At 71.0% G+C, this 56,856-nt stretch carries 50 protein-coding genes (2 of these 50 only partly in view); 24 read left to right on the top strand and 26 right to left on the bottom strand.

Going from position 1 to position 56,856, the window contains the following annotated elements; translation table 11 throughout:
* The 3 genes from ACEN9V_RS17375 to ACEN9V_RS17365 all read right to left on the bottom strand — a co-directional run.
* Nucleotides 1-1,223, bottom strand: partial view of an aminotransferase class V-fold PLP-dependent enzyme gene (locus tag ACEN9V_RS17375; RefSeq protein ID WP_413601363.1) — the 5' portion only. Its footprint begins 112 nt before the window's first position; 1,223 of the gene's 1,335 nt are visible here — the first part of the coding sequence; the start codon lies at nt 1,221-1,223; the stop codon falls past the left edge of the window.
* A 96-nt stretch (nt 1,224-1,319) separates the two neighbouring features.
* Nucleotides 1,320-1,532, bottom strand: a complete 213-nt coding sequence (locus ACEN9V_RS17370; RefSeq protein ID WP_413601362.1) for an antitoxin — start codon at nt 1,530-1,532, stop codon at nt 1,320-1,322.
* A gap of 242 nt (nt 1,533-1,774) precedes the next feature.
* Nucleotides 1,775-3,058 carry a chloride channel protein gene (locus tag ACEN9V_RS17365; RefSeq protein WP_413601361.1) on the bottom strand — a complete coding sequence of 428 codons (1,284 nt, stop codon included), beginning with the start codon at nt 3,056-3,058 and terminating at the stop codon, nt 1,775-1,777.
* Between the two features lie 55 nt (nt 3,059-3,113).
* On the opposite strand from ACEN9V_RS17365, the gene ACEN9V_RS17360 reads away from it, so the two are divergent.
* Nucleotides 3,114-3,524: an ASCH domain-containing protein gene (locus ACEN9V_RS17360; protein ID WP_413601360.1), complete on the top strand. Its 411-nt coding sequence runs from the start codon at nt 3,114-3,116 to the stop codon at nt 3,522-3,524.
* Between the two features lie 3 nt (nt 3,525-3,527).
* Here the strand turns inward: ACEN9V_RS17360 and ACEN9V_RS17355 are convergent, their stop codons facing one another.
* Nucleotides 3,528-3,935 (bottom strand): zf-TFIIB domain-containing protein, encoded by a 408-nt coding sequence (locus ACEN9V_RS17355; protein WP_413601359.1) that lies wholly within the window; start codon nt 3,933-3,935, stop codon nt 3,528-3,530.
* Between the two features lie 116 nt (nt 3,936-4,051).
* Between ACEN9V_RS17355 and ACEN9V_RS17350 the strand changes: the two genes are divergently transcribed.
* Entirely contained in the window at nt 4,052-5,218 is a 1,167-nt protein-coding gene (locus ACEN9V_RS17350) for an ROK family protein (protein WP_413601358.1), read from the top strand.
* Between the two features lie 91 nt (nt 5,219-5,309).
* On the opposite strand, the gene ACEN9V_RS17345 is transcribed toward ACEN9V_RS17350, so the two are convergent.
* The 5 genes from ACEN9V_RS17345 to ACEN9V_RS17325 all read right to left on the bottom strand — a co-directional run bounded on the left by ACEN9V_RS17345 (nt 5,310) and on the right by ACEN9V_RS17325 (nt 12,083).
* The gene (locus tag ACEN9V_RS17345; RefSeq protein ID WP_413601357.1) at nt 5,310-6,689 is read right to left on the bottom strand and encodes an ABC transporter substrate-binding protein; all 1,380 of its coding nucleotides are present in this window, start codon (nt 6,687-6,689) and stop codon (nt 5,310-5,312) included.
* 9 nt (nt 6,690-6,698) lie between these two features.
* Nucleotides 6,699-7,652, bottom strand: a complete 954-nt coding sequence (locus ACEN9V_RS17340) for a carbohydrate ABC transporter permease (RefSeq protein ID WP_281265289.1) — start codon at nt 7,650-7,652, stop codon at nt 6,699-6,701.
* A 23-nt stretch (nt 7,653-7,675) separates the two neighbouring features.
* On the bottom strand, nt 7,676-8,647 hold the full coding sequence (locus tag ACEN9V_RS17335) for a carbohydrate ABC transporter permease (protein WP_281265290.1): 972 nt from the start codon (nt 8,645-8,647) through the stop codon (nt 7,676-7,678).
* Nucleotides 8,648-8,808: 161 nt separating this feature from the next.
* On the bottom strand, nt 8,809-11,046 hold the full coding sequence (locus ACEN9V_RS17330) for an alpha-galactosidase (RefSeq protein ID WP_413601356.1): 2,238 nt from the start codon (nt 11,044-11,046) through the stop codon (nt 8,809-8,811).
* A 53-nt stretch (nt 11,047-11,099) separates the two neighbouring features.
* Nucleotides 11,100-12,083: a magnesium and cobalt transport protein CorA gene (locus ACEN9V_RS17325; RefSeq protein WP_413601355.1), complete on the bottom strand. Its 984-nt coding sequence runs from the start codon at nt 12,081-12,083 to the stop codon at nt 11,100-11,102.
* A gap of 106 nt (nt 12,084-12,189) precedes the next feature.
* On the opposite strand from ACEN9V_RS17325, the gene ACEN9V_RS17320 reads away from it, so the two are divergent.
* Nucleotides 12,190-12,984, top strand: a complete 795-nt coding sequence (locus ACEN9V_RS17320; protein WP_413601354.1) for a TspO/MBR family protein — start codon at nt 12,190-12,192, stop codon at nt 12,982-12,984.
* Nucleotides 12,985-13,145: 161 nt separating this feature from the next.
* Here ACEN9V_RS17320 and ald read toward each other — a convergent pair whose 3' ends face one another.
* The 4 genes from ald to ACEN9V_RS17300 form a co-directional block, all read right to left on the bottom strand.
* Nucleotides 13,146-14,246 (bottom strand): alanine dehydrogenase, encoded by a 1,101-nt coding sequence (ald, locus tag ACEN9V_RS17315; protein ID WP_413601353.1) that lies wholly within the window; start codon nt 14,244-14,246, stop codon nt 13,146-13,148.
* Between the two features lie 122 nt (nt 14,247-14,368).
* On the bottom strand, nt 14,369-15,757 hold the full coding sequence (locus tag ACEN9V_RS17310) for an FAD-binding oxidoreductase (RefSeq protein ID WP_413601352.1): 1,389 nt from the start codon (nt 15,755-15,757) through the stop codon (nt 14,369-14,371).
* Nucleotides 15,758-15,791: 34 nt separating this feature from the next.
* On the bottom strand, nt 15,792-16,745 hold the full coding sequence (locus ACEN9V_RS17305; protein WP_413601351.1) for a helix-turn-helix domain-containing protein: 954 nt from the start codon (nt 16,743-16,745) through the stop codon (nt 15,792-15,794).
* 40 nt (nt 16,746-16,785) lie between these two features.
* The gene (locus tag ACEN9V_RS17300) at nt 16,786-17,748 is read right to left on the bottom strand and encodes a sugar-binding transcriptional regulator (protein WP_413601350.1); all 963 of its coding nucleotides are present in this window, start codon (nt 17,746-17,748) and stop codon (nt 16,786-16,788) included.
* 182 nt (nt 17,749-17,930) lie between these two features.
* Between ACEN9V_RS17300 and ACEN9V_RS17295 the strand changes: the two genes are divergently transcribed.
* Nucleotides 17,931-19,673, top strand: coding sequence for an FAD-dependent oxidoreductase (locus ACEN9V_RS17295; RefSeq protein ID WP_413601349.1), 1,743 nt, complete (start codon nt 17,931-17,933; stop codon nt 19,671-19,673).
* A gap of 141 nt (nt 19,674-19,814) precedes the next feature.
* On the opposite strand, the gene ACEN9V_RS17290 is transcribed toward ACEN9V_RS17295, so the two are convergent.
* Both ACEN9V_RS17290 and ykgO read right to left on the bottom strand, forming a co-directional pair.
* Nucleotides 19,815-20,471 (bottom strand): histidine phosphatase family protein, encoded by a 657-nt coding sequence (locus ACEN9V_RS17290; RefSeq protein ID WP_413601348.1) that lies wholly within the window; start codon nt 20,469-20,471, stop codon nt 19,815-19,817.
* A gap of 26 nt (nt 20,472-20,497) precedes the next feature.
* Nucleotides 20,498-20,620, bottom strand: a complete 123-nt coding sequence (gene ykgO / locus ACEN9V_RS17285) for a type B 50S ribosomal protein L36 (protein ID WP_022905672.1) — start codon at nt 20,618-20,620, stop codon at nt 20,498-20,500.
* Nucleotides 20,621-20,664: 44 nt separating this feature from the next.
* On the opposite strand from ykgO, the gene ACEN9V_RS17280 reads away from it, so the two are divergent.
* On the top strand, nt 20,665-21,714 hold the full coding sequence (locus ACEN9V_RS17280; protein WP_413601347.1) for a GTP-binding protein: 1,050 nt from the start codon (nt 20,665-20,667) through the stop codon (nt 21,712-21,714).
* A 539-nt stretch (nt 21,715-22,253) separates the two neighbouring features.
* On the opposite strand, the gene ACEN9V_RS17275 is transcribed toward ACEN9V_RS17280, so the two are convergent.
* The gene (locus ACEN9V_RS17275) at nt 22,254-23,759 is read right to left on the bottom strand and encodes an MFS transporter (protein WP_413601346.1); all 1,506 of its coding nucleotides are present in this window, start codon (nt 23,757-23,759) and stop codon (nt 22,254-22,256) included.
* 211 nt (nt 23,760-23,970) lie between these two features.
* On the opposite strand from ACEN9V_RS17275, the gene ACEN9V_RS17270 reads away from it, so the two are divergent.
* A complete protein-coding gene (locus ACEN9V_RS17270; protein WP_413601345.1) occupies nt 23,971-24,498 on the top strand; it encodes a DinB family protein in 528 nt (175 codons plus the stop codon).
* 150 nt (nt 24,499-24,648) lie between these two features.
* On the opposite strand, the gene ACEN9V_RS17265 is transcribed toward ACEN9V_RS17270, so the two are convergent.
* Nucleotides 24,649-25,611: a sugar-binding transcriptional regulator gene (locus tag ACEN9V_RS17265; RefSeq protein ID WP_413601344.1), complete on the bottom strand. Its 963-nt coding sequence runs from the start codon at nt 25,609-25,611 to the stop codon at nt 24,649-24,651.
* An 83-nt stretch (nt 25,612-25,694) separates the two neighbouring features.
* Nucleotides 25,695-26,492: a GolD/DthD family dehydrogenase gene (locus tag ACEN9V_RS17260; protein ID WP_413601343.1), complete on the bottom strand. Its 798-nt coding sequence runs from the start codon at nt 26,490-26,492 to the stop codon at nt 25,695-25,697.
* 129 nt (nt 26,493-26,621) lie between these two features.
* Between ACEN9V_RS17260 and ACEN9V_RS17255 the strand changes: the two genes are divergently transcribed.
* From ACEN9V_RS17255 to ACEN9V_RS17240, 4 genes are all read left to right on the top strand, one after another.
* Nucleotides 26,622-27,755 carry a zinc-binding dehydrogenase gene (locus ACEN9V_RS17255; protein WP_413601342.1) on the top strand — a complete coding sequence of 378 codons (1,134 nt, stop codon included), beginning with the start codon at nt 26,622-26,624 and terminating at the stop codon, nt 27,753-27,755.
* A gap of 29 nt (nt 27,756-27,784) precedes the next feature.
* Nucleotides 27,785-29,134 carry an MFS transporter gene (locus ACEN9V_RS17250; protein ID WP_281265306.1) on the top strand — a complete coding sequence of 450 codons (1,350 nt, stop codon included), beginning with the start codon at nt 27,785-27,787 and terminating at the stop codon, nt 29,132-29,134.
* A gap of 71 nt (nt 29,135-29,205) precedes the next feature.
* Nucleotides 29,206-30,948, top strand: coding sequence for a dihydroxyacetone kinase family protein (locus tag ACEN9V_RS17245; RefSeq protein WP_413601341.1), 1,743 nt, complete (start codon nt 29,206-29,208; stop codon nt 30,946-30,948).
* Entirely contained in the window at nt 30,945-31,427 is a 483-nt protein-coding gene (locus ACEN9V_RS17240) for a ribose-5-phosphate isomerase (protein ID WP_413601340.1), read from the top strand. The genes ACEN9V_RS17245 and ACEN9V_RS17240 overlap by 4 nt, the downstream gene beginning before the upstream one ends.
* A 163-nt stretch (nt 31,428-31,590) precedes the next feature.
* Here the strand turns inward: ACEN9V_RS17240 and ACEN9V_RS17235 are convergent, their stop codons facing one another.
* Nucleotides 31,591-33,060: an FGGY-family carbohydrate kinase gene (locus ACEN9V_RS17235; RefSeq protein WP_413601339.1), complete on the bottom strand. Its 1,470-nt coding sequence runs from the start codon at nt 33,058-33,060 to the stop codon at nt 31,591-31,593.
* 148 nt (nt 33,061-33,208) lie between these two features.
* Between ACEN9V_RS17235 and ACEN9V_RS17230 the strand changes: the two genes are divergently transcribed.
* Genes ACEN9V_RS17230 through ACEN9V_RS17220 form a run of 3 tightly spaced genes read left to right on the top strand, consistent with a single transcriptional unit; the run spans nt 33,209 to nt 36,103 of the window.
* Nucleotides 33,209-34,279 (top strand): LolA family protein, encoded by a 1,071-nt coding sequence (locus tag ACEN9V_RS17230; RefSeq protein WP_413601338.1) that lies wholly within the window; start codon nt 33,209-33,211, stop codon nt 34,277-34,279.
* The gene (locus tag ACEN9V_RS17225) at nt 34,276-35,262 is read left to right on the top strand and encodes an ABC transporter ATP-binding protein (RefSeq protein ID WP_413601337.1); all 987 of its coding nucleotides are present in this window, start codon (nt 34,276-34,278) and stop codon (nt 35,260-35,262) included. The genes ACEN9V_RS17230 and ACEN9V_RS17225 overlap by 4 nt, the downstream gene beginning before the upstream one ends.
* Nucleotides 35,249-36,103 (top strand): ABC transporter permease, encoded by an 855-nt coding sequence (locus ACEN9V_RS17220; protein ID WP_413601336.1) that lies wholly within the window; start codon nt 35,249-35,251, stop codon nt 36,101-36,103. The genes ACEN9V_RS17225 and ACEN9V_RS17220 overlap by 14 nt, the downstream gene beginning before the upstream one ends.
* On the opposite strand, the gene ACEN9V_RS17215 is transcribed toward ACEN9V_RS17220, so the two are convergent.
* From ACEN9V_RS17215 to ACEN9V_RS17195, 5 genes are all read right to left on the bottom strand, one after another.
* Nucleotides 36,104-37,123 (bottom strand): NADP-dependent oxidoreductase, encoded by a 1,020-nt coding sequence (locus ACEN9V_RS17215; protein WP_413601335.1) that lies wholly within the window; start codon nt 37,121-37,123, stop codon nt 36,104-36,106.
* Nucleotides 37,124-37,256: 133 nt separating this feature from the next.
* On the bottom strand, nt 37,257-38,174 hold the full coding sequence (locus tag ACEN9V_RS17210; RefSeq protein WP_413601334.1) for a metallophosphoesterase: 918 nt from the start codon (nt 38,172-38,174) through the stop codon (nt 37,257-37,259).
* Between the two features lie 30 nt (nt 38,175-38,204).
* Nucleotides 38,205-38,609: a hypothetical protein gene (locus ACEN9V_RS17205; protein ID WP_413601333.1), complete on the bottom strand. Its 405-nt coding sequence runs from the start codon at nt 38,607-38,609 to the stop codon at nt 38,205-38,207.
* A 97-nt stretch (nt 38,610-38,706) separates the two neighbouring features.
* Nucleotides 38,707-41,217 carry a family 78 glycoside hydrolase catalytic domain gene (locus ACEN9V_RS17200; RefSeq protein ID WP_413601332.1) on the bottom strand — a complete coding sequence of 837 codons (2,511 nt, stop codon included), beginning with the start codon at nt 41,215-41,217 and terminating at the stop codon, nt 38,707-38,709.
* A gap of 76 nt (nt 41,218-41,293) precedes the next feature.
* A complete protein-coding gene (locus ACEN9V_RS17195) occupies nt 41,294-42,139 on the bottom strand; it encodes a helix-turn-helix transcriptional regulator (protein WP_413601331.1) in 846 nt (281 codons plus the stop codon).
* Between the two features lie 135 nt (nt 42,140-42,274).
* Between ACEN9V_RS17195 and ACEN9V_RS17190 the strand changes: the two genes are divergently transcribed.
* The 7 genes from ACEN9V_RS17190 to ACEN9V_RS17160 all read left to right on the top strand — a co-directional run bounded on the left by ACEN9V_RS17190 (nt 42,275) and on the right by ACEN9V_RS17160 (nt 50,984).
* Nucleotides 42,275-42,466 (top strand): ferredoxin, encoded by a 192-nt coding sequence (locus tag ACEN9V_RS17190; RefSeq protein WP_413601330.1) that lies wholly within the window; start codon nt 42,275-42,277, stop codon nt 42,464-42,466.
* Complete coding sequence (locus ACEN9V_RS17185; RefSeq protein ID WP_413601329.1) at nt 42,463-43,602, top strand: NAD(P)/FAD-dependent oxidoreductase; 1,140 nt, start codon at nt 42,463-42,465, stop codon at nt 43,600-43,602. The genes ACEN9V_RS17190 and ACEN9V_RS17185 overlap by 4 nt, the downstream gene beginning before the upstream one ends.
* A gap of 15 nt (nt 43,603-43,617) precedes the next feature.
* Complete coding sequence (locus ACEN9V_RS17180; RefSeq protein ID WP_413601328.1) at nt 43,618-44,877, top strand: cytochrome P450; 1,260 nt, start codon at nt 43,618-43,620, stop codon at nt 44,875-44,877.
* Nucleotides 44,878-44,992: 115 nt separating this feature from the next.
* Nucleotides 44,993-46,408, top strand: a complete 1,416-nt coding sequence (locus ACEN9V_RS17175; protein ID WP_413601327.1) for an ABC transporter substrate-binding protein — start codon at nt 44,993-44,995, stop codon at nt 46,406-46,408.
* The gene (locus ACEN9V_RS17170) at nt 46,405-47,376 is read left to right on the top strand and encodes a carbohydrate ABC transporter permease (RefSeq protein WP_281265322.1); all 972 of its coding nucleotides are present in this window, start codon (nt 46,405-46,407) and stop codon (nt 47,374-47,376) included. Before ACEN9V_RS17175 ends, ACEN9V_RS17170 begins: the two co-directional genes overlap by 4 nt.
* Nucleotides 47,373-48,302: a carbohydrate ABC transporter permease gene (locus ACEN9V_RS17165; protein ID WP_402729407.1), complete on the top strand. Its 930-nt coding sequence runs from the start codon at nt 47,373-47,375 to the stop codon at nt 48,300-48,302. The genes ACEN9V_RS17170 and ACEN9V_RS17165 overlap by 4 nt, the downstream gene beginning before the upstream one ends.
* A 15-nt stretch (nt 48,303-48,317) precedes the next feature.
* Entirely contained in the window at nt 48,318-50,984 is a 2,667-nt protein-coding gene (locus tag ACEN9V_RS17160; RefSeq protein WP_413601326.1) for a family 78 glycoside hydrolase catalytic domain, read from the top strand.
* A 198-nt stretch (nt 50,985-51,182) separates the two neighbouring features.
* On the opposite strand, the gene ACEN9V_RS17155 is transcribed toward ACEN9V_RS17160, so the two are convergent.
* Nucleotides 51,183-51,614: a hypothetical protein gene (locus ACEN9V_RS17155; protein ID WP_402729405.1), complete on the bottom strand. Its 432-nt coding sequence runs from the start codon at nt 51,612-51,614 to the stop codon at nt 51,183-51,185.
* A 117-nt stretch (nt 51,615-51,731) separates the two neighbouring features.
* Between ACEN9V_RS17155 and ACEN9V_RS17150 the strand changes: the two genes are divergently transcribed.
* Nucleotides 51,732-52,220 (top strand): hypothetical protein, encoded by a 489-nt coding sequence (locus ACEN9V_RS17150; protein WP_413601325.1) that lies wholly within the window; start codon nt 51,732-51,734, stop codon nt 52,218-52,220.
* Nucleotides 52,221-52,226: 6 nt separating this feature from the next.
* Here the strand turns inward: ACEN9V_RS17150 and ACEN9V_RS17145 are convergent, their stop codons facing one another.
* Nucleotides 52,227-53,990 carry an MFS transporter gene (locus ACEN9V_RS17145; RefSeq protein WP_413601324.1) on the bottom strand — a complete coding sequence of 588 codons (1,764 nt, stop codon included), beginning with the start codon at nt 53,988-53,990 and terminating at the stop codon, nt 52,227-52,229.
* Nucleotides 53,991-54,301: 311 nt separating this feature from the next.
* On the opposite strand from ACEN9V_RS17145, the gene ACEN9V_RS17140 reads away from it, so the two are divergent.
* The 3 genes from ACEN9V_RS17140 to ACEN9V_RS17130 all read left to right on the top strand — a co-directional run.
* A complete protein-coding gene (locus ACEN9V_RS17140; protein WP_413601323.1) occupies nt 54,302-55,312 on the top strand; it encodes a LacI family DNA-binding transcriptional regulator in 1,011 nt (336 codons plus the stop codon).
* 25 nt (nt 55,313-55,337) lie between these two features.
* Nucleotides 55,338-56,429 carry a LacI family DNA-binding transcriptional regulator gene (locus ACEN9V_RS17135; protein WP_413601322.1) on the top strand — a complete coding sequence of 364 codons (1,092 nt, stop codon included), beginning with the start codon at nt 55,338-55,340 and terminating at the stop codon, nt 56,427-56,429.
* A gap of 339 nt (nt 56,430-56,768) precedes the next feature.
* Nucleotides 56,769-56,856, top strand: partial view of an ABC transporter substrate-binding protein gene (locus tag ACEN9V_RS17130; protein ID WP_402729399.1) — the 5' portion only. Its footprint extends 1,238 nt past the window's final position; 88 of the gene's 1,326 nt are visible here — the first part of the coding sequence; it begins with the start codon at nt 56,769-56,771; its stop codon lies beyond the right edge, outside the window.

The raw sequence follows: 56,856 nt of genomic DNA, 5'->3' as shown, positions 1-56,856 counted from the left end.
GCGGTGAGCCCGAGTCGACGGTGCAGGGGCTGCGCGCAGTGGTGCCCCGAACGGACGGCGATGCCCTGCGCGTCGAGGTACTGCGCGACGTCGTGCGCGTGCACCCCCTCGACGTCGAACGACACGAGCCCGGAGCGCGGCACACCGGCAGCGGGGCCGACGACCGAGATCCCGGGGACGGCGGCGAGGCCGTCGAGCATGCGCTGGGCGAGGTGCTCCTCGTGGGCGCGGACCTGCTCCATGCCGATCGCCTGCAGGTAGCGGACGGCCTCGGCGAGTGCGACGGCCTGCGACACTGGCTGGGTCCCGGCCTCGAACCGCTCGGGCGCCGGCATGAAGTCGGTGTGTTCCATCGTCACCGTCGTGATCATCGAGCCACCGGTGCGGAACGGCGGGAGCGCGTCCAGCAGCTCACCGCGTCCCCAGAGCACGCCGATGCCGTTCGGGCCGAGCATCTTGTGGCCGGAGAATGCTGCGAAGTCGACGTCGAGCGCCTGCACGTCGAGGGGACGGTGCGGCGCGGACTGGCAGGCGTCCAGGACGACGAGCGCGCCGTGGGCGTGTGCCGCCTCGACGACCTCGGCGACGGGGGCGATCATGCCGGTGACGTTCGACACGTGCGCGAACGCGACGACCTTCGTGTGCTCGGTGATCAGCGCGAGCGCGTCGGCAGCGGTCCAGCACCCCTGGTCGTCGACGGGCACCCAGCGCAGGGTCGCTCCGGTCGCGAGGGCGGTCTCCTGCCACGGGACGAGGTTCGCGTGGTGCTCGGCCTCGGTCACGAGGATCTCGTCGCCGGGACCGATCCGGAAGCGCTCGGCGTCCGCTCCCCCGCGTCCGCGGCTGGCGTTCGCGATGCCGTACGCGACGAGGTTGAGCGCGTCGGTGGCGTTCGACGTCCAGACGATCTCATTCGGGCTCGCGGCGCCCACGAACCTGGCGACGGTCGCGCGCGCGTCCTCGTACGCGTCGGTGCTCAGCGCGGCGAGGGTGTGCGCCCCGCGATGCACGGCGGCGTTGTCGTGTTCGAGGAACCGCCGCTCGGCGTCGAGCACCTGTCGTGGCCGTTCCGCGGTGGCGCCGGAGTCGAGGTACGCCAGCGGCCGCCCGTTCACCTGCTGCTGCAGGATCGGGAAGTCGGTCTTGATCCGCTCGACCTGGTCGTCGGTGAGCGGCTGGTTCGGTGCCACGATCGTCACTGCGCTTGATCCTCCTGCTGTCATCGGGGACAACCGCTCCATCGTCCTCGTTGTTCCACCAGGAGTCCAGCCGGACGGCCCAGGCCCGTTCGCCGCAGGGCCGTCCGACCGTGGCTCGCGCTACTCGTTGCCGACGTGCTTGTCGGCGGTGTCGCGCGCGCCGTCGATCTTGTCGTCGTACTTGCCGCCGGTGGCCTTCTTCACGGCGTCGGCGACACCGTCGAGGATCTTGTCGCTGATCCCTTCGGCCTGCTCGCTCTTCAGGGCGTCCTGGACCTTGTTGTCCTTGAGGAAGTCCTGCGCCTTCTTCGTGATGTCGTCGAACCCGGCCATCGTCTGCTCCTGACGTTCGGCGCGGAGCCGTGCGCCCCGCGTGTTGCCGCCGATGGTATGCCGATGCTGCGGGAGCCGTCCGGCAGAGCGACAGTCTGCAGCGCCGGCATGCGGTCTCTTCCGGCAAGGCGACAGTTTCCCGGCGGGACTCGGCAGCAGCCTGTCGCTTTCGCGGAGACAAGCGGGCGGAGACAAGCGGGCGGAGACAAGCGGGCGGAGACAAGCGGGCGCGGACGTACCGGTCAGGTCATCTGGGCGCTGCGGCGGCGGGCGAGCACGTACCCGACGGCGACCGAACCCGACACGGCGAGCAACGAGGGGATGAGGATGTCGGTCCCCTGCTGGGTGAACTCGACGACGAGCACGAGCGCGGTGAACGGCGCCCGCATGGTCGTCGCGAGGAACGCGGCCGCACCGATGAACGCGAACGACACCAGGTTCGGGCCGTCCGCCGGCCACATCAGCATCCACGCGCCGCCGAGGAAGCCACCGAACGCGGAGCCGATCGCGATGGACGGGGTCAGCGTGCCGCCGACGGCACCGGCACCGATCGTCGCCGAGGTGGTGATCGTGCGGATGATGCCGAGGACGAGGAGGCCGACGATCGGGGCCATCCCGAGCATCGTGGCGCTGTTCATCGAGGTGTTCATCGCGTCGATCCCGAGCGCGCGGCCGTTGCCGAGGATCTCGGGGAACGGGATGGCGATGAGACCGACCATGGCGAAGACGAGCGGCAGCATCACGAGGAGGTGCCAGCCCTTCGGAGCGAGGCCCTGCAGTCGGTTCGTGAGCTTCACGAACCCGACGCCGGCGAAGCCCAGCACCGGTCCGACGATCACGGCCCACACGAGCAGCGACGGCGTGAGGTGCGTCGTGGGCACGTGGTAGAGCACCTCGTCCGGGATGGCGAGCCGGGCGACGAATGCCGCGATGGCACTCGTCGCGAACGCCGGCAGCGCGGTGGCGAACGTCAGCTCGCCGAGCAGGACCTCCACCGCGAAGAGCGCTCCGCCAAGCGGGACGTCGTAGACGGCGGCGAGACCAGCCGCGGCGCCGCAGGCGACGAGGATCTTGGTCTCCCGCTTCGTCAGGCCGGCCCTGGCGGTGATGAGCTGGGACAGCCACGCGCCGATCTCGCGCGGTGCGACCTCCTTGCCGATGGAGGCACCCAGTCCGACCGCGAGGATCTGGATGCCGGCGTTGCCGACCGTGGCGAGGGACGGCATCCGCTTGCCACCGACGGCGGCGGGGACGGACACGACGGGTCGGCCCCAACGGCGGATCGCCCACCAGGCGACGCCCGTCAGCACACCAGCAGCGACGAGCGCCAGGAAGCGGTTCAGGCCCGACGGAGCGTCCGCGGCCTCGAGGTGGCCGCCGAACGGGTACCCGAACGCGACGAACTGGATGAGCTGCAGGGCGAGCCACACCGCGATCCCGGCGATCCCGCCCGCGACGCCGACGAGCCCGGTGACGACGACGAGTTTCATCACCCACGCGGGTGTCGTGTGGGCGGTGTGCGACATGTCGGAAACCCTATCGGCCACCCGGACCTGTCCTCGGCCACGCTACGGTGACCTGGTGTTCCCCCGCATCGACGTCCCCGGCCTCGGCGAACTCCGCGGTCTCGAGCTCGGCGACCCTGGGCCGCTCCGCCAGCGGTTGACATCGCTGGTCGCCGACGGCACCAAGACGGCCACTGCCGGACGGCTCTCCGAGTACGACGACGAGGGCGAGGAGCTCGAACACGTCGGCGAGCGCTTGGTCCTGCTCGACGACGACGACCGCCCGATGGGGACGGTCGTCATCACGGCGGTCGAGATCGTGCCGTTCACCGAGGTGCCGTGGGCGTTCGCGGACGCCGAGGGCGAGGGCTTCACCGACATCGACGACTGGCGGGCACAGCACCGCCGCTTCTGGCTGCGAACCGAGGGCGTGGTCGTCCCCGACGACGAGCCGATCGTGCTGATCTGGCTCCACTACGAGCCCTGACGCTCAGTCGAAGAGCTCGCTGAGCCAGTTCCCGCGGCGCTTCTTGCCGTACTGCTGCTGCCCGTATCCCGGCTGCTGCCCGTACCCGGGCTGCCCGTACTGGCCGTAGCCACCTCGGCGGCCCTTGTCCCACGACCCGGGCGACCCGGGCGAACCCGGCGACGCGTACCCGTTCCGCGGCACCGCCATCCCGGGCGCGTACCCGGGGACGGAACCGTACGCGGGGGCAGCGGGCGCACCGGGGACCGCCTGCGGACCAGGAGCTGCCGACGAACCAGGCGCGGCCCGGTCGATGATCTTGTCGAGCTCGCCGCGGTCGAGCCAGACGCCGCGGCACTCCGGGCAGTAGTCGATCTCGATGCCGGATCGCTCCGACATCACGAGGGTGGACTGGTCATTGGGACAGTGCATGCGTCCGATCCTGTCGGCCCCGTGTGTGCCATCAGTGCCAAGCCCCTGGAGGACCCCTGTGGATCACCGGAGTGTCCGCCGTCCGACACCCGTCGCCCGCGCCCTAGGCTGACGACGTGACCGAGACCCGAGGCACAGCGGAGCACGGCTGGGAGCCGCTCGTCGGCAGTGCGCAGTCCGTCGTCCTCGAGGTGCTCCGGGCCGGCCCCCGCCCGCGCACCGAGCTCGCCGAACGCCTCGGCCTGTCCGGCCCGAGCCTGTCGCGTATCACGAGGCCGCTGCTCGAGGCCGGGATCCTCGTCGAACGTGACGGGGTGCAGCAGACCACGACCGGTCGCCCGTCGATCCCGCTCGACATCGACGCGGACGCACACCACTTCGTCGGCGTGAAGCTCACCGGGGACAGCCTGTTCGCCGTCTCCACCGACCACCGCGGCCGGGTGCTGACGGAGCGCGAGGAGCCACTGACGGACACGGACGTACCCGCCGTGGTCGCCCGGATCGCGGAGGTCGTCGCCGCGATTACGGCTGCGGACGACCGCGTCCGCGGGGTCTGTGTCGCGCTCGGCGGCGCGACGATCGACCGGCGCGAGGTCCGTCGCGCGCCGTTCCTCGGCTGGGAGGACGTCCCGCTCGCCTCGCTGCTCGGCGCGGCGACCGGGCTGCCGTGCTCGGTCGAGAACGACGTGCGGGCACTCACACACGCCGAGCACTGGTTCGGCGAGGGCCGCGACCACCGCTCCTTCGCGCTCCTGACGATCGGCGCCGGCATCGGGCTCGGCCTGGTCGTCGCCGGCACGGTGCTCTCCGGCGCGCACTCGACCGCCGGCAGCATCGGGCACCAGCGGCTCGGCGGTGCGGTGAGCACGTCCGACCTCCGATGCGAGTTCGGCCACCGCGGGTGCGCCCGCGCCGTGCTCAGCGCGCGGGCGATCTCCCTCGCGGGCACCGAGGCACTCGGCCGTCCGGTGTCCGCGGCCGAACTCCTCGACGCGGCTCGGGGCGGCGACCACGCTGCGCGCGCCGTCGTCGACACGGCTGCCGAGGCCCTCGGGCTCCTCGTCGCGGACGTCGTGAACGTCGTCGATCCCGAGGTCGTCCTGCTCTCCGGCGAACTCGTGGGGGTCGCCGAGGTCGGCCGGGCAGCGCTCGACCGCTCGGTCGAGGCCGCTCGACACTGGTCCACGCCGACCCCGACGGTGATCGCGCAGCCGTTCCGGTTCAACGAGTGGGCCCGCGGCGCAGCCGCGGTGGCCATCCAGATGCACGCCCTGGGCGCCTGACCCGGACGGCGCCGCCGCGGGGCGCGCGGACGGGAGGCCCGGTGCCAGCTGGCACCGAGCCTCCCGTCCGGTACGGAACGCGATGGGCGCGTCAGGTGAGCTGCAGGAGCGTGTTCACCTGGTCGTTCACCGCGGTCAGCGTGCTGACCGGCTTGCCGTTCGCGTAGATGTCGTCGAACGCCGGCTGCACGAGCGCCTGCACGTCTGCCGGGTTCCGCGTGACGGGGAACAGGAAGGTGGTCTTGTCCTCCACCTGCCGGGTGAACGCCGACACGTCGAGCCCGCGCTTCTCGAACGCGGCGACGGCGGCGTCGGTGCCCTCCGGGCGGGCCGGGAACACGATGCCGGCACGACCGACGATCTGCTGCGCCGTGGAACCACCGAGGAACGCGACCCACTTCGCCGCTGCCTCCGGGTTCTTCGCCTGCTTCGTGATCGAGTCGCCGAGCCCGTTGAACATCGACGCGCGGTGCCCGACCGGTCCGACCGGCGTCGGCGCGATGCCGATGTCGAGCCCCGGCAGGTTGGCGTAGGTGCCGATCATCCACGAGCCGTTGAACGACAGCGCGACCTTCTTCGCGCCGAGCTGCACGTCCGGTCCGGTGGTCGTCGAGAAGACGCCGTACTTCGGCATGTAGCCCTTCTCGGCGAGGCCGTAGTACCAGGACATCGTCTTCTGGAACCCGGCGTCGTCGTACCAGAACCGGTTCCCCCACGGGTTCTTGTTCGTGTAGAACCAGTCGGTCGATCCGGTGAACGGCGACCACTGGGTCTGCCCGAACCCGTCGCCGCCGCTGCCGTTCGCGCTGATGCCGTAGACCGCGACGTCGTTCTTGTCGAAGCCGGACTCGTCGCCGCGCCTGCCCTTCCCGTCGACGGTCAGGTGGGCGACCATCTTCTCGAAGGAGCCGCCGTCGTCGGGGTTCCACTCGAGCGACGCCAGCTGCTCTGGGGTGACCCCGGCCCTCGCCATCGCCTTCTTGTCGTAGAACATCGCGATGGTGTCCCAGTCCTTCGGGGACCCGTAGCGGTGACCGTCCTGCCCCTTCCAGAGCTGGGCGAGGCCGGACTGGTAGTCGGCGTCCTCGATGGAGGCGGTGGCCTCGAGTTCGTCGAGCTCGTAGAGCACGTCGAGGTCGGAGTACTGCGGGAACTTCGTCAGGTGGTCGGTGAACACGTCCGGAGCGGTGCCGGCGATGAACCCGGCGGTGAGCTTCGTCCAGTAGTCGTTCCAGCCGAGCTGGGTGATCTTGATCGTGATGCCGGGGTTCTGCTGCTCGAATGCCTTCGCGACGGCCTGGTAGGCGGGCAGCTGGTTCGAGTCCCACAGCCAGTAGGACACGGTGCCGGTGGCGCCGCCGGTCGCTCGGCCCGACGAGCGGCCGGGCGACGAGCACGCGGCGAGCGCACCGAGGGCGAGGGCTGATGCTCCGCCGGCGAAGAGCGCGCGGCGGGTGATGGGGTTCGTCATGAGCTGGACCTACTTGATGCCGGAGAAGCCGATGGAGTTGACGATGCGCTTGGCGAAGAGGCCGAACAGCACGATCATCGGGAGCGCCGCGACGAGGGTCGCGGCCATGAGTCCTGCCCAGTCGGTGCCGGACTGCGGCGACTGGGACTTGAAGACGCCGAGCGCCACCGTGAGCACCCGCGAGCTGTCGGTGTACGACACCATGAGCGGCCAGAAGTAGTCGTTCCACGCGGTGATGTACGTCAGGACGGCGAGCGTCGCGATCGGTGCGGCGGCCATCGGCAGGATGAGCCGGAAGAACACCCGGACCTTGCCGGCGCCGTCGATGAGCGCCGCCTCCTCGACCTCGCGGGAGATACCGAGGAAGAACTGGCGCAGGAAGAACACCGCGAACGGGGTCATCAGCATCGACGGCAGCGAGATCCCGAGCAGGGTGTCGACGAGGCCGAGCGACTTGATCAGGGCGAAGTTCGGCAGCAGCGTGAAGATCGTCGGGACCATGAGCCCGGCGAGGAACACCGCGAACACCTTGTCGCGCCCGGGCCAGCGCAGCCGGGCGAAGGCGTAGGCGGCGCCGGCGGAGAAGAACACCTGGCCGACGGTGATCATCGTCGCGGTGATCACCGAGTTGAGCAGGTACTGCCAGAAGTTGATCGCCGCGCCGGAGCCGCCCTGTGCGAGCGCCTCCTTCGTGGACTGCAGGCCGAACACCCGCTCGAACCCGCCGAGGCTGAACCCGGTCGGCAGCAGCGAGGTGGGGTCGGCGGAGATCGCACCGTTCGACGACAACGCCGTCCGGAGGATCCAGTAGAAGGGGAACAGGGTCACGACGATCACGGCGATCATCGCGATCCAGGCGAACACGCGGCCGACGGACGGCTTCGGTCGCTGGGGCTTCGCGCCACGCGTGGTGACGGCGCGGGTGGTCGTGGGCTCGACCACCGGGGGCAGGGTGCTGGTCATCGTCGACGCTCTCCTGATCCGGGTCAGTCCAGGTCGCTCTCGCCGGAGCGCGAGAGTCGGTACTGGATGAAGGTGATGATGCTGAGGACGACGAGGAGGGCCACCGAGACTGCGGACGCGTACCCGAACTGGAACCGGCCGAAGGCCAGGTTGTAGATGTAGTTCTGCACGACGTTCGTGGCGTTCGCCGGGCCGCCCTGGGTCGTCACCGCGACGGTGTCGAACACCTGGAACGACCCGATGATCGTGATGATGAGCACGAGCGACAGGATCGGCCGGAGGAGCGGCACGGTGATGCGCCAGAACATCTTCCACTCGCTCGCCCCGTCGATGCGGCCGGCCTCGTAGACCTGCTCCGGCAGCGCCTGGAGGCCCGCGAAGATCAGGAGCGCCGTGTAGCCGACGTTCCGCCAGACGTTGATGAACGCGATCGTCGGGATGCCCCAGAAGTCGCTCTGCAGGAACGGGATGCGGCCGACGCCGAGTGCGGACAGGACCTCGTTGCCGATGCCGAGCTGCGTGTCGAGGATCCAGAGCCAGATGAGCGCCGCGACGACGTTCGACACCAGGTAGGGCGCGAGCACGATGCCGCGGACGAACGTGGACTTGGTCAGGCGGTGCATCATCACGGCGATGAAGAGCGCCAGGACCGTCTGGAACCCGATGTTCAGCAGCACGTACTCGACCGTGACGGCCATCGAGTGCCAGAAGATCGAGTCCTGCACGAGCCGCTCGTAGTTCTGCAAACCGGTGAACACCGGCGGGGTGAGCAGGTTGTACGAGGTGAAGCTCAGGTAGATCCCGCGGATGGTCGGCCAGAGCAGGAACACGGCGAACCCGATCGCCGCGGGGGCGATGAAGACGAGGGCGAGCCAGAGGTCGTTCCTGGGGCGACGTCGGCGCGGTGCTGCGGTCCTGGATCCGGCCGCCTCCGCGGCTCGGGCGGGCCGGCCCCGCCGGACGGCTGGCGCCGTCAGGGGTGTTTCGGTGGCCATCGTGACTCCTTCGTCAACGCGGTTCCGTCCGGGTGGCAGTCCCGGATCGGGTTTAGTGTCGCTGCAAAAGAAAGCGGTTGTCAAGGGCTTTGTGCACACATGACCGACGGGAGGCTCGTGGTGACGTCACCACGAGCCTCCCGTCCGTCAGGAACGCGCGATCAGAGCGCGGTGAGCCGGAACGGGACGACCCGCTCCGCGGAGGTGGACGGGGCTTCCAGCCCCACCGTCTCGAGGACCCGTCCGGTGAAGACGCGCTCCCCCTCCCACCAGACGGGTGCGCGGACGCCGTCGGCGCCGCTGCCGATGAGCACCGGGTCGACGCGGTAGCGGGTGTCCGGGTCGAGGTCGCGGAAGGTGATGCGTCCGCGGAGGCTGACCTCGGGTGCCGTGAGCGACGCCAGGAAGAACATCGCCTGCTTCCGGTCGGGTGCGACCGTGCCGTAGACGTTCAGGGAGTCGTCGACCTGGTCGACGCGCACCAGATCGCCGCCGTGCAGGAGCGCGCGGGTGTCCTTGTAGAGGGCGATCCACTCGGCGAGGTCGCGTTCCTCGGCCTCGGTCGCCTTCGACAGGTCCCACTCGATGCCGAGGTGCCCGAAGAGCGCCGTCCCCGCGCGGAACGACAGGTCGTGCCAGCGCCCCGTCGTGTGGTTCACGCCACTGGCGATGTGCGAGCCGAGCAGCTCCGGCGGCAGGAGCTGCATCGTCCAGCGGTTCATCTGCTGGCGCTCGAGCGGGTCGATGCAGTCCGAGACCCAGACGCGGTCGGTGTGCTCGATGACCCCCAGGTCCACGCGGGCCCCGCCGGACGAGCACGACTCGATCTCGAACCCGGGGAACCGGTCCTTGAGCGCGGCCATCAGCCGGTACGCGGCGAGGGTCTGCTCGTGCACGGCCGCGCCGCCGTCACGGTGCCCCGCCTCCACCAGGTCGCGGTTGTGGTCCCACTTGACGTAGTCGACCCGGTACTCGTCGATGATCGCCGTCATCCGGTCGAGCACGTACTCGTACGCCTCGGGGATCGCGAGGTTCAGGACCTGCTGGTGCCGGGACCGGATCGGCAGGCGACCGTCGGCCTGCATGATCCACTCCGGGTGTGCACGGGCGAGGTCGCTGTCCTCGTTGATCATCTCGGGCTCGAACCACAGGCCGAACTGCATGCCGGCGGCCCGCACGTGGTCGACGAGCGGGGTCAGACCGTCGGGCCACACGTCGTCGTCGACGAACCAGTCCCCGAGGCCCGCGAAGTCGTCGCGGCGGTGCCGGAACCAGCCGTCGTCGAGGACGAATCGCTCGACGCCGAGCCGGGCGGAGCGGTCCGCGAGGTCCTTGAGTCGCGCGAGGTCGTGGTCGAAGTAGACCGCCTCCCACACGTTGATCGTCATCGGGCGAGGGCTCGTCGGGTGCTGCGGGCGGCTCCGCAGGTGGTCGTGGAACCGGCGGGCCTGGGCGTCGAGGCCGTCCGCGTAGGCGCCGTAGACCCACGGACCCTGGTACGTCTCGCCTGCGCCGAGGCGGACCTCGCCCGGCAGCAGCAGCTCGCCGCCGCCGATGACCTGCTTGCCGTTGAACAGGCGCTCGGCGTGGTGGCGGTGGTTGCCGCTCCACGCGGTGTGGACACCCCAGACCTCGCCGCGGGCGAAGCCGAACCCGGGGACGCCGACGCTCAGGACCGTCGCGGCGTCGGCGCCGGTACGGCCCTTGCGCCCCTCGCGCTCGTGGATGCCGACGACGAGTTCGCTGCGCTGCGGGGTGCGCTCCTTGCCCCAGCGGCCGGCGAAGTCCAGGATCTCGCGGGCCCTGGTCGGGATCGGCAGGGCGACCGTGACGTCGTCCACGGTGTACGGGCGTTCGTCGTCGGTCGCGTCGCCGGTGTTCGTGACTGCTGCGCGGGTGCGGATCAGTCCGGTTGCGAGGAGCTCGATCTCGAGGCGGACGGCGAGGCCGGCGTGCCCGTCAGCGGCCTCGACGACGACCAGGGCCGGGCCGGCGTCGATGCGCGCGGGCTCGTCGTCCGTGCTGGGTGCGCTTTCGTGCGCCGCGCTCGGCGCGCTCTCGTGCGCCGCGCTCGGCGCGGTCTCGTGGGCTTCGCCGATCACGTCGATGCTCGTCGTCGTGAACTTCGGCGACCAGTCGTGGCCGTCCCGGTGACCGCTGATGCCGGGCTTGCCCGACCACCCGGCGTGCGGTTCCGGCAGGATCGCCAGTCGGATCGGCTCGTCGACGGCGTTCGACACGACCGGCTCCCGCCCGGCCAGCACGAGTGCCTGGAGGTCAGCGGTGGACTGTTCCCCGAGGGCCGCACCCCAGTGCACCACCGACGGCAGGCGCCCCTCGGTGCAGTCGAGCACGAGGGAGACCCCGGCGGTGGACAGGTGGACGAGGGAGTGCGTCATCGAAGCTCCAGGTCTGCGTTACTTTTGTCCTGCAAGTATGTCAGAGGGACTCGTCAGAACCAGCGCTTCACCTTGAAGACGACGAAGAGGATCGCGGCGAAGGCCACCATCGCGATGATCGACAGCGGGTACCCCCACGTCCACGAGAGCTCGGGCATGTGGGTGAAGTTCATGCCGTAGATGGCCGCGATGAGGGTCGGCGCGAAGAGGATGGCCGCCCAGCCGGAGATCTTCTTCGTGTCGTCGTTCTGCTTCTGCGCCGCCAGGGTCGCGTCGACCGTCAGCGCGTTCTGCAGGAGCTGCCGGAAGGTGTCGATGCGCTCGATGGTGCGGATGGCGTGGTCGAGGACGTCGCGGAAGCGTCGCTGCATCTCGACCGGCAGGTGGTACTTCTCGGCGCCGCGGTGGATGTTCTCGATCATGTGGACCAGCGGACGCGCTGCCCGCTGGAAGTCGACCACCTCGCCGAAGAGCTCGTAGATGCGTCGGGAGACCCCGGGGACACCGGCGAAGAGCTGGTCCTCGATCTGGTTGATGTCCTCCTCGAGCCCGTCGATCACCGGGATGTAGTCGTCCACGATCGAGTCCATCAGCGCCCAGAGCTGCGCCTGCGGTCCCGCCGTCACGAGTCCGGGCTTGCCGCTCATCCGCTGCAGCGCCCGCGGCACGACGTTCCGGCCACGCGGGTCGGCCTTCACGACGGCCAGGAAGAACTGCTCGCCGACGAACGCGTGCACCTCGCCGAACTCGACCTCCTCCAACTGGTCGTTGTACAGCGCTGGCTTCAGCACCGCGAACAGGGTCGAGCCGTACCGCTCGAGCTTCGGCCGCTGGTGCCCCTCGGCGGAGTCCTCCACCGCGAGCTCGTGCAGACCGAGCGCCACCGCGACGTCCCCGAGCTCCTCGGCGTCTGGTTGGTACAGGACGATGCAGGCGCTGGCGTCCTGGTCCTCCATCATGCGGAAGGAGTCGTCGAGCGTCGGACTCGCGATCGGTGCGATGCGGTCGATGTAGGCGGTGTTGAGCTCGACGGTCACGTGCCCAACCTACGCACGTCCCCCATCCGCTGAACGGCGCCTGCGCACCGTGGCGTGGCGACCGCCTACCGTGCAGGTCATCAGCATGCTGACGAAGGGATGAGTCATGCGGTGGTTCCGGAAGATCGTGATCGCGGCGAGCGCCGTCGTCGCCGTTGTCGGCTCGTTCATCGGGTCGGGCGCGGCAGGTGGCACGCCGATCCAGGACGCCGCCGGCGGGGCGTTGTCGGCCTCGTCGACGGCCATCGCGCCGGCCGGGCCCGCGTTCGGCATCTGGAGCGTCATCTACGTGGGGCTCATCGCCTTCGCGGTCTGGCAGTTCCTGCCCCGCCGTGGCGACGAGGCCCGGCACGACCGCCTCGCCGTGCCCGCGACGCTGTCCCTGCTGCTCAACGCCGCCTGGATCCTGTCCGTGCAGTTCGGGCTGCTGTGGCTGAGCGAGCCGATCATCGTCGCCCTGCTCGCGGTGCTCGCGTGGACGTTCGTGATCCTGCGACGCACGCGGCCGTCCGGCACGGTGGAGGCGATCGTCACCGACGGCACGTTCGGGCTCTACCTCGGCTGGGTGTGCGTCGCGACGGCGGCGAACACGGCAGCGGTGCTGACGGCCGCCGGCTTCCGCGGCTTCGGGCTGTCGCAGGACGTCTGGGGGGTCGTCGTGGCACTCGTCGCCGGGGCGGTCGGGGTCTTGCTGGCCGTGAGCGGCCGCGGGCGCCTCGCTCCGACGGTCTCCCTGGGGTGGGGTCTGGCGTGGGTCGCGGTCGCACGACTCGACGGCCCGCTGGTGTCGGTGCCCACGGCGGTCGCTGCGCTCGTCGCCGTCGTCGTCGCCGTGGTGGTCACCCTCGCCGTGCGGACCCGCGCGGGCTGGTCCGCCGCCCGGTCCGCGCGCGCCGCGTAGCCCGCGCCGTCCGTCGTGCCGCTGGCGACATCGTGCCGCCAGGCCGCCCGCTCCCTACCGCGAAAGCGACAGTTCCCCGCCGGAGTTCGGCGGGGAACTGTCGCTTTCGCGGAAGGGGCGGAGGGCGCCCGACGCCCGACGCGCGGCGCCCCGCAGCCGCGTCAGGCCGCGGACGCGACCAGGCCGTGGGCAGCGGCCACGGCCTCGTTCGTGACGCGGCCGGCGTGCACGTTCAGGCCCTTCGCCAGGGCAGCGTCGGACTCGAGCGCCGCTTCCCAGCCCTGGTTCGCGATCGCCAGGGCGTAAGGCAGCGTCGCGTTCGTCAGCGCGATCGTCGACGTGCGCGGGACGGCACCCGGCATGTTCGCCACGCAGTAGTAGACCGCGTCGTGCACGCGGAACGTCGGGTCGTCGTGCGTCGTCGGGTGCGAGCCCTCGAAGCAGCCGCCCTGGTCGATCGCGATGTCCACGAGCACCGATCCCGGGCGCATGTCGGCGACCATGGCGTCGGTCACGAGCTTCGGCGCCGAGGCCCCGGGGATGAGCACCGACCCGATGACGAGGTCCGCGTCCTGCAGCGCCGTCGCGATCGCGTGGGTCGACGAGCGGAGCGTCGTGATGCGTCCGTCGAACCGCGCGTCGAGCACACGGAGTCGCGGCAGGCTGATGTCGAACACGGTGACGTCCGCACCCATCCCGAGGGCGATCGTCGCCGCGTGCTCACCGGCGACGCCGCCGCCGATCACCACGACGCGGCCCTTCGGCGTGCCGGGGACGCCACCGAGGAGCAGACCACGGCCGCCGTTCGCCGCCATCAGGTGGTTCGCGCCGACCTGGGCGGACAGACGTCCGGCGATCTCCGACATCGGGGACAGCAGCGGCAGCGACCGGTCGGGCAGCTGCACGGTCTCGTACGCGATGGCCGTCGCACCGGAAGCCACGAGGGCATCGGTGAGCGGCCGGTCAGCGGCGAGGTGCAGGTAGGTGAAGAGCACCTGCCCGGGTCGGATCGACGGGTACTCGGACGCGACGGGCTCCTTGACCTTCAGCACCAGCTCGGCCCGCGCCCACACGTCGTCGGCGGTGGGGACGATCGTCGCACCGGCGGCGGCGTACTCGTCGTCCGGGAACGACGACCCGGTTCCGGCTCCGGCCTGCACGAGGACCTCGTGCCCGTGCATCGTGAGTTCGGCGACGCCGGCCGGGGTGGCGGCGACACGGAACTCGTTGTTCTTGATCTCGGTGGGGACGCCGATCAGCATGGCGGACTCCTTCGTGGGCGACGTGGCTCGGTCGCCCACCATCCAGCCACTCGCGCGTGTCCGTCGTGTTACAGCCGAACATCCGAAAGGTCAGGGCCGAATCCGTGTCACGGAATTCGGTGTCAGAGCACCTTGCCCGGGTTCAGGATCCCGTTCGGATCGAACACCCGCCGGATCCCCCGCTGCAGCGCCACCAGGTCGTCGCCGAGCTCGTCCCCGATCCACCGTCGCTTCAGGACGCCGACCCCGTGTTCACCGGTCAGCGTGCCGTCGAGTTCGATCGCCGCTCGGAACAGCGCGTCTGCCGCGTCCCAGACGTGCTGCGGGACCTCGTCCCCGTCGAACACGAAGTTCGGGTGCAGGTTGCCGTCCCCGGCGTGGGCGACGGTCGGGATCGCGACGCCGTGCTCGTGGCCGATCGCCGCCACCCGGTCGAACATGTCGGCGAGTCGGCTGCGCGGGACCGCGACGTCCTCGATGAGCACCTGGCCGCGCGCCTCCATGGCCGGGTGGAACGACCGGCGGATGGTCAGCAGGCGCTCGCGTTCGTCGCCGTCGACCGCCCGGCGGACGGTTCCGCCGGCGGCCTGGAGGACCGGCTCGGCTCCGCGCGCCGCTTCCGCCCCGCCCACGCCGTCGAACTCGACGAGCAGGAACGCCCCGCCGGCGGGAACCGCTCCCACGGACTCGGCGATCACGTCCGGTCCCAGGTAGGCCGCGATCCCGGCGAGCGCTGCGGCATCGAGCAGTTCGACGGTCGACGGCCGTTCCGGCCCGTGCACGACGTCGGCTGCTGCTGCGGCCGCTGCTCGGACGTCCGGGAAGACCGCGCCGAGCGTCGCGGGCTCCCCCGACGGCACCGGGACGAGCCCGACGGTCGCCCCGACGATCACCCCGAGGGTGCCCTCGGAGCCGACCATGAGCGCGGTGAGGTCGAGGCCGGTGACGCCCTTCACGGTGCGGTGGCCGGTGGAGACCAGGCGCCCGTCCGCGAGCACGACGTCGAGCCCGAGCACGGCTTCACGCGTCACGCCGTACTTCACGCATCGGAGACCCCCGGCGTTCGTGGCGATGTTCCCGCCGATGCTCGAGATCGCCGCACTGGCCGGGTCCGGAGCGAACCGGAGTCCGAGCGGCAGCACCGCGGCGTTCAGGGCACCGTTCAGCACGCCCGGCTCCACCACGGCGAGCTCGTCGTCGGCCGAGACCTCGACGATGCGGTCCATCAGCGCGGTGCTCAGCACCACCGACCCGTCCGTGCCGTTCGCCCCACCGGCGAGCCCGGTGCCTGCGCCTCGAGGGACGACGCCCACCCCGAGCTCGTTGCACGTGCGGAGCGTCGCCTGCACGTGGGCGACGGTGCGTGCCTCGACGAGCGCCGCCGGGCGTCCGGTCGCGACCCAGCCGGACTTGTCGGTCCTCGTGGCGTCCAGTGCGTCGGCGTCGTCCCGCACGATCAGCCCGTCCGGGTCGTCGAGGGCGGAACGGAGTCTGGAGACGACGGTGTCCATGCGGGCAACGCTACCGAGTCGAGCCGCGGCGCCGTCAGCCGCGACTGCGGAGCGACTCGCTCGGGAGTTCCCCGAAGCGAGCCCGGTACGCGGCGGAGAACCGGCCGAGGTGGCCGAAGCCCCACGACCTGGCGACCTCGGCGACCGAGAGCTCGTCGCGGTCGGCGCGACGCAGGTCGTTGTGCGCGCCTTCGAGTCGGACTTCCCGGAGGAGCTCCCCCGGGGTCTGGTCGAGGTGGCGGCGCAGGGACTGCTGCAGCCCACGCGGGCTGAGCCCGGCTGCGTCGGCGATCTCCGAGGTGCCGATGGGCTCGTGGGCGTGCGCGTGGACGTACTCGAGCGCACGGCGGAGTCGCTCGTGCTCCGGACCGTTGCCGGCGACCGTCGCCCGCCAGCTCGCGCGCTGGGGGAACGCCCGCAGCGCCGCGACCGAGAACGCCTCGGCGATGTCCCGCCGGGCGACCTCGTCGAGATCCTGCTCCATGTCGAGCCAGGTGGACGAGTGCTGTTGCACGATCGACCGCCACAGCCGCATGCCCTCTGCGGTCGGCGCGCGGAGCGGCTCGAACGCGAACGCGGGGTCGCCGGTCAGTCCGGTCACGAAGGCCCGGTCGAGGTGCACCATGCTCAGTGCAATGTCCCGCTGGTGGAGTTCGTACGCGGTCTCCACGGGCAGGACCACTGGGACCCCTGGTTCGAGGTCGAGGCTCTCGCCGCCGGCCGTCATCGTGCTCGTGCCACCGCGGACCCACGCGACGATGAACTCGTCCGCGACGAAGCTCTCGCTCCGCAGGTCGACGCCGAAGCGCGCCGTCCGCAGCGACATCCGATCGTCCCCCACGCCGGCGAAGTCCCAATTGGTCTTCGGCGACGTGCGACGGACCGTCGGCGTGCGGAGGTCGTAGTCGACCGAGAAGAACGCGATCGCATCATCGACGTCGGTGCCGGCGAGCCGCCGGAACCACCGAGAACCCTGACGATCATCCATGGCGGAGAGGATACGCACGACCACCGACACTCGTGGATCGTCAGGGCTGCAGGATGGCTTGTCCGATGCTCTCGTCGAGGATCAGGTCCGTGATGAGCCCCGCCGCGAGCGCGCCCTTGAGCGACGCCGCCTTGCCGCGCCCCGCCACCACGCAGATGCGCCGGGGAGCCCGCTTGATGGTGTCGAGGTCCGGGCCGCCGGCGCGGGCGTTCACGCCGATGTCCCGCCACGACCCGTCCGCGCGGTAGAACACGGTCGAGACGTCCCCGACGACCTTCGCCTTCGTCAGTTCCTCGCGGTCGGCCGGGTCGAGGTAGCCGCCGGAGTACACGTGCGAGGGAACCGGGGCCTGCGGCGCACCGACACCGAACACGACGACGTCCATCCGCTCGTGCAGGTCGAGCACGCGCCGGATCGAACGCTCGCGGAACAGGGCCTCCTTCGTCGCCGGGTCGTCGAAGAACGCCGGGACGGGGAACTGCTGCACGAGCGCACCGTAGGCCTCACCGAAGCGCCGGAGGATCTCGGACGCGTAGACGATGCCGGTGGTGCGGGTGTTCGCCGCGCCGTTCACCTGCACGACGGTGGAGCCGTGCGTGGTCTTCGGCACGAGGTACCGGCTGACGGCGCTCACCGTCGAACCCCACGACAGCCCGATCACCATGTTCGACTCGATGTACTGCGTCAGGATCCTCGCCGCGGACAGCGCCACCCGCTCGAGCCGGTCGACGTCGCTCGTGTGGTCGGGCACCGGGACCACGTGCGCGTGCACCCCGAACCGTGCACGGATGTTCCGGCTGAGCGCGGCGGCCTGGTCGAGCGGCGACCGGATCTGGATGTCGACGAGCCCGGTGTCCCTGGCGTGCTTCAGCAACCGGGACACCGACGAGCGGGACGTGCCGAGCTCGTCGGCGATGGCGTCCATCGTCAGGTCCTGCAGGTAGTACAGGTGTGCGGCGCGCAGCGCCTGCTGGGTGCGCATCGGTTGGGCGGCATCGCTCATGGAGCCAACCATGCACGGACGTGCACGGCGTCTGCAAGCCCGGTCGAGCCTCCCGTCCCCCGTTCCGGGCCGGACCACAGGTGTTCTGCACGTTCGTGCACGCAAGTTGCCCGACCGTTCACGAAGGCGCACGATCGATCTCGAACCCAGCGAACCGACCCCAGAAAGCGACGCGTACGCACATGTCGAAGACGACGCAGCCCCGACGCACGGTGACATCGCTCACCGAGCGCCCGAACGCACAGGTCCTCATCGTCGGTGGCGGCATCAACGGCATCGCCACCTTCCGCGACCTCGCCCTGCAGGGCGTCGACGTCGCGCTCGTCGAGCGCGGCGACTACGCCTCCGGCGCCTCAGCGGCGTCGAGCCACATGATCCACGGTGGCATCCGCTACCTCGAGAACGGCGAGTTCCGCCTGGTGCGCGAGAGCGTGCAGGAGCGCAACGGCCTGATCCGCATCGCCCCGCACTACGTCAAGCCGCTGCAGACGACGATGCCGATCTTCTCGACGTTCTCCGGCATCATGAACGCCCCGCTGCGCATGCTGACGCACAAGCAGCGCTCCACCAAGGAGCGCGGCGCGATGCTCATCAAGATCGGCATGACGATCTACGACTCCTTCTCGCGCGACGGCGGCTCGGTCCCGAAGCACGTCTTCCGCACCAAGAAGGCGGCGCTCGAGGACATGCCGGCCCTCAACAAGGACCTGAAGTACACCGGGACCTACTACGACGCCTCCGTGCACGAGCCGGAGCGTCTGGCGCTCGACGTGCTCAAGGACGGCCTGGCCGCAGGCACCGGGACCGGCTCCGCCGCGACCGCCCGCGCGACCAACTACGTCGAGGCAGCCGGCACCCGCGACGGCGGCGTCCTGCTCCGCGACCGCGAGACCGGCGAGGAGTTCGTGTTCACGGCCGACGTCGTGATCAACGCGTCCGGCCCCTGGACCGACCTGACCAACGGCGCCTTCGGTGGCGAGACCAAGTTCATGGGCGGCACGAAGGGCTCGCACATCGTCGTGCACAACGACGAGCTGCTCGAGGCCACGAAGGGTCGTGAACTGTTCTTCGAGAACGACGACGGCCGCATCGTGCTGATCTACCCGCTCAAGGGCCGGGTGCTCATCGGCACGACGGACATCGACGCCGACCCCTCGAAGCCGGTCACGACGACGGACGAGGAGATCGACTACTTCTTCGGGCTCGTCAAGCACGTGTTCCCGCAGATCGAGGTCACGCGCGACCACATCGTCTACAGCTACTCCGGCATCCGCCCGCTCCCCCGCCACGAGGACACCGCCCCCGGCTTCGTCTCCCGTGACTACCGGATCGTGGACACCCCGATCGCCGGACTCCCGAAGAGCACCGTGCTGTCGCTCGTCGGCGGCAAGTGGACGACCTTCCGCGCCCTCGCAGCGCACCTGTCGACCGAGGCCACCACGAAGCTCGGCGTCGCCCGCAAGGTCGACACGACCGGCATGGCGATCGGCGGCGGCAAGGAGTTCCCGACCACCGACGCCCAGCGTGCGCTGTGGATCAAGTCGCACCGCGACGGGCTCGACGCCGGGCTGGTCGACGGACTGCTCGAGCGCTACGGCACCCGCGCGGCCGAGGTCGTCGACGTCCTCACCGACGGGCCGGTCGAGCCGCTCGAGTCCGACCCGGCCCTCACCCGGGCAGAGGTCGCGTACTTCGCCGAGCACGAGCACGCCGTGCACCTGGTCGACGTGGTGCTCCGCCGCACGAACCTCGCGTTCGTCGGTGGCGTCACGATCGACCTGCTCGACGAGCTCGCCGACGTGCTCGCCGGGGTGCTCGGCTGGACGACGGAGGAGCGTGCGGACGAGGTCCAGCGCACCCTCGACGTGCTGCGCGAGTCGCACGGTGTGATCGTGCCGCTGACCGCGGCGCCGGCGCGCGCGTAGACGCGCCGACAGACGGACGGGAGGCTCGGTGCCAGCTGGCACCGAGCCTCCTGTCTGCGCGCGCTCCGCGTGTTGCGACGCGCCAGCGGCGCGCGGCGCCAGCGCCGACCGAGCCTGCGAGGTCGGTTCTGTGGGCGCGACCTAGAACCGCTCGCCGGTCGGGTCCTGCGCGGTCCGGTCGACGAGGTCGTCGCCGCCCATCGGCTCGCCCGCCCAGTCGACCAGGCGCCAGCCGTCGGCGGTGGATCCCTCGAGCTCGACGACCCCGGTGTTCTCCAGGTGTCGGCTCGCACCGAGGTCGTTCGGCGTGTTCTGTGCCGTCACGGCCGACCAGATCCGGATCGCCGCACCGTGGCTGAACGCCGCGGCGACGGCGACGCCGGTGTCCTCGATCTGCCGGATCGCGTCGTCGTAGCGGTCGAAGAAGTCCTCGCCGGTCTCAGCTCCCGGCATCCGGGCCTCGCGCTCCCCCGACGCCCACGCGTAGCAGGCGGCGAGGTAGCGCTGCACGGAGGTCTCGTCCCGAGCACCCTGCAGGTCGCCGGCTTCGATCTCGCGGAGACCGGGGAGCACCACGGGGTCGATCCCGAGCGACGCGGCCAGGGGTGCGGCGGTGACGTGGGTCCGGATCATGCTCGACACGAAGAGCTTCTCGATGCCACGGTCCGCCAAGGCCTCCGGCAGCGCAGCGGCCTGCTGTTGGCCGAGCTCCGTCAGCCCGGGCCCGGGGACCTCGGCGTCGAGGACGCCGTTCACGTTCGCGGGGGTCTGGCCGTGTCGGATGAGCAGCAATCGCATGCTGCCACCCTACGGAACCCGGACGATCAGCCCTGTCGCGTGTTCCACCGCGGGTTCTGCTTGTTGATGACGTAGACCCGGCCGCGACGTCGGACGACCTGCGAGCCGGGGATCTTCTTGAGCGCCTTGAGCGAGTTACGGACCTTCACGGTTGCCTCCTTGTTGATAACGGTTTTCATGTACATTAGCTGACATGCGACCAGCCGTCATCACGCTCGTGTCCGCCCTCCACGAGGTCGACGCCGACCGCGTCGCCGCCCGGCTGACGACCCCGTCCGGCGCAACGGGCAGGCAGCGGGGGCACCGGATGCACGTCACCGGGAGTGCCTTCGCGGCGGCACGGGCGATCGCCGCGAGGACCGACCAGCTCGACCGGGTGTGCGGCCCCGATGCCGAGCACGACCTCGTCGTGACCCTCGCCCCTGGAGCGGACACCCGCGCGGTGGGGATGCTCCTCGCGAACGCGGCCAGGAGCGAGCACGGCGACGACCGGGTCCTCCGGCACGCCGTGGCCGTGCTCCGCGCCGACGACGTCGCACACCTGCTCTGGTCCGACGTGGACGACGCGTTCGTTGCGGCCGACCGGGTCGCCGCACTCGTGGAGTACTCGACCGTGATCGCCCTGGACCGGTTCGCGGGACTGACCGGGCGTCGACGTCGCGCACTGGTGGCACTGCTGCACCGGATGGCACCGCACGCCGTGATCGTGGCACTCGACCGGGTGCGCTCCGCCGCTGACCTGCCGGCGTCGAACGGGGGCGCCGCGCGGCTCCTCGCGACGGGAGCCGGGTGGATGCGGGCGCTGTCGAGCGGGGCGGACCTCGGTCGGGGCACGCGGGACGACCTCGTCACGCTGCGCTACCGGGAGCCGCTGCCGTTCCACCCCGGGCGGCTGGCGACCGTGATCGAGGACGATCTCGCCGCCGGGGTGAACGGCCGGGTGCTGCGCTCCCGGGGGTTCTTCCGCCTGGCGTCTCGTCCCGATCACGTCGGGTCGTGGGCGAGCTTCGGGGCGATGCTCGCGCTCGACCCCACCGCGAACCCGTCGTGGGACGAGGACGCCCCGATCGGGCAGGCGATCTGGTTCGTCGGGGAGCGGCTCGACGTCCCGGGCATCGAGCGCGCACTCGACGGGGCGCTGCTCACGCCGGACGAGCTGCTCGCGGGGCCGGACCTCTGGCGCACGTGGGCGGATCCGTTCCCCGCGTGGCCGGCGCTCGACCACGAGCACGGGCGCGACTGACGGGGCGCCGCGCGGGCGACGGCGCCGTGCGTGCGCCGTGCAGCCCCCGTCGGCCGGAACCGACTCGGAACGACAAGAGCGCTGTCGTACGACAGCGGTTCTGTCGCTCCCCCGCGGCCGCAACAGTCCGCGTCCGCAACATTCGGCGCGCGCAACCGACGACAACGGCGCTGTCGTACGACCACGACCCTGTCGCTCCCACGCGCCCGCAACAGTCCGCGCACGCAAGCGACGACAGCACCGCTGTCGTACGACAGCGACCCTGTCGCTCCCCCGCGCCCGCAACAGTCCGCGCACGCAAGCGACGACAGCACCGTTGTCGTACGACAACGGTGCTGTCGTTCCGAGTCGGGAGCACGGGCCCGCCACGAACGACGCGCGCACCGACGGGAGGCGCGGTGCAAGTCGGACTCGCACCGCGCCTCCCGTCGGTGGTCGCGCTGGGATCGCGCCCCGCTTCGGACACCGCCCCCCGGCGCCACGGGGCGCGATGTTCACGCCGGTGCGCGATCAGCCAAGCCGACGCGCGCGGCGCGCCCTCAGCGCGCGCCGACGCGCGCCTCGCGGGCGGCGTCCTCGGCCGCGAACGGCAGGTCGCCGAGGTCGAGGTTCGGGTTCGTGTCCTGGGTGAGCACGAGCTCGCGGGCCTCGGCGTCGGACTCCACCGCCGGCATCGACCCGGGCAGCGGGCGCCGCGAGGACTCCTTCATGCAGAACACCCCGACCGCGCCGATGACACTCATCGCCATGAGGAAGTACGCCGGTGCCAGCTCGTCGCCGGTCCACGTCAGGAGCGCCTGCACGATGAGCGGCGTCGTCCCACCGAACACGGCGATCGCGATGTTGTACGCGAAGCCCATGCCGCCGTAGCGCGTGTTCGTCGGGAAGAGCGCCGGCAGCGACGCGGCCTGGTTCGACACCCACAGCGCGGTCATCAGCGCGAGCAGCCCGAGACCGAGCAGCGTCGACCACTGCGCACCGTGTCCGATGAGCATGAACGCCGGGATGACGAGCACGACGGTCGTCGCTGCACCGATCCACATCACGACGCGACGGCCGAGCTTGTCGGACAGCTTGCCGGTCAGCGGCAGCATCACGGCGAGGAGCACGAGCACGGGGATCGTGAGCAGCGTGCCGTCGAGCGCGGAGTACCCGAGCGAGTCGGTGAGGTAGGTCGGCATGTACGAGGTCAGCGCGTAGCCGACGGTGTTCGACGCCGCGACGAGCATCACGGCGATGACGATCGGACGCCAGTGCTCCTTGACCATCACGACGACGTTGCGCGGGCGGCCCTGGGCCTCCGCGATCGCCTCGGTCGCAGCGGCCTGCGCGGCCTGGGTCGCCTGGAACACCGGCGACTCCTCGATGCGCAGGCGGAAGTAGATCGCGACGGCGCCGATCACGCCGGCGAGGAGGAACGGCAGACGCCACCCCCACGCGGTCATGGTCTCCTCACCGAGCGAGACCTGGAGCACGGACACGACCGCCGCACCGAGCGCGAAGCCCATGTAGCTCCCGAAGTCGAGGAAGCTCGCGAAGAACCCGCGACGACGATCGGGCGCGTACTCGGTGATGAAGGTCGTGGCGCCGGCGTACTCACCGCCGGTCGAGAAGCCCTGCAGCAGCTTGAGCACGACGAGCAGCACGGGCGCGGCGGCACCGATCAGTGCGAAGTCCGGCAGCGCTCCGATGAGGAACGTCGACGCCGCCATCATGATCAGCGTGGTCGCGAGGACCTTCTGCCGTCCGATCTTGTCGCCGAGGCGCCCGAAGACGATCCCCCCGAGCGGCCGGGCGATGTACGTCGCGGCGAAGACACCGAGACTGAACAGTATCTGGACCGCTGGTTCGGCGGTCGGCAGGAAGACCCGCCCCATCGTGACGGCCAGGTAGCCGTAGACGCCGACGTCGTACCACTCCATCGTGTTGCCGACGACCATTCCGCCGACGGCCTTGCGCATCATGCTCTTGTCGACCACCGTGACGTCGCTCTGGCGGAGCCGTCGACGCGGTCGGGTGGGGGTACTACTGGGGTCGGAACCCATGCACTGCTCCTCGGGTCATCGCCCGGCCGGTTCGCCGGGCTCGACCGGTTCGGGCAACCGGTCGTGAACGGCGTCGAACGTTACCGAGCAACCGAAATGTCATTGGCCGGTGATTCACAGGCAGCGGCGTGTCACCCGGACGGGGGTCACCGCGCTTCCGCGTGTCCATGGGGAACCACAGACCTGCGTAACGAGGTCATAACATCGCGTCATGGCGATCGAACCGGACACGAAGAACTGGACCTGGGTCATCGAGGCCGCGTGCCCGGAGTGCGGCTACGACGGCAGCACGGTGACGATCCGCGACGTGCCGGGGATCATCGAGGCGAACACCACCGGCTGGCCAGCGGAACTCGCGCGGAACGGCGTCCGTGACCGCCCGGACGACCACACCTGGTCGCCCCTCGAGTACGGCGCCCACGTCCGCGACGTGCACCGGAAGATGACCGAACGGCTGGAGCTCATGCTCGCCGAGGACGCCCCGACCTTCCCGAACTGGGACCAGGACGCCACCGCCGAGGTCGATCGCTACGGCGAGCAGGACCCGACGGTCGTGGCGCGGGAGCTCGGCGAGGCCGCACACCGTGCGGCGCGGGCGTTCGACGAGGTCCGGGACGACCAGCTCTCCCGCACGGGGCTGCGATCCGATGGCAGTGCGTTCACGGTCGCGAGCCTCGCGACGTACTACGCACACGACCCGGTGCACCACCTCTGGGACGTGCGGCGCAACCGCGCGTAGCAGGTCGAATCGCACGTCGGAGGTCGGTTTTTCCGCCCACCGACGCGCGTTTCCGCCGTCCAGGGCGGGTGCGACGGGTGCGAGCGCACATGCAGGGCGGACGGGAGGCTCGTGGCGGGACCGCCACGAGCCTCCCGTCCGGTGAGTGGCTCAGGCCAACGCGTCGAGCAGCGCGCGCGCCGTCGCGGCGTCCGTCACCAGCTCGTTGACCAGGCCGCCGCGGACGGCGCCGATGATGCTGGGCACCTTCGACTCCCCGACCGCCATGCCCACGGCGTGCGGGACCGCGGCGAGCACCTCGCGCGAGGTCCGCACCATCCGGTCGCTGCCGGGGAACTCGATCGCCGACCCGTCCGGCGCGTAGAAGTTCAGGCAGACGTCACCGGCCGCCCGGTCGAAGGCCTGGTCCTCGACCGGGACGCCCCGCGCGAGTGCGTCGCGGGTCGGGGTCGGTGCGCCGATGCCGAGGATGGCGCCCTTCGCCCGGCTCCACAGCCCGATGACGTGCTGGAACGCCGGGTCCTCGTCGAGGGAGGCGCGCATCGCCTCGGACGGCAGCGCCTGCGCGAACAGGAACGCCGGGATCGCACCGGAGCGCTCGGCCGCGGTCCGGGTGATCTCGTTCGTCTGGAACCACGGCATCGGGTCGGCCTGACCACCCACCGTCGGGACGAGCTGCACACCGGTGAGCGGGGGCATGCCGGCGTGGGCGACGTCGTAGACCGTGCGGCCGGACGACATCAGGACCGCGTCACCAGGGACGAGCGCCATGCCGTCGACGGCTGCTGCGAGCGGGGCGGCGAGGTCGGCACCGAGCGTCGCCGTGTGCGTCACCGCGGCGAGGTGGACGGCGCGGAGCCCGAGGACCACCTGGAGCCGTTCGGCGAGCGCGACGGTCTCGTCCTGGAACGGGTCGACGACCTCGATGCGGACGAGTCCCGCGCGCCTGGCCTCGGCGACCAGTCGGGAGACCGTCGGCCGGGACACGCCGAGGCGCGAGGCGATCTCGACCTGGGTGGCGTCCTCGAGGTAGTACATCCGCGCGGCCTGGTACACCGTGTCGAGCGGGAATCGGCTGCGCCCGGCGTCCGTGGGAGATGACTCGGCGGACATGGAGCGGGACCTTCCCTCGGGGTGGACGCGGACCACGTGTCCGGCGTCGCGGATGGACACCGTGATCGTAGTCCCGGCGCGGGTCACCGGATCGTGAACCCGCCGTCCACCCGGAGGTCGGCACCGTTCACCATCGCGCTCGACTCCCCGGCGAGGAACAGCACGGCCGCGGCGATCTCGTCCGGGGTCGCGAAGCGTCCGGTCGGGATCTCGTCCTGGTGCCTGATGCCGTTCTCGTTCGCCCAGGCTGCCTTGCCGAGGTCCGTCAGCACGACGGTCGGCGACACGGTGTTCACGGTGACACCGCGTCCGCCCCACTCGAGGGCGAGGACTCGGGTCATGCCGATGACGCCGGCCTTCGACGCGCAGTACGCGGCGTGCCCGTCGATGCCGACGTGTGCCGCCTGCGACGCGATGTTCACGATGCGGCCGTACCCGGCGGCGAGCATGTGACGCCCAGCAGCCTGGGCGACGCGGTAGGTGCCGGTGAGGTTGACGTCGATGGTCTTCGCCCACGCGCCCGGCTCGAGGTCCTCGGCCGGGGCGAGCGCGACGATGCCGGCGCAGTTCACGAGCACGTCGATGCGCCCGAAGCCGTCGACGACGTCGGCGATCGTGCGTGCGACGGAGGTCTCGTCGGTGACGTCGCACCCGAATCCGGCGTGGTGGCCTCCGGTCAGTGCAGCGGCGGCATCCGATGCACCGTCGGACCGGACGTCGACGATCGCGACGCGGGCACCTCGTTCGGCGAGCGCCCTGGCGATGGCGTTGCCGATCCCCGATGCACCCCCGGTGACGATCGCGGTGCGACCGGTGAAGTCGTTCGTCAGGTCGACGGTGTCCGGACCGGGGCGGAGTGCGGCGGCGAAGTCGGTGGTCATGGTGCGCTCCCTTGCGATCACGATGCGGCTGCGGTGCCGCTGTGCCGAACCTATCAGAAATTGTGTTCTGGACAAACGTTCCGAGGGGTGTACAGTCGACGCCGAAGCGACCCAACGAAGGAGCAGCTGATGTCGACGACGACGCAGACCACGGCCAGCACCACGGCCGACACGACCATCCCGACGACGATGCGTGCCGTCGTCGTCCACGGCCCTGGCGACTACCGCCTCGAGACCCGCCCCGTGCCGACACCCGGCCCCGGAGAGCTCCTGCTCCGCACGGACGCGGTCGGCATCTGCGCGAGCGACCTGAAGTGCTACCACGGCGCCGCGAAGTTCTGGGGCGACGAGAACCGCCCGGCGTGGGCCGAGAAGGACCGTATCCCCGGGCACGAGTTCGTCGGCACGATCGTCGCCGGCGACGACGAAACGCTTGCCAAGCGCAAGGTCACGATCGGCGACCGCATCGCCTGCGAGCAGATCGTGCCGTGCTGGGAGTGCAAGTACTGCCTCGAGGGCGCGTACTGGATGTGCAACGTGCACGACATGTTCGGCTTCAAGGGCTACGACGGCGCGATGGCCGAGTACGTCCTCGTGCCGGCCAAGGCACTGACGCACCCGGTGTCGCACGCCCTGCCCGGCCAGGTCGCCGCCTTCGCCGAGCCCCTCTCGTGCGCCTTCCACGCCGTCGAGCGCGGCGACATCAAGTTCGGCGACACCGTCGTGATCGCCGGCGCCGGCCCGATCGGCCTGTCCGCCATCGCCGGTGCCCGTCAGAAGAACCCGCTGCGCATCATCGCGCTCGACGTCGTCGACGCCAAGCTGGAGCTCGCCCGCAAGGTCGGCGCCGACCTGACGATCAACATCGCGAACGAGGACGCCGTCGCCCGCGTCAAGGAACTCACCGACGGCTACGGCGCCGACGTCTACATCGAGGCGACCGGCCACCCGTCCGCGGTGCCGCAGGGACTCAACCTGCTCCGCAAGCTCGGCACGTTCGTCGAGTACTCGGTCTTCAAGGACAACGTCTCCGTCGACTGGTCGATCATCTCCGACGACAAGGAGCTCGACATCCGCGGTGCCCACCTCGGCCCGCACACCTGGCCGGCGGCGATCAAGCTGCTCGAGACCGAGACGCTGCCGATGTCGGAGATCTGCACGCACCAGTTCCCGCTCGAGCGCTTCCAGGAGGCCCTCGACCTGGTCGGCGACTCCGCCGGCGCCAGCGTCAAGGTGTCGATCATCCCGTCCCTGCAGGCCTGAGCCCCGCGCGACCACAGGAGTCAACCCAGATGTCAACGACGACACAGCGTGCCACCGGCGCGCCCACCGCACCCCGGGTCGAGGGCCGCCTCGACAAGATGGGCATCCCTCGCCCGCTCGCCCTCGGCTTCCTCGCCGTCCTGGTCTTCATGACCGGGAACGGCGTCGAGTCGAACTTCATCACGCCGCACATGGTCGCGGTCCTCGGTTCCCCCGAGGCCACCGTCGCGACCATCGTGACGTTCTACAGCCTCGCCGCGCTGGTCGGCAGCTACATCTCCGGCGCCCTCGCCGACCTGATCGGGCCGCGCAAGGTGATGATCATCGGGTTCGCGGTCTGGGTGGTGTTCGAGGTCCTGTTCCTCATCGCGCTCGGCCTCGGCAGCGTGCCCTTCGCCGCGGTCACCTACGCGATCCGCGGCTTCGGGTACCCGCTCTTCGCCTTCGCCTTCCTGGTGTGGGTGAACATCACCACGCCGGTGGAGCGCAACGGCTCGGCCGTCGGCTGGTTCTACGTCGCCTTCACCGGCGGCCTGCCCACGCTCGGATCGCTCTTCGCGATCGGGGCCATCCCGGTCTTCGGCGGCGGCACGGTCGGCGAGACCGGCGCGATGGTCGCCTCGATCGGCCTGGTCGTGATCGGGTTCCTGATCCTGCTGTTCGGCGTCCGGCTGCCGAACGGGTTCTCGCGGATCGCACCGGAGGGCGAGAGCGCCTGGCGCGTGCTGACGAGCGGCATCCGGCTGACCGCCACCCGCCCGAAGATCCTGATGGGCTTCCTCGTCCGCCTGATCAACACCGCGCCCGAGTTCGGCATGTTCGTCGTCCTGCCCGCCGTCATCGCGAACGAGCGCGGCTGGGGACAGAGCCGGTGGCTGCTCATGACGGTGTGCGTCTACGCGACGAACATCCTCGTGAACGCCCTGTTCGGCTGGGTCGGCGACAAGATCGGCTGGCAGCGCACCGTCAAGTGGTTCGGCATCATGGGCTCCGCGATCGGCCTCGTCGCCTGGTGGTACGTCCCGCAGCTCGTCCCCGCCGGCTCGACCTGGGGCTACGTGCTCTCCGTGATCGCCGGGTGCGTGTTCGGCTGCCTGCTCGCCGGCTTCGTCCCGATGGGCGCGATCATGCCGGCGCTCGCCCCCGAGCACAAGGGCGCAGCGATGGCGATGTACACCACGGCTGCCGGCGGCGCGGCGTTCCTCGGCACCGGTGTCGTGGCCGCGGTCCTCGCCCTCGGTGGTGGCGGCCAGGCCGTCACGTGGACGTTCGTCGGCCTCTACGCCTGCGCGTTCGTGATGATCCACTTCCTCAAGGTCCCGCAGGGCGAGACGGGCGCGCACGGTCGAACGTCGTCCCAGGCCACGAGCGCACACTGAGTTCCGGGCGACGGCGGCCGTCCCGTCGTCGCCCGGTGCACCATCCACCTCCACACGAAGGACAGCACCACATGACCACGATCCACGACGACCCGGACGAGTTCGCGGAGGACCAGCTCGCCGGCTGGCTCGCGCTGTACGCCGACCGGGTGCGCGGTGTCCACGGCGGCGTCGTCGCCCTGCCGACCGAGGGGGCGGACCCGCAGGTCGCGGTCGTCGTCGGCGGCGGATCCGGTCACTACCCCGCGTTCTGCGGTGTGGTCGGCCCCGGCTTCGCCACCGGCGCCGTCGTCGGCAACATCTTCACCTCGCCGTCGACCGCCCAGGTCTACGCGGTCGCCAAGGCCGCCGACCAGGGCAAGGGCGTCGTGCTGTCGTTCGGCAACTACGCCGGCGACACGATGAACTTCGGGCTCGCCGCCGAGCGGTTGAACGCCGAGGGCATCGACACGCGGATCGTGATCGTCACCGACGACATCGCGAGCGCCGACGAGGAGTCGAAGCGCCGCGGGATCGCCGGGGACTTCTCGGTGTTCAAGGCGATGGGCGCGGCCGCCGCCTCCGGCGCCACCCTCGACGAGGTCGAACGCATCGGGAACGCGTCCAACGCGGCGACCCGCACGATCGGCGTCGCGTTCTCCGGCTGCACCATGCCCGGCGCGACCGAGCCGCTGTTCACCGTGCCGGACGGTCACCTCGGCCTCGGACTCGGTATCCACGGCGAACCCGGCATCGAGGACGTCCCACTCCTCCGCGCGACCGAGCTCGCGTCCCTGCTGGTGTCGCGGCTGCTCGACGACCGCCCCGCCGGAGCCGGCACGCGCGTCGCACCGATCCTGAACGGCCTCGGCGACACGAAGTACGAAGAGCTGTTCCTGCTCTGGGGCCGCGTGCTCCCGCTGCTCCGGGACGCCGGCATCGAGGTCGTCGAACCCGAGGTCGGCGAGCTCGTGACGAGCCTCGACATGGGCGGCTGCTCGCTCACGCTGCAGTGGCTCGACGACGAGCTCGAAACGCTGTGGCGCGCCGATGCCTACACGCCCGCGTACCGCAAGGTGGCGGCGCCGGTCAGCGCGCTCGTACCGGCCGAGGCGGTGGCCGACGCCGAGGAGGCGGCGACCGTCGTGCCGGAGGCGACCGATGCCTCCAGGCAGGCGGCGCAGACGGTCCGCAGCGCGGTCGAGGCGATCGACGCGCTCCTCCGTGAGCACGAGGAGGAACTCGGCCGGATCGACGCGGTCGCCGGTGACGGCGACCACGGTCGCGGCATGGTCAAGGGGATCGGTGCCGCCCGCAAGGCGGTCGACCGGGTCGGACAGGAGGCAGGGGTCGCCTTCGTCCTCGGACGCGCCGGTGACGCGTGGGCCGAGTTCGCGGGCGGCACCTCCGGGGTCCTGTGGGGTGCGGCGCTCGAGGCCTTCGGCCGCTCGCTCGGCGACGACCGGGACGCGTACGAGGCGTCGGACGTCGTGGCCGCCGCGCAGGCCTTCGCGGACTCGATCGTGCACCTCGGCGGCGCATCGCGAGGGGACAAGACGCTCCTCGACGCCCTGCTGCCGTTCGTGGATGCACTGCGGTCCTCGGTCGATGCCGGGGACTCGCTCACCGAGGCGTGGCAGGCTGCCGCCCAGGTCGCGGTGTCGGAAGCCGCGGCGACCGCCGACCTCACGCCGAAGGTCGGGCGTGCCCGACCGCTGGCGGAGAAGAGCCTGGGGACACCCGACGCGGGTGCCACCTCGATGGGAATGATCCTGACGCGTGTCGGCGAGGTCCTCGCTGCGCGCACCGCAGACAAGGAAGGAACGAACGCATGACGTACCGTCTCGTGATCGGCTCGGACGACGCCGGATTCGACTACAAGGAGATCATCAAGCAGGACCTGCTGGTCGACGACCGGGTCTCGGACGTCACCGACGTCGGAGTGGACGCGGACGGGCACACCGCCTACCCGCACGTCGCCGTGGACGCTGCCCGGATGGTGGCGAACGGTGAGGCCGACCGCGCCATCCTGATCTGCGGCACCGGGCTCGGCGTCGCGATCAGCGCGAACAAGGTCCCCGGGATCCGGGCCGTGACCGCGCACGACTCGTTCAGCGTCGAGCGCTCGGTCCTGTCGAACGACGCCCAGGTCCTCTGCATGGGGCAGCGGGTCATCGGCGTGGAACTCGCACGGCGCCTCGCTCGTGAGTGGTTGGGCTACGAGTTCGACACGTCGTCCGCCAGCGCCGCGAAGGTCCAGGCGATCTGCGAGTACGACGGCAGCGCCCCCGCCGGCGTCGACGCGTCCGCGTAGGGTTCCCCTGCCGGCGGCTCGCTTCGTCCCTGCTGGCGGCTCCGTTCGTCACTGCACGACCACAAGCAGTTCGCACCACCGCGATCCCCGGTGCGGACTGCTTTCGGTTGTGCGAAGCGTCCCGGCACCGGGCCCCGGCCCGGGCCCGGTGCCGGGACGCCGGTCAGCCGCGCGCGGCCAGGCGGTGCACGACCGACTTCGTCGCCTCGTAGAGCTCGCGGTAGTCCTCGTAGCCGGGCCCGTACGCCGCGTGCGCGTCGGGGTCGGGCTCGATGACCGTCACCGGCGGGTTCCACCGCCGGATGTCGACGTCCGCCACGAGCGCCGCCGCCAGGAACGCGGACCCGTAGGACGCCCCCACGGTCACCGACGGGATCGTCTGCGGCAGACCCGTCACGTCACTGACGATCGTCGGCCAGAGCCGCCCGAGCAGTCCCCCGCCCGCCCCGACCAGCTCGCGCACCGGCACCCCAGCGTCCCGCAGCACCTCGACGTTGTGCCGCACCGCGTACGCCGTCGCCTCGAGCGTCGCCCGGTACAGGTCGCCACGGGTGTGCCGCACGGTCAGTCCCGCGATCACACCCCGCGCGTCCGGGTCCGCGATCGGCGTCCGCTCCCCCGCGAAGTACGGCAGCATGAGCAACCCGTTCGCCCCGATCCCGGCAGCGTCGGCCTCGCCCAGCATGGACGGCCAGTCGCCGTCCACGAGCTTGCGGAGCCACTCCGTGATCGCACCGGACGTCGCCATCCCCCCGGCCACCGACGGCTGGCCGGGGTGCGTCCCGACCGTCGTCCACATCCCCGGCACCGACGTGGGCGCGTCGGTCGGGACGATCATGAACATCGTGGTGCCGTACTGCAGGAACATCCGTCCAGGGACGGACTCACCGACGCTCACGCCCTCCGCCCACGCGTCGATGGTCCCGGCGGTCACGGGGATCCCGGCCGGGAGGCCCGTGGCCGCGGCCGCCTCGTCGGTCACCGTCCCGGCGGCGTCACCGGACCAGAGCAGCCGGGGCATGGGCAGGCCGGGTGCGATCCGCGCGCACCACTCGGGGATCCACTCGTTCGTGTGGACGTCGTAGAGCGGGGTCGTCTGGCTCGCCGAGTGGTGGTCGAGGACGTACTCCCCCGTGAGCAGCTCGACGATCCGGGACGAGGGCATCGTGAAGCGCGCGGACCTCGCCCACACCTCGGGTTCGTTCCGCGCGACCCAGGCGAGCTTCGCGCCGGCCGCCTGGGTGCTGAGCGCCGATCCGCAGCGTGCACGGACGACGTCCTCGCCGCCGAGCTCCGCCGTCAGGCCGTCGAGCATGCCGGACGTCCTGGTGTCGACGCCGTAGAGGATCGCCGGGCGGAGCGGGTCGCCGGCGTCGTCGGTGAGGAGCACGCACGGGCCGATGCCGCTGACCCCGACGGACTCGACGACTGCGTCGGGAGCCAGCGTGAGGAGCTCCCGGGTCAGGTCGCGGAACTCGTCCCACCAGACGGCGGGGTCCATCTCGACGAGTCCCTGCTCGGGTCGGTCGACGTCGTGGTGGCGGCCGACCTCGGCGATCACGGTGCCGTCGACCCGCACGAGCAGTGCCTTCGTGCTCGACGTCCCGATGTCCAGACCGAGCACTGCCCGCATGCCGCCTCCTTCGCCGCCATCGACCGTCGCCCGGTCAGCTCCGAGTCTACGAACGATCCGAGGAGCACCAGGTGCACAGCGGACTGTCGGTTGCCGGACCTAGTGTGCTGACGACTCGAACGCGCCATCCGAGGAGAGGGAACCACCGATGAAGAAGTCCGCCTGGCTGCCAGCCGTCATCGCTCCGGTGGTCGTCGCCGGCGCCATCGCCGCTCCCGCGCTCGCGAACGCCGCGAGCACTCCGCTCGCCGGATCGAACCCGACCGCCGCCGAGGTGATCGCCAGCGTCGCGAAGTCCTCCGACGCGCAGTACTCCGGCAAGCTCTCGCAGACGAGCGACCTCGGACTCCCCGAACTCCCCACCGGCTCCGGCGGATCCTCGCTCGAAGGCAACGCCTCCGACGCGATCAGCATGCTCACGTCATCGCACACCGCCCGCGTGTACGCCGACGGTGCGACGAAGCAGCGCGTGCAGGTCACCGAGCAGCTCGCCGAGCAGGACCTGATCCGCAACGGCAGCGACGTGTGGACCTGGGACTCGAAGGCGCGCGAAGCCACCCACGTGACCCTGCCGTCCGACGCGCGGAAGTCGTTCGAGGACGGCACGACGACACCCTCCGACATCGCGAAGCAGGCCGTCGACGCGATCACCCCGAGCACGAAGGTCGCGAAGCCGACCTCGACGACGGTGGCCGGACACGACGCCTGGCAGCTCGTCCTCACTCCGAAGTCGTCCGACACCCTCGTCGGCAGCGTGCAGCTCGCCGTGGACAAGCAGACCGGCCTGCCGCTCCGCGCGACGGTGCAGGCGAAGGGGCAGTCCGACCCGGCGTTCCAGGTGCGCTTCACGAGCCTGCAGTACGGCGCCCCGGCGGCCCGGCTCTTCGACTTCACCCCGCCGTCGAACGCCAAGGTCACCACGAAGGACCTCTCCGACGTGCCGACGGACCACGCGGGCACGGGCGAGCACGCGTTCGACCGCGCGGACGCACCGACCTTCTCGGGTTCGGGCTGGGACACCATCGCCGAACTCCCGGCGGGCACTGCGGACGCCTCGTCCGCCGGAGCTGACGCGACCGCCCTCCTCGACCAGCTGACCAAGGCGGTCGACGGGGGCCGGGCGATCCAGACCTCGCTCGTGTCGGTCTACCTCACGGATGACGGCCGCGTCCTCGCGGGCGCCGTGCCGGTGTCCTCCCTGGTCGCCGCCGCGAAGTGAGCACGACCGAGCCCACGGCGGTGGACCCGGTCGACCAGACGACCGCAGCGGACCTCGCGATCCGCACCACGGGCCTCCAGAAGGTCTTCCGCAAGCAGCGTGCGGTCGACGGCATCGACCTCGCCGTCCCCCGTGGATCCGTGTTCGGGTTCCTCGGGCCGAACGGATCCGGCAAGACGACCACCATCCGGATGCTCCTCGGGCTGTCGTCCGCGACCGCGGGGAGCATCGAGGTCCTCGGCGAGCCGATGCCCCGGGCGTTGCACACGGTGCTGCCGCGCGTCGGCGCGCTCGTCGAGGGACCGGCGTTCTACCCGTACCTGTCCGGCCGGGCGAACCTCAGCCGCTTCGACGCCGCCGACCCGACGTCCGACCCGCGCACCCGCAAGGCCCGCGTCGCCGGCGCACTCGACCGCGTCGGGTTGTCGCACGCCGCGGACAAGAAGGCGCACGCGTACTCGCTCGGCATGAAGCAGCGGCTCGGGCTGGCGAACGCGCTGCTCTCGCCCCGTGCACTCCTGGTGCTCGACGAACCGACGAACGGCCTCGACCCGCAGGGCACGCGAGAGGTCCGGAACCTCATCCGATCCCTGGCGGACGATGGCACGACGGTGTTCGTGTCGAGTCACCTGCTGGCCGAGATCGAGCAGGTCTGCACGCACGCCGGGGTGATGCGCACCGGCAAGCTCGTCGCGCAGGGCACCCTCGACGAGCTCCGCTCCGCCGGCGCCCGCACGGTGACCGTCCGCACGCCCGACCTGGGTCAGGCGGGGTCGGTCCTCACCCGGCTCGGGCTCACCCCGCGGCACGAGGGCGGAGCAGACGTCCTCGTCGCCGACCTGCCGCACGAGGTCCTGCCGGAGACGATCGCGACCGAACTCGTCCGTGCCGATGTCCGGATCCGCGGCCTCGCGGTCGGTGGCGGCACGCTCGAGGACCTCTTCGTCGCGCTCACCGGGGAGGGCTTCGATGTCGCAGCCTGAGACCGTCACGACCGCACCTGCCCGGACGTCGCGTCCGTTCGCGTTGCTCGGCTCCGAACTGGCACTCGTGTTCCGGCGCCGCCGCACCTGGGCGATGCTCGGCGCACTGGCGCTGGTCCCGATCCTCATCGCCGTCGCCGTGCGGCTGACGACCGGCGACGACTCCGGCGGTCCGGCGTTCCTCGGTGACATCACGAACAACGGCCTGTTCGTGTCGTTCACGGCGCTCACGGTGTCGATCCCGCTGTTCCTGCCGCTGACCGTGGGCGTCGTCGCCGGCGACACCGTCGCGGGCGAGGCGAGCCACGGCACGATCCGGTACCTGCTCGTCGCCCCCACCGGACGCCTGCGGTTCATCCTCGTGAAGTACGCCGGAGCGGTCGCGTTCTGCCTCGCGGCGACGCTGCTGATCGTCATCATCGGCGCGGCGATCGGTGCCGTGCTGTTCCCGATCGGACCGGTGACGCTGCTGTCCGGCACGCAGGTCGACGGATGGTCGTACGCGGGTCGGGCGCTGCTGCTCGCGCTCTACGTGACGTTGTCGATGCTCGGGCTGTCCGCGATCGGGCTCTTCGCGTCCACGCTGACGAATGTCCCGGTCGGCGCGATGGCCTCGACCGTCGTCCTCGCCGGCGTCTCCCAGGTCCTCGACCAGCTCCCGCAGCTCGACTGGCTGCACCCGTACCTGTTCTCACACCAGTGGCTCGGGTTCGGCGATCTGCTCCGCGACCCGATCGCCTTCGACTCGTTCGGCAGCAACGCCCTGCTGCAGCTCGGCTACGTCGCGGTGTTCGGCACGCTGGCGTACGGCCGGTTCGCCACGAAGGACGTCCTCAGCTGATCAGCCGGCCTCCGACCGCGGGACGGGGTCCCGCAGGTCGCGGGACTTCTCGGACTTGTACCAGTGCAGCCGCGACCCGGTCTCCACGGGCTGCATCCCGACGACGACCTTGCCGCGGGAGTGCATCTCGGCGAGGTCCTCGTACGCGTCGACGATGTACTCGAACGGGTAGTACCCGGAGATGATGAACTGCACCTTGTGTCGTTCGACCAGGTCGCCGAGCGTCGTGAGCATCTCGGCCGCCTCGGAGTCGTCGCCCGGTGCACGGAGGAACCGGATCTCGAGGTCTCGCCGGTCCTCGCTGGACACGAACCGGTTCTCCGCGACACCGAGACGCTCCGCGAGCCCGGCGTTGTCCCCTCCGTCGAGGTTGTCGATGAAGGCGGTGATCGGCCGCCCCTCGGCGATCTCGGTGATGCGGCCTTCCTCACCGTCGCCGTAGGCCACCGGGAGCACGCCGATCTGTCGCAGGGCGTCGTGGTTGCGCGGGCTGCCGAGCCCGATGACGGTCGCACCGGCGTCGCGCGCGAGCTGGCACTCGATGTGACCGACGCCACCGGCAGCCGCACTGATCACGACGGTGTCGTCGGGCCCGAGCCGCAGGCCCCGCACGACAGACAGCGCCGTGCAACCGGCGAGGTAGAGGCTCCCGGCCACCTCGAACGTCATCGTCGCGGGCTTCTTGACCACCGCGCCGCGGGGCACGGTGACCCAGGTCGCGTGCGCTCCGCCGTGCGGCGCGTGGCCCATCACCTCGTCGCCGACGTGCAGGTCGCGGACCTCGGCACCGCGGGCTCGGACCACGCCGGCGAAGTCGACGCCCTGGTGCGCCGGGAACTCGAGGTCGATGAACTCCTGCAGGCGGCCCTCACGGAGGAACCGCTCGATGTGGTTCAGGCCCGCGACCGAGACCTCGACGACCACGTCGCCGGGGCCCGGCTCCGGCCGTTCCTGGTCGACGAGCTCGACGACGTCGAAGCCGCCGTAGCGGTCGTACTGCACTGCACTGCCGGTTCGCATGACGCGCTCCTTCGGACGTTGTCGCACCGGCATACTCCGGCTGACGCGGAGGTTCCCGAACGTCCGGGGTACTCCACCCCGGCCGGGAGGCTCGGTGCACGCCCGCCCCGCCGGTGCGGCGGCGCCCCGCGCGTCAGCGCTTGCCGGCCGCGGCCACGATGCGCGCGACCGCCTCGGCGTCGTGGTGCACCGCGACCTGGTCGGCCCCGGCGACGGGGACGCGCACGGGCGTCGACCACAGCGCACCGTCCTCGGCGACGTCCACCACGAGCGCACCGGTGCCGACGTACGCCGACTCCTCGCCGTAGGCCCCGATGACGTCGGTGTCGTTCGCGACACCCGGCGCGACGAGCACCGGCACGCCGCCGACGCTCCCCGCGAAGTGGTGGTGGTAGTGCCCGGCGAGCACGACGCGCACGTCGGTGCCACGGATGACGTCCGCGAGCGCCTCGGGGTTCTGCAGCCGGAGTGCCTCGTGCAGCGCGGTCGGGGCCGGGAGCGGCGGATGGTGCAGCACGACGACCGAGCCGTACGGCGCACCGGACTCCTCGGCGAGCGCCGACCGGAGTCGGGTGCGTGACTCCTCGCTGACCTCGCCGTACCCGGCACCGGGGACGCTCGTGTCCACCGTGACGATCCGCCGGTTGGCCACGAGCGACTGCCCGAACACCGGGACCGTCGGCGGGTGGTACTCCATCGTGTGCATGAGCGGGCGGCCGCCCTCGCCGAGGACGTGCCCGTTGGCGAGGACCTGCCGGAACCCCTCGCGCTGGTCGTGGTTGCCGGGCACCGTGACGAGCGCGGCACCGTGACGCTCCGCCCAGCCGCCCGCGCGTTCGAGCAGAGCCGCGTAGGACTCGGGGCTCCCGTCCTCGGAGACGTCCCCGGAGACGACCACGAGGCCGACGCCCTCGACGACGTCGAGCCGTTCGAGCAGGGCGTCGAGCGCGGCCGACGTGTCGACGGTGCCCTGGTGCAGCGCTCCGTCCCCGGTGAGGTGTGTGTCGGACAGGTGCAGGACGCGGAGCGTGCCGGGAGCGGGTGTCTGCATGTACCCGACCCTATTCGTGCCGCCGGCGCATCACCCGTCGACTGTGGCGAGGATCGCCGGGCGCTCCTGGGTGTCTCCCTGGTCGACCCACGAGAGCACCTGTGCGCTGATCATGTCGGTCGACGGCGTGGTGTCGGTCGCGAACGAGAGCGCCGAGCTCCATCGCTCTCCTGCTCCCACGTGCTTCGACACCGTCTGTGCGTCGACGCGCTCGTGGTCGTCCGCGGACCCGTGCCATGCCGTCGCGTCGACGACGACGTCGCGCGGCTCGGAACACGTCAGGTCGAACACGACGAGGCCGTGCACATGGTCGGCTGTGGCGTCGAGCACCGTGCAGCCCGGTTCGTCCGGATCCGCGTGCGCCGGAGCCGCGGTGAGCAGCGCGCCCGCGAGCACGGTCAGCAGGGCACCGGCGGTCAGGGTCTTCGGAAACATCGTCGTCCTCCTCGGATCATTGATGTTCCACATGTTGCACGCCGGAGTCGGTGACTGTCAACGCCTGCACGGGACGCGCACGCTCAGAGTGTGCTCGTCAGTGCTTGCTCGTCAGTGCGTGCGTCCCCACCCCGAGCACCTCGGTCCGACCATCAGGCAGCCGGACGTCGGCCTCCGTCCCCGGGGGCACCGTGACCGACAACGACACGGATCCACCGGCCACCGTCCACCGGACAGCAGCCCCGCCGTACGGTGTCCGCACCGAGCACGACGCCGACCCCACCGGCCCGCACACCGCCGGCGCGACGAGGAACCGCCGCCACCCCGGCTCGAGCGGCCGGATCCCGGCGACGTACCCGGTCAGCCAGTCGTCGACCGTCCCGAGGAAGTAGTGCCCGTGCGACCGCGCCGCCAGGTCCCAGTGCTCGAACGTCGACGTCGCTCCTGCTTCCCGCCACGCACCCCACGACGGCACCGTCGTCTGTCGCGCCACGGCGAGCGCCAGGGACGCGTACCCGGCGTCGGTGAGCACGGGCAGCAGCCACTTCGTGCCGATCGCCCCGGTGTCGAGATGGTCGCCACGCGCGCGGACATCAGCGGCCAGTGCCGCCGCGACCGCCGGGCGAGCGGACGAGGGCACCAGGTCGAACGCCAGCGCCAGCACCTGGTGCGACTGCCGGAAGCCCTCGTCGCCCGGACCCCGGACGGCACCGTCGACCAGGAACCGGGCAACGAACGCGTCCCGCACACGCGCGGCAGCAGCACGCGCCCAGGACGCGTCCCGCCCGAGCACCTCGTCCACCCGTGCGACGGTGTCGAGGATCCGGACGAGGAACGCCGTCGCCGGCACCCGGGAGTCCTCCGGTGGGTTGCCGCCACCGGGGTCCGTGCCCGGGGCGACCCAGTCACCGAGGATCGTGTCCGCGATGCCGTCCGGCGACCGGTCGACCTCGAGACGCGCGTAGGACTCCATCGCCTCGACGTGCCGCTCGAGCACCGAGACGTCGCCGGTGTGCCGGTACACGTCCCACGGCACGGTCACCAGCGCCGAGTGCCACACCGGAGCCCGCTCGTCCACGCCGAACACCCCGGCGTTCGGAGCGATGAGCGCCGGCGGATGTCCGGGCGAGGTCGTCTCCGCGAGGTCGCCGACCCACTTCGTGAGCACGTCGGCGGCGTCGAGGTTCGTCAGGAACATGTCCGCGCCGACCGCGGCGTCGCCCGTCCAGCCGTTCTTCTCGTACTTGGGGGTGTCGGTCGGGTACCCGTGCAGGTTGTTCTCCATCGTCCGCAGGGTCGCGTCGTGGATCCACTGCAGCAGGTCGTCGTCGACGGAGAAGGTGCTCGTGACCTCGGCGTCGGTGCGGACCACCCGCGCGGTGACGTCCGCGACGGTCGGCCCGAGCGGCTCCGGCCATCCGGACAGCTGCACGTACCGGAACCCCTTGTAGGAGAACCGCGGCTCCCACGGGGCCGCGTCTTCGTCGAGCGTCACCTCGTCGGTCTGGAAGCCGTCGGCGAAGTAGTGCTTCTCGTCATCGGCGTTCGGCAGGCCGTCCGGACGCAGCCGCTCGCCGTACCGGATCCGCACCGTCGCGCCAGCGGCTCCGGCGGGCAGCCGCAGCTGCACCCAGCCGGCGACGACCCGGGGGAACGTGACGACCCACTCCCCCGGAGCCGCCTGGGTCACGTCGGTCGGCTGGAGCTCCTCGACGACCCGGATCGGTTGCTCGGCTCGTGCCTCGAGCGCGCCGGCCGGACCCGTCACGACGACGGCGGGGAACGCGGGTGCGGCGAGCGGTCGGCCGGGGCGTCGGCGCAGGTCGTGCACCTCACCTCCGTACAGGTCGTCCAGGAGGATCGTCCCGCGCCGGGCGGTCCAGTCCGGCCCGGTGCGGATCACGTCCACCGCCCCGTCCTCGCGTTCCAGCCGCAGGACCGCGCGGACACGCGGCTCCGCGTGCCACGGCGCGCGTTCCCACGCCCAGACGTTCGCGTTGGTCATCCCGTAGAACCCGCGGCCCAGTTCGAGGCCGAGCAGGTGTCCCGCCCCGTCGGCGAGCTCGGCGGTGACGTCGTGCACGACGACCTGCACGCGGCGGTCCCAGTGCGTCGTGGTGGGTGACAGGACCTCGTCGGAGGCCAGGCGTCCGTCGATCCGGACGTCGACGTGCCCGCCGGCAGCCACCGCCAGGAGCGCACGGCGGACCGGGGCAGCCGCGTGCACCCGGGCCTCGAGCACCGGGGCGGCGAGTGCCCCGTCGTGGCATCGTTCGCGGGGCGCCGGCCCGGCGTCCTCGACGCCGGGCGCCGTGACCCACTCGGCACCACGCCACGCGTCGTCGTCGACGGGAGTGGGGGTGAACCGGCTGTGCTCGGTGGTGACCGTCGCGCCCGACTCGATCCGGGCCTCCCAATCGTGTTCCCGCCACGGTGCGAACCGGAGACCGGTCGGCGACGTGACCCACGGTTCGACGCTCCGGATGCGGCCGGAGTCCCAGACGACCGCGTCGCCGTGCCGGACCACGACACGGAACGCCGTCTGCGGGGTCGTGACGGGCCAGGTGAACCGGACACGTCCGTCGACCTCGGTCGTCAGGGGCTCCATCGCTCCTCCATCCGCCGGCGCCGCGGTGCGCTCAGCGCCTGAAACGATTCACGGAAGGCGACCGCGTTGTCAAGCGTCACGGACGGATCTGTTCGAGCCCGTACCGGCTGGGCGGTGTGCCGAAGGTGGCACGGAACACCCGCGAGAAGTAGAGCTGGTCCTCGAACCCGACGGCACGGGCGACCTCGCCGACCCGGAGTCCGCTCGACCGCAGCAACTCGGCCGCCTCCCGCATCCGCACCGAGCGGACCCAGGCGCTCGCGGACGTCCCGAGGTGCGCGGCGAACAGCCGACCGGCGGTGGACACGCTGCACCCGCCGGCGGCCGCGATCTCGGCGACGGGGAGCGGCCGGTCGAGGTTGCGACGGACGTGGGCGGTCATCAGCTCGAGCGCTGCCGGCACCGCCGTGTCCCCTGCTGCGTCGAGCCCGTCCTCGGCGACGAAGAGCGCGCCGAGTGCACGTGACACCCCCTCGTCGAAGGGACCGTCACCGAAGCGCTCGACCGTGTACCCGCCGAGCGAGGCGATCCGTCGTGCCGTGGACGTGGTCGCCGCGGACTGCCGCGGTCGGCCGGGGTCGCCGCGACGATCGCCGGCGTCGTGAAGCGGGTCACCCGGTTGGTGCGCGACCGCCGGCAGCACCGGGGTCGACCGGTCGTGCCGTGGGACGACGTGCACGGTCCCCAGGCGGAACGGCGCTCGGTCGTCGGCGAGGTACTCGACGTCGTGGCCCCACGGCAGCCGCAGCACGGATCCCGACGTCAGCGTGAACCGGTCGCCGCACGAGCGCACCGCACCCGTCCCGGCGAGCACCCAGAGGAAGCAGACGCTCATCACGCGCTCGTGCCGGATCCGCTCACCGGCGCGGAAGCGGTACCAGTTGGCGGCGACCACCACGGGACCCTCGGTCGTTGTGTCCATACGTCGAGCGTATGGCGCGGCATTCCTGACCGAGATGTCCATGTTCTGCGGATCGCGCCCATGCCGCGCACCACCCGGCGAGCCCTAGCGTCGGGTGCACCGGTCGACGTGGACCGGACGACGACAGGAGACACGATGCGCATCATCGCCGACACCAGTGCATGCGTCGGAGCGGGGCAGTGCGCCCTCGTCGCCGGCGAGCTCTTCGACCAGGACGACGACGGCATCGTCGAGCTCCTCGTCGACGCGCCGGACGCCGCGGACGAGCCGGCAGCACGTCGGGCGGCTGCGCTCTGCCCGGCGCGTGCCATCACGATCGAGGAGTGAGGGTGCACGTCGTCGTGGTCGGTGCCGGTGTCGCCGGGGTGACCTGCGCCGAGGCACTCCGAGCGGCGGGACACGACGGCCCGATCACCCTCGTCGGCGCCGAACCGCACGCCCCGTACGCCCGGCCGCCGCTCTCGAAGCAGGTCCTCGACGGCTCGTGGCACCCCTCGCGCTCCGTGCTCCGGACGGTCGCGGAACTCGACGGTCTCGACGTCACGCTCCGCGCCGGCGCCACCGCGACCGCACTCGATCCGGAGGCGCACATCGTGACCGTCGACGGAGCCCGACTGCACTACGACGCCCTCGTCATCGCGACCGGTGTCGAGCCGGTCCGGCCCGAGCTGCCGGGGATCGAGCACGCGTTCGTCCTGCGGACCCTCGACGACGCCGTCGCGCTGCGGTCCGCGTGGGCGCGCGCCGAGCGTGTCGTCGTCATGGGGACGGGCGTGCTCGGGTCCGAGATCGCGTCAGCAGCCCGACACCCTGGCCACGAGGTCGCGCTCGTCGGTCGGAGCGGCCGGCTGTCCTTCGGCACCGTCGGCACGCTGCTGTCCGAACGGCTCACCGAGCTGCACCGCGACAACGGGGTCGATCTGCGCCCCGATGCCGGCGCGCTGGGGGTCACGACCGACGGCCTGGTCCTCGGCGACGGCTCCGTCCTCGCAGCGGATCTCGTCGTGGCGGCCACCGGCGGACGCCCCAGGACATCGTGGCTCGCCGCATCGGGGCTCACCGTGCGGGACGGGGTGTGCTGCGACGACCACGGCGGGGCCGCACCCGACGTGTACGCGATCGGCGACGTCGCACGCTGGACGGACCCCGCGACCGGCCGATCGACGCGCGTCGAGCACCAGACGAACGCCATCGAGCAAGCGCTGTCGGTCGCCGCGACGATCACCGGGGCGGAACCGCTCCCCGCGCCGATCCCGTTCTTCTGGTCGGAGGTGCACGGCGTCCGCATCCAGGCCGTCGGCACGTTCGACCCCGCACGCCCGCTGGACCCGTGGCCGGAGGACAGCGACGTGCTCGTCCAACACGACGGGGCGGCCACCACCGGCGTCGTCGGCTGGGGCGCACCCCGTGCCTTCCGCCGAGCCCGCGCCGAACTCGCCCGAACCGTCCCCGCCCACGCCTGACTCCTGGAGACCTCCATGTCCGGATGCCCCTTCCACACCGTCACCCTCCCCGGCGACAGCACACCGCTCGCCCCGTCGCCCGACTTCGCCGAGTGGCGCGACCAGGCACCAGCCGTGCCGCTCGCGTACGACGACGGGCACGTCGGGCTCATCGTCACCCGCTACGACGCCGCCCGGGCGATCCTGGCCGACCCGCGGTTCAGTCAGGTGCCGCACCGGACGCCGCGCGGACCAGCGCGCCCACACGACGCAGTCGACGGAGCCGCCACCACCGGGGCGGCCGTCCCGGCCCCACGGACCCCGGATCCGCTCGACGACGCCGCCCGGCGGTCGATCGACGCCGCGAACCTGCTCGCACTCGACGGCGCCGTGCACCAGCGCATGCGCCGCGGCGTCACCGGGCGGTTCTCGGTCAAGCAGGTGCGCCAGCGCGGCCCCGAGGTACACGATCGCGTCGCGAGGCACCTGCACCGGCTGCTCGCCCACGCCGGACCGGTCGACCTCTTCTCCGAGTACGCGCAGCCGATCGCCGCCGAGACCCACTGCAGCGTGATCGGCGTGCACGAGGACCGCGTGCCCGAGTTCGTCGAGCACTTCGTCCGGGGTTCGAGCACGCAGACCAAGTTCGACTACATCCGCTCCGTGGTCGACGCCCGCGCGGCGGACCCGGGCGAGGACGTCATCACCGACCTGCTCGCCTCGGACTTCCCCCGGGTCGAGGTCGAGGGGCTCGTCTTCCAGCTGATGAGCGCCGGGCACGACTCCGTGGCGTACCTCATCGCCACCGCGACGGTGGCACTGCTGACGAACCCGGAACAGCTCGTGCGGCTCCGAACCGACCCGGAGCGGGTGGGTCCGGCGATCGAGGAGTTCATGCGGACCGGTGCGATGTTCCTCACGCTGTTCCCACGCACCGCGACCGAGGACGTCGAGATCGAGGGGGTGACCGTCGCCGCCGGGCAGACCGTCTCCGTGTCACCGGTCGGGGCGAACCGGGACCCACGGCACTTCGAGGACCCCGAGCGCTTCGACGTCGACCGGGACGCCTTCGGGCACCTCGGGTTCGGGTACGGGCCACACGGCTGCATCGGCCAGCAACTCGCGCGCGCCGAGATCCGGGAGGCGATCACGCAGCTGGTCACCGGCGCCCCCGACCTGCAGCTCGTCGACGCCGAACAGCTCCGGCCGATGCCGTTCGCGAACCCCGTGGCGACGTACGAGGCGGGCGCCGTGCTCGTGAAAACCGATCGCGCTTCAATTTCTCCATCATTCTGATGTAACCCTGGCGCTCACGACGACGAATGGCGTACATTCATCGCCAACCACCGAGTCTGAAACGATTCAGTACTCGTGGTTCCCGATCTTCAACGACGACGACCGGAGGTACTCGATGACGAGCCGACCACCACACCCGCCCACCAGGCCCGCGGCACGCGACGTGTCGAGACGGGCGTTCCTCGCAGCCATCGCGGCCGGCACCGCGACGATCGGCCTCGCCGGCTGCACCGTGATCTCCGGCGGCGCCGTCGCGGACGACCAGCGGGGCCTCAGGCTCAGCAAGGACCCGGCACCGGGCCGCGCGCACGTCGTCGAGATGTACAACATCTGGGGCGGCACGCTCGGCAACGCCTGGGTCGAGCTCGCCGACCTCTACGAGAAGTCGCAGTCGCACACCGGCGTCCGGGTCACCTACGCGCCACTGTCCGGCAACACGCAGATCCGTCTGCAGACCGCCATCGCCGCGGGCACCCCGCCGGACCTGGCGTTCTGCACCCCCGAGGAGTACCCGCAGTTCGCGGGCTACGGCGTCGTCGAGCCACTCGGTGCCCGGATCGCGGCCGCCGGCCTCGGTGCGGACGACTTCGCACCGGCGGTGTGGAAGCAGATGACGGCCACGGACGACATCTACGCGATGCCGGTGCTCGTCGACGTGAACTTCCCGATGTTCTGGAACAAGAAGGTCTTCGCGTCGGCAGGCCTCGACCCCGAGACCCCGCCGAAGACCATCGACGAGCTCGAGGCGTTCTCAGACAAGATCCTGCAGAAGCGCGGCAGCCAGGTCACCCGGATCGGGACCGTGCCGTGGGACTACTACGGCTTCAGCAACTCGATGTTCACGTTCGGCTTCGCCTTCGGCGGGAAGTTCATGAGCGACGACAACATGGAGGCCACCCCCGACGACCCGAACATCGCCCAGGCGCTCCAGTGGATGGTCGACTACGCGAAGAAGGTCGGCGGCGCGAGCCACCTGTCCGTCACCAGCCCGTCGCAGACCCTGCCGACGATCGCGAGCGGCAACGTCGGCATGGCGCCGATGACGACGACGGACGCGCAGAACGTCTACCGGAGCGGGGACAAGGCGAAGGTCGAACTCGGCGCGACGCTCTTCCCCTACGCGGAGGGGCTCGGCTCCCCTGGGAGCGCGACCTGGCTCGGCGGCTACGACCTCTTCATCCCGAAGGACTCCAAGGAGCACGACTCCGCGTGGGACTTCCTGCAGTTCGCGACCGTCTCGGACGCGGGCACGCAGTCGAACTTCACGTACGGCACCCTGCTCCCCGGCTGGTCCGACTCCCCCGTCCTGGCGGAGTTCCAGAAGGACCCGAACATCGCCGTCTACCGCGAGGGCCTCCTCACCGCGAAGAACATCCGCCCGACGATCCCCGTCGCCAGCACCTACGCGACCGCGCTCGACGTCCAGGTGAGCTCGGCCATCTACGGCCAGATCACCCCGGAGCGCGCCCTGGCCAAGGTCAAGGCCTCGGTCAACGCCGCGTTCGACGAATTCCGGAAGGAGAACTCGTGAGCGTCACACGGAGCATCACGACACGGGGTCCGAAGCCCCGCGGGACATCATGGCTCACGCACTGGATCCCCCGGACGAAGCGGCAGCGCGCCACCTTCGGGTGGGGGCTGTTCTTCACCGCACCGGCGATCATCGGCCTCGTCGTCTTCACCGGCGGTCCGATCATCACGAGCGCCGTCAACAGCTTCACGAACGCGAACCTGCTCGGCGGCACGAAGCAGTGGATCGGGTGGCAGAACTACACGCAGCTCTTCGCCGACGACCAGTGGTGGCTGTCCCTCGGGAACACCCTGTTCCTCACGGTCATCTCGGTGCCCCTCGGCATCGCGGTCGCCCTCGGCCTCGCGCTGCTGCTCAACCTCCGGGTGAAGGGCCTCGGCATCTACCGGGTGATCTTCTTCATCCCGTCCATCGTCCCGATCGTCGCCAGCGCGGTCATCTGGGCGTACGTCCTCAACCCGCAGTACGGCGTGATCAACAACGTCCTGAGCATCTTCGGCATCCAGGGCCCCGGCTGGCTCTCCGACCCCGCGTGGTCGAAGCCGGCGCTCATCCTGTTCGGCCTGTGGGGCGTCGGGAACCTCATGGTGATCCTCCTCGCCGGGCTGCAGGGCGTCCCGCAGGACCTCCTCGAGCAGGCGTCCCTCGACGGTGCCGGCGCCTGGCAGAAGTTCCGGAACGTGACCGTGCCGTTCATCAGCCCGCAGCTGCTGTTCGCGACGATCACCGGACTGATCGCCGGGTTCCAGTACTTCACCCAGGCGTTCGTGATGACCGGCGGCTACGGCGACCCGGCGGGCTCCACGCTCGTATCCGGCGTGTACCTGTACCAGTCGGCGTTCTACCACTACCAACTCGGCTACTCGAGCGCGGTCGGATGGGTGCTCTTCGTGATCATCGCCATCGTCTCGATCCTGGCGTACCGCATCATGGGCCGCCGCGTGTACTACGGAGGCGAAGCACGATGACCGCGATCGAGAACCCCACGGCGGCCGCTGCCGTCGCCGGCGAACCGCGCGGGTCGGTCAACCCGACCCGCCCCGTCCCGAAGCACCGCAAGCTCACGTGGCCCCGCATCGCCGAGGCCATCGCCAAGCACGCCGTCCTCATCGTCCTCAGCGTCGTGTTCCTGATGCCGCTGATCTGGATGGTCACCGGGTCGTTCAAGACCCAGGCGGACATCGGCGCGTTCCCGGTGAAGTGGTTCCCGGACACCATCACGACGGGCAACTACACGTACGGCCTCCAGGCGTTCCCGCTGCTGCAGTACTTCTGGAACACCCTCGTGATCTGCGTGCCCTCGATGATCGGCGCCGCGCTGTCGAGTGCGATGGTCGGCTACGGCGTCTCCCGCATCCGGTGGCCGTGGCGGAACGGGATCTTCACGATCCTCATCGCGACGATGATGGTGCCGTTCTACGTGACGATGGTCCCGCTGTTCGTGGCCTACCGCGACGTCGGCTGGACGGGCACGTACCTGCCGCTCATCGTCCCGACGTTCTTCGGCATCCCGTTCTTCATCTTCCTGATGCGGCAGTTCTTCCTCGGCATCCCGGACGCCCTCACCGACGCCGCGAGGATCGACGGCGCCGGGGAGCTCCGCATCTTCGTCCAGGTCATCCTGCCGCTCTGCAAGCCGGCACTCGCCGCGGTGATGCTCTTCCAGTTCCTCGCCTCGTGGAGCGACCTGCTCGGGCCGCTGCTGTACCTCACGAAGTCGAGCCAGTACACGCTGTCGCTCGGCCTGACGTTCTTCCAGGGAGCACAGGGCGACACCGCCACCGGCCCGCTGATGGCCGTCTCGACCATCATCCTCATCCCCATCGTGGTCCTGTTCTTCTTCGCTCAGAAGACGTTCATCCAGGGCATCACGATGTCCGGGATCAAGGACTGACGAAAGGACCTCCGCATGACCGACACGACGACAGCACCAGCCCGCCGCGTGGCCGCGCAGGCACCTGACGGGAGGCTCGGCTCGGCTTCCAGGGAACCGCTCGCCCCGACCGGGCTCCGCGTCGAACACCTCCGCGAACCCCTCGGGATCGGCACGGCCGAGCCACGGCTCTCGTGGCACCTCCCCGATGCCGGACCCGGCTGGGAACCAGGGCTCGCCGAGGTCGAACTCGTCGACCGCTCGGCCGGCACCGACGCCGGCGCCGTCGCGGAAGTGGACCCGTCCGGTGTCCTCGTCCCGTGGCCGTTCGCCCCGCTGGCCTCCCGCGAGCGCGCCGTGTGGCGGGTGCGGACCACGGCCGTCGACGGCTCCGTGACGGAGTGGAGCGAGCCCCTGGAGGTCGAGGCGGGCCTCCTGTCCGACACCGACTGGACCGCCTCCTTCGTCGCCGCGCCGTGGCGGGAGAACACCCGCGTCGACCAGGCACCGCCGATCCTGCGGCGCGAGGTGACGCTGCGCGGCGACGTCGTCCGCGCCCGGCTCGCGGTGGCGAGCCTCGGCCTCCACGAGGTCACCGTCGACGGCGTCCGCGTCGGCGACGCGGAGCTCGCACCTGGATGGACCTCCTTCGGACACCGGGTCAGGTACCTGGTGCACGACGCGACCGAGCACCTGGCCGGCGGTCCGCGGACGGTCGCACTCGGCGCTCGTCTCGCCGACGGCTGGTACCGCGGCCGGATCACCTGGGACGACCGCGTCCGCAACGTGTACGGCGACCGGCTGGCGCTCATCGCCCAGCTCGAGGTCGAGTACGCCGACGGCTCCACGGAGACCTTCGGCACCGATGACTCCTGGCGCGCCGCGCGCGGCGGGATCCTGCTCTCCGGACTCTACGACGGAGAGAAGTGGGACGGCAGGGTCGAACCCGACGGTTGGCAGACCGTCGGGTTCGACGACGCCGCATGGGACGCGGTCGAGGTGCTCGACGCTCCCACCGCGGCACTCGTCCCCTTCGACGGCCCCGTGGTGCGCGTGGTCGAGGAGATCGAACCGGTGTGGTCGCGCCGCTGGGACGCCGGGGCGATCCAGCTCGACTTCGGCCAGAACCTCCCCGGTCGGCTGAAGATCCGCAACCACCCCGTCGGGCCGTTCGGCGTCACGCTGCGGCACGCCGAGGTGATGCAGGACGACGAACTCGCGACCCGCCCGCTGCGCACCGCGAAGGCCACCGACGTGTTCTACTCGGGGCCTGGAGACGACGGCGAGGGGTCGTGGGAGCCGCGCTTCACGGTGCACGGGTTCCGCTACGCCGAGGTCGAGGGCTGGCCCGTGTCCTCCTTCGAGCCCGGGGACGTCGTCGCGCAGGTGGTGCACACCGACATGCGGCGCACCGGCTGGTTCCGCTGCTCGGACCCGCGGCTCGAGCAGCTGCACGAGAACGTCGTCTGGTCGATGCGCGGCAACTTCGTCGACGTCCCGACCGACTGCCCGCAGCGTGACGAGCGACTCGGGTGGACCGGCGACCTGCAGGTGTTCACGCCGACGGCTGCGTTCCTCTACGACTGCGCCGGGGTGCTCCGCTCGTGGCTCAGGGACCTGGCGCTCGAGCAGCGTGAGGACGGCGGCGTGCCGTTCTTCGTCCCGACGCTCCCCGACTCCGATCCGGCCGGGCACCACGCGGCGGTCTGGGGCGACGCGGCCACCCTCACGCCGTGGGGGTTGTTCCAGGCGTTCGGCGACCGCGGGCTCCTCGAGGACCAGTGGGCATCGGCGAAGGCGTGGGTCGACGGGGTCCTCGCTTCCGGGGACGAGGACCTCGTCCGGGTCGACGGCTTCGAGTTCGGCGACTGGCTCGACCCGCTCGCGCCGCCGGAGGACGCCGCGGCAGCCAAGGCCGACAAGTACTGCCTGGCGACGGCGTACTCGTACCGGTCGACATCGGTGCTCGCGGCGTGGGCGGCCGAGCTCGGACGCACCGATGACGCTCGGTCGTACGCGGAGACCGCGGCGCGGATCAAGGCGTCGTGGCAGGCACGGTTCCTGACGCCGTCCGGCACCGTCGTCGACGACTCGCAGGCGTCGTCGGCGATCGCGATCGTGTTCGGGCTCGTCGACGCGGACGGCCCGGTCGGGGCACGGCTGTCGGAACTCGTGCGGGAGAACGGGCACCGCATCGGGACCGGGTTCGCCGGGACGCCGGTGGTGTGCGACGCGCTGCTCCTCGCCGGGCACCTCGACGACGCGTACGCGATGCTCCTGCAGGACGAGTGCCCGTCGTGGCTCTACCCGCTGACGCAGGGCGCGACGACGATCTGGGAGCGCTGGGACTCGCTGCTGCCCGATGGCCGGGTGAACTCGGGCGGGATGACGTCGTTCAACCACTACGCCCTCGGATCGGTCGCGGACTTCATGCACCGGGTCGTCGCCGGCATCGCCCCCGCTGCCCCCGGGTACGCGGCGATCCGGTTCGCGCCGCGGCCCGGCGGCGGGCTGACGAGTGCCGGGGCGACGCTCGACACCCCACGGGGCCAGGCCGCGATCGACTGGTCGGTGTCCGACGGCACACTGTCGGTCACCGTCACGGTGCCGGTCGGTGCGACGGCGGTGCTCGACCTCCCCGGCGCGGAGCCCGTCGAGCTCTCGCACGGCACGTGGGAGTCGACGGTGCCGTTCGACGCGTGACCCGGCGCGGCGCCGGTGCGATCGGGCACGTCCCACGAGAGCACCCGCGAAAGCGCCCGCGAAAACGCCCGCGAAAGCGACAGTTCACCGCGAGATCCGCGCGGGAAACTGTCGCTTTCGCGGTGCGGTCCGCGTGATGCGCCGCGGACGTGTCGCTCTCTCGCGTATCAGTCGGGCGTGCTATCGCCGCGACGCGCCTCAGTCGGGCAGGACCGCGTCGGGGACGTCTCGCAGGAAGATCTCGATCGTCTTCGGGCCGACCCCGTGCAGCGCCCCGAGCCGGTCACGCAGCTCCTGCCGAGACGACGCGGTCTTCACGAGGTGCGACACCGAGCCCTCGTCGGCGTCGAGCGTGTGCATCGTCTCGTGCAGCGCGTCCGTCATCTGGTAGTCGAACCGTCCGTAGCCACCCTCGTCGAGGACCTTGCGGAGCTGCTCCCGTCCGGCCCCGGCGAACTTCCCGGGGCTCGTGAACCCGTGGTCGATCAGCACGCGGTACGTCTCGGCCGCCTGCTCCTGCCGGATCGGCCTGCCGAAGAGCATGCTCGCGAGGAACCACCGGTACAGCTGCTGGGGTCCGCCGTCCGACAGGTCGATGCCGAGGTCGGAGGCGTGGGTCACGTCGGCCATGCCGAGCACCGTACCCGCCCCGGCACCACACCCAGTCCAGGTCCGGGGGTTACCCCCACCCCGGATCCGGAGGACCGCCGGATCGTCCCGCCGACCGCGCGGAACGACGATGGATCCATGAACACGTCACGCTCCGAACGATCCGCCGTCACCTCCGCCTTCGCCGTCGTCGGCATGGGTCTCGTCGTCGCCACCCTGACCGGCTGCAGCATGATCGAGCAGTCGCTCCCGCAGCAGCACCGCCACTACGACACCTACCGCGATGCCCCGTCGTCGGCGAACTCGGAGGACATGGCCTGGTTCATGCCGAAGTGGGTGCCGGATGACGCGAAGGACATCGACGTGCGCCTGGACACGAGCAACCCCGGGTACGTCATCGCCTTCGACTCCGCGACCGGAGTCGACACGGCGGCGTGCGAGCCCGTCGACGGCACCCACGGCGGCCCGGCGATGACGGCCGACTTCCTGCCGAAGTCCCTGCCCACGAGCGACCTGGTCACGTGCGGCGACGGACGGATCACGGCCGAGATCGACGGCCGTTGGTACGGCTGGACGTCGAAGGAGCCGGTGTCCTCCGACTCGGACGACACCCTGCGCAGTTCCTGACCGCACCTACTCCCCCGCCGCGGCGAGCTGGTCCTCGAGGTTGAACACCTCCGGCAGGATCCGCGCCGTCTGGTCTGCCCGACCGGTGGTCCCGTCGAAGAGGTCCTGCATGTGGGCCTCCCACGCGGACGCGACCTCGCTGGCCGCGAGGGCCGCGTCCGCATCGGCGACGGACTCGGTCTCGTAGTAGCCGATCAGCAGCCCGTCGTCGTCGAGGAACAGGGAGTAGTTCCGTCGACCGGCCCCCGCGATGGCCCGGAGCATCGCCGGCCAGACCGCGGCGTGCCGCTCGCGGTACGCGTCCATGTGTTCCGCAGCCACCTGCAGTCGGAAGCAGACGCGCGTGACGCGATCCGAGCCTCCGGTCCGGTGCGCCGGCGCGGACGGGAGGCCCGGTGCCGGTCCGGTGGGCCCGCTCACCTGGGTGTCCGCTCGCTCGCGCGCCGCTCGCGCTCGTTCCTCGTGCTCGTCGACCGTTCGGACGGTGCCGGTGACGCTCGTCACCGTGCCGTACCGCTCGGCCTCGATCTCCTCGAGGGACTTCCCACGGGTCTCCGGTGCCCAGATCGTGCCGACCAGGAACGAGACGGCGAGGAGCCCGATGATGAGCCCGCCGAGGGGGCGGAGGCCGATGTCGGTGAGGAGCACGGGGAACCACATGCTGAGGAGCCCGACCGTGACGCGGGCGGCGAGGAACAGCACGCCCTGCGCGCTCGCACGGTACCTGGTGGCGAAGAGCTCGCTCGTCCAGAGGCCGTAGAACGCCTGCGCGCCGATGCCGGACGAGATGCCCCAGCCGATCGCGAAGAAGAGCAGTGTGCCGGTGTTCGCCGGGCCGTAGATGAGGACGGCCCAGACGACGATCGCCAGCGCGGCACCGATCGCGAAGAGCACCCGTCTGCTGATCCGGTCCCCGTACCGCATGAACACGAAGTACGTCGTGAGCACGGTGCAGAACCAGACGAGGACCTGCAGGGCGTCCTGCTCGATGACGCTCGTCACCCCGGTCGCGGCGTAGATGCGCGGTTGGAAGATGCCGGCCTGTCCTGCGACGGTGTTCCACATCGCGTAGACGCCGAACAGGAACAGCATCGCGACGAGGTTGATCTTCTTCGAGAACAGCTGGCCGACGCCGTGGAAGAAGCTCACCGTGCCGGTTGCCGCGCGCTCGTCCTTCCAGATGTTCGACTCCGGCAGCCCACGGCGGAGCCACCACACCACCGCGGCGACGACGAACAGGTGCGCGAAGATGAGCCGGCTGCCGAGCAGTCCGAGCGGCGCAGCGGCGATCGCCAGCGCGAAGCCGACCATCGGGCCGATCGACCACGCGAGCTGCGCGGTGCCGACGTGTGCGGCACGCTTGCCAGCCGGTGCCTGTTCGGCGATGTAGGTCCAGCTGGCGGGGACACCGGCACCGACCGCGATGCCGCACAGGATGAAGCCCGTGAGGAGCATGCCGTAGTTGCCGGCGAACACCGCGAGGACGACCCCGAGCATGTACAGCAGCAGGTCGTACGTGTAGATGAACTTCCGGCCGTACCGGTCGCACAGGGGACCACCGATCGCGGCGCCGATGGCAGCGCCGAACGCGTTCGAGGAGAGGCTCGCGAGCAGGCCGACGCCGAGGTCGCCGATGTGGAACTGGGCCTGCCAGAACGCCAGGCTCGTCGCGATCGCGATGATCGAGCCCGACTCGATGTAGTTCGACATGGCCACCGAGATGGTGGCCTTCCAGCCGGTCGTGTTGCTGGCTCCGATACGGACCGCCATTGGTCCTCCGTTCGTGCGTGTTCGTCGGTGAATCGTTTCAACGGTGCAGCGAAGAAGATACGCCCGGTGATCGGGGTCCTGCAAGTGGGCGATTCGCGCGTGGGGGGTCGTTCCGCGTCGGGTGTCGTTTCGCGTCGGATGTCGTTTCGCGCGTTGGGGGTCGTTTCGCGCGTAGGAGGCCGGGATTTCCGACCTCCTACGCGCGAACTCGCTTCCCATCGCGGGCGTTCTGGGCGCTTTCACGCGGCGCACGACCGCGACACCACGCCCCACACGACCGCGAACGACGATCGGGATGCCAGGATGACCGCATGACGGTGAGCGTTCGGGAGGTCGCGGCTCTCGCGGGCGTGTCGCTCGGCACGGTCTCCAACGTGTTGAACCGACCCGAGAAGGTGGCCCCCTCGACGGTCGAGCGCGTGCAGAACGCCATCGCCGAGCTCGGGTTCGTGCGGAACGACTCGGCACGCCAACTCCGCGCGGGTCGCAGCTCCACCGTCGGGCTCGTCGTGCTGGACGGCGGCAACCCGTTCTTCACCGACGTCGCCCGAGGTGCGGAGGACGCAGCGATGTCGAAGGGTCTTGCGGTCCTCATCGGCAACTCGGACGAGTCGACCGAGCGCGAGCGCACCTACATCGACCTGTTCGAGGAGCGCCGCGTCGCCGGCCTGCTCATCTCCCCCGCCGGCGACGACCTCGAGCGGCTGGTCAGACTCCGCGACCAGGGCACCGCCGTCGTGCTCGTGGACCGTCGCGCGGACGACGAGCACTTCGCGTCGGTGTCCGTCGACGACGTGGCAGGCGGCCGGATCGCCGTCGAGCACCTCGTGGACATCGGCCGACGGCGCATCGCCTTCGTCGGCGGGCCGTTCGGCATCCGGCAGGTCGCTGATCGACACGCGGGAGCACTCGGTGCCGTCACGGCCGCCGGCGCCTCGCTCGAGGTTCTGCAGACGTCGTCGCTGTCCGTGCTCGAGGGCCGGCGCATCGGCGAGGAGATCCAGCGTCGCCCGGCGTCGGAGCGGCCGGACGCGGTGTTCGCGGCGAACGACCTCATCGCCGTCGGGCTCGAGCAGGCGTTCATCATGCGCGGCTCGGTGTCCGTCCCCGACGAGATCGCGATCGTGGGCTACGACGACATCGCGTTCGCCGAGGCCGCCGTCGTGCCGCTCACGAGTGTCCGGCAGCCGGCGCAGGACCTCGGGCGGCAGGCGATCGAGCTCCTCGTGCACCAGGTCGAGCACGGACAGGACGTCGAGCTCGAACGGGTCGAGTTCACCCCGGAGCTGGTCGTCCGCCAGTCCACCGTCCGCGATCGGTGACGCATCGCCGGTCTACGATCGAGGGATGGTGCAGCCCCCTCGACGCGACGGGCCGCCGAGCGTGCACCACGTCGCCGCACGGGCGGGTGTGTCGCTCGCGACGGTGTCGAACGTCCTGAACCACCCGGAGCGCGTCCGAGACGCAACAGCGGCCAGGGTCCACGCCGCCATCGCAGACCTCGGGTACACGCCGAACCGGAACGCCCGTGCACTCGCATCCGGCAGGAGCCGGTCGATCGGGCTCGTCGTGTCGTCGCTGCAGAACTCCCTGTTCAGCGACATGCTCAACGGCGCCCAGGTCGCCGCCCGGGAACGGGAGTTCGCCCTGCTCATCGCCAGCAGCGAGAACGACCCGCGCGCACAGGCCGACCACCTGGCCTTCCTCGAGAGCACCCGGGTGTCCGGCATCCTCCTCGCGACGATGGAGGAGTCCCGTGACCAGGTCGAGCTCACCCGCCGGCACGGTCACCCGGTCGTCTACGTGAACTACGAGCCGACCGACGTCGACGCCTGCTCGGTCGTGGTGGACAACGAGCGGGCCGGGTACATCGCGACGACGCACCTCATCGAACGGGGGTGCCGACGCATCGGCTTCGTGAGTGCACGACAGGAACTCCAGCCCGTGCACCGCCGTCGTGCCGGCGTACTCCGCGCGATCGCCGAACACCCAGGGGTGCGCCTCGTCGACGTGGACGCCGGCGACATCGACCCGCCAGGGGGCACCGACGCCGGGGTCCGCATCGCCGGCATGCCCGCGTCCGAGCGACCAGACGGAGTCCTCGGCGTGACGGACCTGCTCGCGATGGCCGTCGTCACCGAGCTGCGCGCCGCCGGGATCCGCGTGCCGGAGGACATCCCCGTCTCGGGCTGCGACCACAACTCTGTTGCGTGGGGCGGTGCCGTCCCCCTGACCTCGGTGACGATGCACGGCGCTGAGATGGGTGCGCGGGCGGTCGACCTGCTGCTCGCGGAGCTGCTGGACCCGCCGGACGAGCACGTGCACCGGACGGTCGTGCTCGACACCGAGCTCGTGCCGCGTGAGAGCACGCTCGGCCGCGAGGGTGCGGCCGCCGCGCGACGTGGCACCCCCGAGGACCCCCGCCGCACCGAGGCCTGATCCGGCGCACGGCCTCGTCCCGGCGGTCCCAACCCGCCGGGGCACCCCCAGAAGCCCGAGACACCGCCGGAATCCGGCGCGCTTCGACGACCTGGCGGCGCCTCGACGAAACGCAGGCGCATCGCAGGCACGGCACGTGCGCACCACCGAACCGCACCCGACGGAACTTGGAGCGCGCCAGCACGTAACGAATCAGAATCGGTGATTGACACGCTTCAATCCACATGGTTCCATTCCGATTGAAACGTTCTAAACAGCACGACCGGCCACCACGACGACGCGGTGTCCGGGTCCGTTTCACCCGGGTCTCCCCAACCCGGGCCTTACGAGGAGGTAAGGATGTCAGCACGTTCCCTGACCACCCGGCTGCTCGCCATCGGCGGCGCCACGGTCCTCATCGGCGGCCTCGCCGCCTGTTCGTCCGGCG

The organism is Curtobacterium sp. Curtsp57 (genome assembly GCF_047324335.1).
Classification (GTDB): domain Bacteria; phylum Actinomycetota; class Actinomycetes; order Actinomycetales; family Microbacteriaceae; genus Curtobacterium.
This window is presented reverse-complemented; position numbering and strand designations above follow the sequence as displayed.

Coding starts and splice junctions, on each gene's coding strand:
- ACEN9V_RS17180 (WP_413601328.1), top strand. CDS start 43,618: ATGTCCGGATGCCCCTTCCACACCGTCACCCTCCCCGGCGACAGCACA.
- ACEN9V_RS17310 (WP_413601352.1), bottom strand. CDS start 15,757: ATGGACACCGTCGTCTCCAGACTCCGTTCCGCCCTCGACGACCCGGAC.
- ACEN9V_RS17370 (WP_413601362.1), bottom strand. CDS start 1,532: ATGGCCGGGTTCGACGACATCACGAAGAAGGCGCAGGACTTCCTCAAG.
- ACEN9V_RS17205 (WP_413601333.1), bottom strand. CDS start 38,609: ATGTTTCCGAAGACCCTGACCGCCGGTGCCCTGCTGACCGTGCTCGCG.
- ACEN9V_RS17290 (WP_413601348.1), bottom strand. CDS start 20,471: ATGCGATTGCTGCTCATCCGACACGGCCAGACCCCCGCGAACGTGAAC.
- ACEN9V_RS17235 (WP_413601339.1), bottom strand. CDS start 33,060: ATGCGGGCAGTGCTCGGTCTGGACATCGGGACGTCGAGCACGAAGGCA.
- ACEN9V_RS17150 (WP_413601325.1), top strand. CDS start 51,732: ATGAACACGTCACGCTCCGAACGATCCGCCGTCACCTCCGCCTTCGCC.
- ACEN9V_RS17200 (WP_413601332.1), bottom strand. CDS start 41,217: ATGGAGCCCCTGACGACCGAGGTCGACGGACGTGTCCGGTTCACCTGG.
- ACEN9V_RS17320 (WP_413601354.1), top strand. CDS start 12,190: ATGCGGTGGTTCCGGAAGATCGTGATCGCGGCGAGCGCCGTCGTCGCC.
- ACEN9V_RS17340 (WP_281265289.1), bottom strand. CDS start 7,652: ATGACCAGCACCCTGCCCCCGGTGGTCGAGCCCACGACCACCCGCGCC.
- ACEN9V_RS17335 (WP_281265290.1), bottom strand. CDS start 8,647: ATGGCCACCGAAACACCCCTGACGGCGCCAGCCGTCCGGCGGGGCCGG.
- ACEN9V_RS17330 (WP_413601356.1), bottom strand. CDS start 11,046: ATGACGCACTCCCTCGTCCACCTGTCCACCGCCGGGGTCTCCCTCGTG.
- ACEN9V_RS17240 (WP_413601340.1), top strand. CDS start 30,945: ATGACGTACCGTCTCGTGATCGGCTCGGACGACGCCGGATTCGACTAC.
- ACEN9V_RS17250 (WP_281265306.1), top strand. CDS start 27,785: ATGTCAACGACGACACAGCGTGCCACCGGCGCGCCCACCGCACCCCGG.
- ACEN9V_RS17145 (WP_413601324.1), bottom strand. CDS start 53,990: ATGGCGGTCCGTATCGGAGCCAGCAACACGACCGGCTGGAAGGCCACC.
- ACEN9V_RS17345 (WP_413601357.1), bottom strand. CDS start 6,689: ATGACGAACCCCATCACCCGCCGCGCGCTCTTCGCCGGCGGAGCATCA.
- ACEN9V_RS17280 (WP_413601347.1), top strand. CDS start 20,665: ATGCGACCAGCCGTCATCACGCTCGTGTCCGCCCTCCACGAGGTCGAC.
- ACEN9V_RS17140 (WP_413601323.1), top strand. CDS start 54,302: ATGACGGTGAGCGTTCGGGAGGTCGCGGCTCTCGCGGGCGTGTCGCTC.
- ACEN9V_RS17190 (WP_413601330.1), top strand. CDS start 42,275: ATGCGCATCATCGCCGACACCAGTGCATGCGTCGGAGCGGGGCAGTGC.
- ACEN9V_RS17230 (WP_413601338.1), top strand. CDS start 33,209: ATGAAGAAGTCCGCCTGGCTGCCAGCCGTCATCGCTCCGGTGGTCGTC.
- ACEN9V_RS17260 (WP_413601343.1), bottom strand. CDS start 26,492: ATGACCACCGACTTCGCCGCCGCACTCCGCCCCGGTCCGGACACCGTC.
- ACEN9V_RS17195 (WP_413601331.1), bottom strand. CDS start 42,139: ATGGACACAACGACCGAGGGTCCCGTGGTGGTCGCCGCCAACTGGTAC.
- ACEN9V_RS17295 (WP_413601349.1), top strand. CDS start 17,931: ATGTCGAAGACGACGCAGCCCCGACGCACGGTGACATCGCTCACCGAG.
- ACEN9V_RS17265 (WP_413601344.1), bottom strand. CDS start 25,611: ATGTCCGCCGAGTCATCTCCCACGGACGCCGGGCGCAGCCGATTCCCG.
- ald (WP_413601353.1), bottom strand. CDS start 14,246: ATGCTGATCGGCGTCCCCACCGAGATCAAGAACAACGAGTTCCGTGTC.
- ACEN9V_RS17300 (WP_413601350.1), bottom strand. CDS start 17,748: ATGAGCGATGCCGCCCAACCGATGCGCACCCAGCAGGCGCTGCGCGCC.
- ACEN9V_RS17305 (WP_413601351.1), bottom strand. CDS start 16,745: ATGGATGATCGTCAGGGTTCTCGGTGGTTCCGGCGGCTCGCCGGCACC.
- ACEN9V_RS17160 (WP_413601326.1), top strand. CDS start 48,318: ATGACCGACACGACGACAGCACCAGCCCGCCGCGTGGCCGCGCAGGCA.
- ACEN9V_RS17255 (WP_413601342.1), top strand. CDS start 26,622: ATGTCGACGACGACGCAGACCACGGCCAGCACCACGGCCGACACGACC.
- ACEN9V_RS17175 (WP_413601327.1), top strand. CDS start 44,993: ATGACGAGCCGACCACCACACCCGCCCACCAGGCCCGCGGCACGCGAC.
- ACEN9V_RS17355 (WP_413601359.1), bottom strand. CDS start 3,935: ATGCACTGTCCCAATGACCAGTCCACCCTCGTGATGTCGGAGCGATCC.
- ACEN9V_RS17135 (WP_413601322.1), top strand. CDS start 55,338: ATGGTGCAGCCCCCTCGACGCGACGGGCCGCCGAGCGTGCACCACGTC.
- ACEN9V_RS17155 (WP_402729405.1), bottom strand. CDS start 51,614: ATGGCCGACGTGACCCACGCCTCCGACCTCGGCATCGACCTGTCGGAC.
- ACEN9V_RS17220 (WP_413601336.1), top strand. CDS start 35,249: ATGTCGCAGCCTGAGACCGTCACGACCGCACCTGCCCGGACGTCGCGT.
- ACEN9V_RS17210 (WP_413601334.1), bottom strand. CDS start 38,174: ATGCAGACACCCGCTCCCGGCACGCTCCGCGTCCTGCACCTGTCCGAC.
- ACEN9V_RS17165 (WP_402729407.1), top strand. CDS start 47,373: ATGACCGCGATCGAGAACCCCACGGCGGCCGCTGCCGTCGCCGGCGAA.
- ACEN9V_RS17275 (WP_413601346.1), bottom strand. CDS start 23,759: ATGGGTTCCGACCCCAGTAGTACCCCCACCCGACCGCGTCGACGGCTC.
- ACEN9V_RS17215 (WP_413601335.1), bottom strand. CDS start 37,123: ATGCGAACCGGCAGTGCAGTGCAGTACGACCGCTACGGCGGCTTCGAC.
- ACEN9V_RS17270 (WP_413601345.1), top strand. CDS start 23,971: ATGGCGATCGAACCGGACACGAAGAACTGGACCTGGGTCATCGAGGCC.
- ACEN9V_RS17245 (WP_413601341.1), top strand. CDS start 29,206: ATGACCACGATCCACGACGACCCGGACGAGTTCGCGGAGGACCAGCTC.
- ACEN9V_RS17365 (WP_413601361.1), bottom strand. CDS start 3,058: ATGTCGCACACCGCCCACACGACACCCGCGTGGGTGATGAAACTCGTC.